The organism is Nocardioides bruguierae, from assembly GCF_023656415.1.
GTDB classification, from domain to species: Bacteria; Actinomycetota; Actinomycetes; order Propionibacteriales; family Nocardioidaceae; genus Nocardioides; species Nocardioides bruguierae.
Window position 1 is genome coordinate 115,044 of sequence record NZ_JAMOIL010000009.1, and the last position, 56,308, is coordinate 171,351.

53 protein-coding genes, 1 tRNA gene and 1 pseudogene (1 of these 55 running past the window's edge) are annotated in these 56,308 nt (G+C 74.1%); 20 read left to right on the forward strand and 35 right to left on the reverse strand.

The window, feature by feature from the left end; all coding sequences use genetic code 11:
- The 4 genes from M8330_RS08410 to M8330_RS08425 form a co-directional block, all read left to right on the forward strand.
- On the forward strand, window positions 1-694 hold the 3' portion of the coding sequence (locus M8330_RS08410) for an alkene reductase (protein WP_250826978.1). The gene continues 374 nt to the left of window position 1, outside the view; 694 of the gene's 1,068 nt are visible here — the last part of the coding sequence; its start codon lies beyond the left edge, outside the window; its stop codon occupies window positions 692-694.
- Window positions 695-795: 101 nt separating this feature from the next.
- Entirely contained in the window at window positions 796-1,272 is a 477-nt protein-coding gene (locus M8330_RS08415) for a hypothetical protein (protein ID WP_250826979.1), read from the forward strand.
- Between the two features lies 1 nt (window position 1,273).
- Window positions 1,274-1,984: an MOSC domain-containing protein gene (locus tag M8330_RS08420; RefSeq protein ID WP_250826980.1), complete on the forward strand. Its 711-nt coding sequence runs from the start codon at window positions 1,274-1,276 to the stop codon at window positions 1,982-1,984.
- A 41-nt stretch (window positions 1,985-2,025) separates the two neighbouring features.
- Entirely contained in the window at window positions 2,026-2,484 is a 459-nt protein-coding gene (locus tag M8330_RS08425) for a nitroreductase family deazaflavin-dependent oxidoreductase (RefSeq protein ID WP_250826981.1), read from the forward strand.
- Between the two features lie 7 nt (window positions 2,485-2,491).
- On the opposite strand, the gene pgm is transcribed toward M8330_RS08425, so the two are convergent.
- The 3 genes from pgm to M8330_RS08440 all read right to left on the reverse strand — a co-directional run bounded on the left by pgm (window position 2,492) and on the right by M8330_RS08440 (window position 6,899).
- The gene (gene pgm, locus M8330_RS08430; RefSeq protein ID WP_250826982.1) at window positions 2,492-4,132 is read right to left on the reverse strand and encodes a phosphoglucomutase (alpha-D-glucose-1,6-bisphosphate-dependent); all 1,641 of its coding nucleotides are present in this window, start codon (window positions 4,130-4,132) and stop codon (window positions 2,492-2,494) included.
- Window positions 4,133-4,247: 115 nt separating this feature from the next.
- The gene (locus M8330_RS08435; protein WP_250826983.1) at window positions 4,248-5,072 is read right to left on the reverse strand and encodes a maleylpyruvate isomerase family mycothiol-dependent enzyme; all 825 of its coding nucleotides are present in this window, start codon (window positions 5,070-5,072) and stop codon (window positions 4,248-4,250) included.
- Between the two features lie 36 nt (window positions 5,073-5,108).
- The gene (locus M8330_RS08440; RefSeq protein WP_250826984.1) at window positions 5,109-6,899 is read right to left on the reverse strand and encodes a GAF domain-containing SpoIIE family protein phosphatase; all 1,791 of its coding nucleotides are present in this window, start codon (window positions 6,897-6,899) and stop codon (window positions 5,109-5,111) included.
- A gap of 213 nt (window positions 6,900-7,112) precedes the next feature.
- Here M8330_RS08440 and M8330_RS08445 point away from each other — a divergent pair, with 213 nt between their 5' ends.
- From M8330_RS08445 to hutI, 5 genes are all read left to right on the forward strand, one after another.
- Window positions 7,113-8,915, forward strand: a complete 1,803-nt coding sequence (locus M8330_RS08445) for an NHL domain-containing thioredoxin family protein (RefSeq protein WP_250826985.1) — start codon at window positions 7,113-7,115, stop codon at window positions 8,913-8,915.
- Window positions 8,916-9,027: 112 nt separating this feature from the next.
- Window positions 9,028-10,704 carry a urocanate hydratase gene (gene hutU, locus M8330_RS08450; RefSeq protein WP_250826986.1) on the forward strand — a complete coding sequence of 559 codons (1,677 nt, stop codon included), beginning with the start codon at window positions 9,028-9,030 and terminating at the stop codon, window positions 10,702-10,704.
- A 4-nt stretch (window positions 10,705-10,708) separates the two neighbouring features.
- Complete coding sequence (locus tag M8330_RS08455) at window positions 10,709-11,941, forward strand: allantoate amidohydrolase (protein ID WP_250826987.1); 1,233 nt, start codon at window positions 10,709-10,711, stop codon at window positions 11,939-11,941.
- Window positions 11,938-13,269: a formimidoylglutamate deiminase gene (locus M8330_RS08460; protein WP_250826988.1), complete on the forward strand. Its 1,332-nt coding sequence runs from the start codon at window positions 11,938-11,940 to the stop codon at window positions 13,267-13,269. Before M8330_RS08455 ends, M8330_RS08460 begins: the two co-directional genes overlap by 4 nt.
- Window positions 13,266-14,450: an imidazolonepropionase gene (hutI, locus tag M8330_RS08465; protein ID WP_250826989.1), complete on the forward strand. Its 1,185-nt coding sequence runs from the start codon at window positions 13,266-13,268 to the stop codon at window positions 14,448-14,450. Before M8330_RS08460 ends, hutI begins: the two co-directional genes overlap by 4 nt.
- A gap of 29 nt (window positions 14,451-14,479) precedes the next feature.
- On the opposite strand, the gene M8330_RS08470 is transcribed toward hutI, so the two are convergent.
- On the reverse strand, window positions 14,480-15,091 hold the full coding sequence (locus M8330_RS08470) for a LysE/ArgO family amino acid transporter (RefSeq protein ID WP_250826990.1): 612 nt from the start codon (window positions 15,089-15,091) through the stop codon (window positions 14,480-14,482).
- A 69-nt stretch (window positions 15,092-15,160) separates the two neighbouring features.
- Here M8330_RS08470 and M8330_RS08475 point away from each other — a divergent pair, with 69 nt between their 5' ends.
- Window positions 15,161-16,048, forward strand: coding sequence for an ArgP/LysG family DNA-binding transcriptional regulator (locus M8330_RS08475; protein ID WP_250826991.1), 888 nt, complete (start codon window positions 15,161-15,163; stop codon window positions 16,046-16,048).
- 146 nt (window positions 16,049-16,194) lie between these two features.
- Here M8330_RS08475 and M8330_RS08480 read toward each other — a convergent pair whose 3' ends face one another.
- From M8330_RS08480 to M8330_RS08510, 7 genes are all read right to left on the reverse strand, one after another.
- Complete coding sequence (locus tag M8330_RS08480) at window positions 16,195-18,039, reverse strand: acyl-CoA dehydrogenase (protein WP_250051252.1); 1,845 nt, start codon at window positions 18,037-18,039, stop codon at window positions 16,195-16,197.
- A gap of 242 nt (window positions 18,040-18,281) precedes the next feature.
- The gene (locus tag M8330_RS08485) at window positions 18,282-18,740 is read right to left on the reverse strand and encodes an RrF2 family transcriptional regulator (protein WP_250051251.1); all 459 of its coding nucleotides are present in this window, start codon (window positions 18,738-18,740) and stop codon (window positions 18,282-18,284) included.
- Between the two features lie 113 nt (window positions 18,741-18,853).
- Entirely contained in the window at window positions 18,854-19,999 is a 1,146-nt protein-coding gene (locus tag M8330_RS08490) for a hypothetical protein (RefSeq protein ID WP_250826992.1), read from the reverse strand.
- 111 nt (window positions 20,000-20,110) lie between these two features.
- Window positions 20,111-20,743 (reverse strand): DUF2461 domain-containing protein, encoded by a 633-nt coding sequence (locus M8330_RS08495; RefSeq protein WP_250051249.1) that lies wholly within the window; start codon window positions 20,741-20,743, stop codon window positions 20,111-20,113.
- A gap of 52 nt (window positions 20,744-20,795) precedes the next feature.
- A complete protein-coding gene (locus M8330_RS08500; protein WP_250051246.1) occupies window positions 20,796-21,224 on the reverse strand; it encodes a hypothetical protein in 429 nt (142 codons plus the stop codon).
- Window positions 21,225-21,847: 623 nt separating this feature from the next.
- A tRNA-Gly gene (locus M8330_RS08505) sits at window positions 21,848-21,923 on the reverse strand.
- A 31-nt stretch (window positions 21,924-21,954) separates the two neighbouring features.
- Window positions 21,955-22,764, reverse strand: coding sequence for an SGNH/GDSL hydrolase family protein (locus M8330_RS08510; protein ID WP_250826993.1), 810 nt, complete (start codon window positions 22,762-22,764; stop codon window positions 21,955-21,957).
- Window positions 22,765-22,788: 24 nt separating this feature from the next.
- Here M8330_RS08510 and dcd point away from each other — a divergent pair, with 24 nt between their 5' ends.
- Window positions 22,789-23,364 (forward strand): dCTP deaminase, encoded by a 576-nt coding sequence (gene dcd / locus M8330_RS08515; RefSeq protein WP_250826994.1) that lies wholly within the window; start codon window positions 22,789-22,791, stop codon window positions 23,362-23,364.
- Between the two features lie 87 nt (window positions 23,365-23,451).
- Window positions 23,452-24,447, forward strand: a complete 996-nt coding sequence (locus M8330_RS08520; protein ID WP_250826995.1) for a siderophore-interacting protein — start codon at window positions 23,452-23,454, stop codon at window positions 24,445-24,447.
- Between the two features lie 56 nt (window positions 24,448-24,503).
- Here M8330_RS08520 and M8330_RS08525 read toward each other — a convergent pair whose 3' ends face one another.
- The 3 genes from M8330_RS08525 to M8330_RS08535 form a co-directional block, all read right to left on the reverse strand.
- Window positions 24,504-24,680, reverse strand: a complete 177-nt coding sequence (locus M8330_RS08525) for a hypothetical protein (protein WP_250051238.1) — start codon at window positions 24,678-24,680, stop codon at window positions 24,504-24,506.
- 70 nt (window positions 24,681-24,750) lie between these two features.
- Window positions 24,751-25,587 (reverse strand): DUF4097 family beta strand repeat-containing protein, encoded by an 837-nt coding sequence (locus tag M8330_RS08530; protein ID WP_250826996.1) that lies wholly within the window; start codon window positions 25,585-25,587, stop codon window positions 24,751-24,753.
- Between the two features lie 130 nt (window positions 25,588-25,717).
- Entirely contained in the window at window positions 25,718-26,251 is a 534-nt protein-coding gene (locus tag M8330_RS08535) for a toxin-antitoxin system HicB family antitoxin (protein ID WP_250826997.1), read from the reverse strand.
- Between the two features lie 274 nt (window positions 26,252-26,525).
- Here M8330_RS08535 and M8330_RS08540 point away from each other — a divergent pair, with 274 nt between their 5' ends.
- Window positions 26,526-28,250: a sodium:solute symporter family protein gene (locus M8330_RS08540; RefSeq protein WP_250051579.1), complete on the forward strand. Its 1,725-nt coding sequence runs from the start codon at window positions 26,526-26,528 to the stop codon at window positions 28,248-28,250.
- A 26-nt stretch (window positions 28,251-28,276) separates the two neighbouring features.
- Window positions 28,277-28,531, forward strand: a complete 255-nt coding sequence (locus M8330_RS08545) for a hypothetical protein (RefSeq protein WP_250051231.1) — start codon at window positions 28,277-28,279, stop codon at window positions 28,529-28,531.
- Window positions 28,532-28,595: 64 nt separating this feature from the next.
- Here the strand turns inward: M8330_RS08545 and argS are convergent, their stop codons facing one another.
- From argS to dtd, 6 genes are all read right to left on the reverse strand, one after another.
- Window positions 28,596-30,353 (reverse strand): arginine--tRNA ligase, encoded by a 1,758-nt coding sequence (argS, locus tag M8330_RS08550; RefSeq protein ID WP_250826998.1) that lies wholly within the window; start codon window positions 30,351-30,353, stop codon window positions 28,596-28,598.
- 429 nt (window positions 30,354-30,782) lie between these two features.
- The gene (locus M8330_RS08555; RefSeq protein WP_250826999.1) at window positions 30,783-34,601 is read right to left on the reverse strand and encodes a heterodisulfide reductase-related iron-sulfur binding cluster; all 3,819 of its coding nucleotides are present in this window, start codon (window positions 34,599-34,601) and stop codon (window positions 30,783-30,785) included.
- Window positions 34,602-34,719: 118 nt separating this feature from the next.
- Complete coding sequence (locus M8330_RS22410; RefSeq protein ID WP_250827000.1) at window positions 34,720-35,679, reverse strand: DMT family transporter; 960 nt, start codon at window positions 35,677-35,679, stop codon at window positions 34,720-34,722.
- Window positions 35,676-36,449, reverse strand: coding sequence for an IclR family transcriptional regulator (locus tag M8330_RS08565; protein ID WP_250051223.1), 774 nt, complete (start codon window positions 36,447-36,449; stop codon window positions 35,676-35,678). The genes M8330_RS22410 and M8330_RS08565 overlap by 4 nt, the downstream gene beginning before the upstream one ends.
- A 141-nt stretch (window positions 36,450-36,590) precedes the next feature.
- Window positions 36,591-37,898 carry a choice-of-anchor P family protein gene (locus M8330_RS08570; protein ID WP_250827001.1) on the reverse strand — a complete coding sequence of 436 codons (1,308 nt, stop codon included), beginning with the start codon at window positions 37,896-37,898 and terminating at the stop codon, window positions 36,591-36,593.
- A 145-nt stretch (window positions 37,899-38,043) separates the two neighbouring features.
- Window positions 38,044-38,475 (reverse strand): D-aminoacyl-tRNA deacylase, encoded by a 432-nt coding sequence (gene dtd / locus M8330_RS08575; RefSeq protein WP_250827002.1) that lies wholly within the window; start codon window positions 38,473-38,475, stop codon window positions 38,044-38,046.
- Window positions 38,476-38,532: 57 nt separating this feature from the next.
- On the opposite strand from dtd, the gene M8330_RS08580 reads away from it, so the two are divergent.
- Window positions 38,533-38,850, forward strand: a complete 318-nt coding sequence (locus M8330_RS08580; protein WP_250827003.1) for a peptide methionine sulfoxide reductase — start codon at window positions 38,533-38,535, stop codon at window positions 38,848-38,850.
- Window positions 38,851-38,947: 97 nt separating this feature from the next.
- Here M8330_RS08580 and M8330_RS08585 read toward each other — a convergent pair whose 3' ends face one another.
- The 10 genes from M8330_RS08585 to M8330_RS08630 all read right to left on the reverse strand — a co-directional run bounded on the left by M8330_RS08585 (window position 38,948) and on the right by M8330_RS08630 (window position 47,583).
- Window positions 38,948-40,228 (reverse strand): RDD family protein, encoded by a 1,281-nt coding sequence (locus M8330_RS08585; protein WP_250051216.1) that lies wholly within the window; start codon window positions 40,226-40,228, stop codon window positions 38,948-38,950.
- A 38-nt stretch (window positions 40,229-40,266) separates the two neighbouring features.
- Window positions 40,267-41,133 (reverse strand): HpcH/HpaI aldolase/citrate lyase family protein, encoded by an 867-nt coding sequence (locus M8330_RS08590; protein ID WP_250051214.1) that lies wholly within the window; start codon window positions 41,131-41,133, stop codon window positions 40,267-40,269.
- A gap of 2 nt (window positions 41,134-41,135) precedes the next feature.
- Window positions 41,136-42,242, reverse strand: coding sequence for an HpcH/HpaI aldolase/citrate lyase family protein (locus M8330_RS08595; RefSeq protein WP_250827004.1), 1,107 nt, complete (start codon window positions 42,240-42,242; stop codon window positions 41,136-41,138).
- Between the two features lie 87 nt (window positions 42,243-42,329).
- Complete coding sequence (locus M8330_RS08600; protein ID WP_250827005.1) at window positions 42,330-42,905, reverse strand: DnaJ family domain-containing protein; 576 nt, start codon at window positions 42,903-42,905, stop codon at window positions 42,330-42,332.
- A gap of 30 nt (window positions 42,906-42,935) precedes the next feature.
- Window positions 42,936-43,295 carry a hypothetical protein gene (locus M8330_RS08605; protein WP_250051209.1) on the reverse strand — a complete coding sequence of 120 codons (360 nt, stop codon included), beginning with the start codon at window positions 43,293-43,295 and terminating at the stop codon, window positions 42,936-42,938.
- The gene (locus tag M8330_RS08610) at window positions 43,295-43,693 is read right to left on the reverse strand and encodes a hypothetical protein (protein WP_250827006.1); all 399 of its coding nucleotides are present in this window, start codon (window positions 43,691-43,693) and stop codon (window positions 43,295-43,297) included. The genes M8330_RS08605 and M8330_RS08610 overlap by 1 nt, the downstream gene beginning before the upstream one ends.
- A gap of 89 nt (window positions 43,694-43,782) precedes the next feature.
- Window positions 43,783-44,064: a hypothetical protein gene (locus M8330_RS08615; protein WP_250051205.1), complete on the reverse strand. Its 282-nt coding sequence runs from the start codon at window positions 44,062-44,064 to the stop codon at window positions 43,783-43,785.
- Window positions 44,065-44,083: 19 nt separating this feature from the next.
- Window positions 44,084-45,541: an MFS transporter gene (locus tag M8330_RS08620; RefSeq protein ID WP_250827007.1), complete on the reverse strand. Its 1,458-nt coding sequence runs from the start codon at window positions 45,539-45,541 to the stop codon at window positions 44,084-44,086.
- Window positions 45,538-46,908: a M20/M25/M40 family metallo-hydrolase gene (locus tag M8330_RS08625; RefSeq protein ID WP_250827008.1), complete on the reverse strand. Its 1,371-nt coding sequence runs from the start codon at window positions 46,906-46,908 to the stop codon at window positions 45,538-45,540. The genes M8330_RS08620 and M8330_RS08625 overlap by 4 nt, the downstream gene beginning before the upstream one ends.
- A 9-nt stretch (window positions 46,909-46,917) precedes the next feature.
- Window positions 46,918-47,583 carry a nitroreductase family protein gene (locus tag M8330_RS08630; protein ID WP_250051199.1) on the reverse strand — a complete coding sequence of 222 codons (666 nt, stop codon included), beginning with the start codon at window positions 47,581-47,583 and terminating at the stop codon, window positions 46,918-46,920.
- A gap of 154 nt (window positions 47,584-47,737) precedes the next feature.
- Between M8330_RS08630 and M8330_RS08635 the strand changes: the two genes are divergently transcribed.
- On the forward strand, window positions 47,738-48,133 hold the full coding sequence (locus M8330_RS08635) for a DUF1801 domain-containing protein (RefSeq protein WP_250827009.1): 396 nt from the start codon (window positions 47,738-47,740) through the stop codon (window positions 48,131-48,133).
- A 44-nt stretch (window positions 48,134-48,177) separates the two neighbouring features.
- Here M8330_RS08635 and M8330_RS08640 read toward each other — a convergent pair whose 3' ends face one another.
- Both M8330_RS08640 and M8330_RS22415 read right to left on the reverse strand, forming a co-directional pair.
- Window positions 48,178-48,663 carry a GNAT family N-acetyltransferase gene (locus M8330_RS08640; RefSeq protein ID WP_250051195.1) on the reverse strand — a complete coding sequence of 162 codons (486 nt, stop codon included), beginning with the start codon at window positions 48,661-48,663 and terminating at the stop codon, window positions 48,178-48,180.
- Window positions 48,664-48,716: 53 nt separating this feature from the next.
- The gene (locus M8330_RS22415; protein WP_250827010.1) at window positions 48,717-50,222 is read right to left on the reverse strand and encodes a M1 family metallopeptidase; all 1,506 of its coding nucleotides are present in this window, start codon (window positions 50,220-50,222) and stop codon (window positions 48,717-48,719) included.
- 146 nt (window positions 50,223-50,368) lie between these two features.
- Here M8330_RS22415 and M8330_RS08650 point away from each other — a divergent pair, with 146 nt between their 5' ends.
- Both M8330_RS08650 and M8330_RS08655 read left to right on the forward strand, forming a co-directional pair.
- Window positions 50,369-50,953, forward strand: a complete 585-nt coding sequence (locus tag M8330_RS08650) for a hypothetical protein (RefSeq protein ID WP_250051191.1) — start codon at window positions 50,369-50,371, stop codon at window positions 50,951-50,953.
- A 56-nt stretch (window positions 50,954-51,009) separates the two neighbouring features.
- Window positions 51,010-52,326: pseudogene (locus M8330_RS08655) on the forward strand (MFS transporter).
- 104 nt (window positions 52,327-52,430) lie between these two features.
- Here the strand turns inward: M8330_RS08655 and M8330_RS08660 are convergent.
- Both M8330_RS08660 and M8330_RS08665 read right to left on the reverse strand, forming a co-directional pair.
- The gene (locus M8330_RS08660; protein WP_250051188.1) at window positions 52,431-53,267 is read right to left on the reverse strand and encodes an aldo/keto reductase; all 837 of its coding nucleotides are present in this window, start codon (window positions 53,265-53,267) and stop codon (window positions 52,431-52,433) included.
- Window positions 53,268-53,324: 57 nt separating this feature from the next.
- Window positions 53,325-54,089, reverse strand: coding sequence for an aspartate/glutamate racemase family protein (locus M8330_RS08665; protein ID WP_250827011.1), 765 nt, complete (start codon window positions 54,087-54,089; stop codon window positions 53,325-53,327).
- Window positions 54,090-54,176: 87 nt separating this feature from the next.
- On the opposite strand from M8330_RS08665, the gene M8330_RS08670 reads away from it, so the two are divergent.
- Both M8330_RS08670 and M8330_RS08675 read left to right on the forward strand, forming a co-directional pair.
- Window positions 54,177-55,097, forward strand: coding sequence for a LysR family transcriptional regulator (locus tag M8330_RS08670; RefSeq protein ID WP_250827012.1), 921 nt, complete (start codon window positions 54,177-54,179; stop codon window positions 55,095-55,097).
- Window positions 55,098-55,101: 4 nt separating this feature from the next.
- Window positions 55,102-55,551: an NUDIX hydrolase gene (locus M8330_RS08675; protein WP_250051185.1), complete on the forward strand. Its 450-nt coding sequence runs from the start codon at window positions 55,102-55,104 to the stop codon at window positions 55,549-55,551.
- A 46-nt stretch (window positions 55,552-55,597) separates the two neighbouring features.
- Here the strand turns inward: M8330_RS08675 and M8330_RS08680 are convergent, their stop codons facing one another.
- Complete coding sequence (locus M8330_RS08680; RefSeq protein WP_250051184.1) at window positions 55,598-56,119, reverse strand: GNAT family N-acetyltransferase; 522 nt, start codon at window positions 56,117-56,119, stop codon at window positions 55,598-55,600.
- Window positions 56,120-56,308: the final 189 nt, after the last annotated feature.

Consider the following 56,308-nt stretch of genomic DNA (forward strand, 5'->3'; position numbering starts at 1 on the left):
CACCACGTTCACCCCCACCGGCCCGGCAGCGCTCGAGGTGCCCCGCGCCCTGGAGACCGCCGAGGTCCCCGAGCAGGCCGCCGCCTACGGCGAGGCCGCCGCCCGCGCGATCGAGGCCGGCCTCGACGGCGTCGAGCTGCACGGCGCCAACGGCTACCTCATCGGCCAGTTCCTCTCCTCCAACGCCAACCTGCGCACCGACCTCTACGGCGGCAGCATCGAGAACCGCGTCCGCTTCGCCGTCGAGGCCACCGCCGGTGCCGTCGAGAGGATCGGCGGGCACCGCGTCGGGATCCGGCTCTCGCCGGACGCGGGCATCTGGGGCGTCGAGGAGACCGAGACCCGCGAGCTCTACCTCGCCCTCCTCGAGCAGCTCGGCGCGCTCGACCTCGCCTACGTCCACCTCGAGGCCACGGCGGACGACGGCCTCCTGCTCGACCTGCGCAAGGCCTGGGACGGCACGCTCCTGGTCAACCCGGTCCACCCCGGCCGCCCGCAGCAGGCGAACCTCGAGGACGCGCAGAAGTGGCTCGACAACGGCGCCGACCTGATCTCCTTCGGCCGCGCCTTCATCGCCAACCCCGACCTGGTCGAGCGGCTGCGCACCGGCGCCCCGATCGCCACGCCCGACGTGGAGACCTACTACATGGGCGACGAGCGGGGGTACACCGACTACCCGACGCACGGCGCCTGACCCCCTCGCGCTCGGGCCTGGGCCCGGGGTTGGCGCCGGGGGCGGCAGACGTGCCCCCGTGGCCCTCTGCCGACCCGGGCCCAGCCGGTAGGGTCCGCCCCGTGGAGGACCAGCTGACCCTGCACCCGTCCCGCTCGCGCGCCCTCATGCTGATCGGCCTGGGCGCGCTGTTCGTCCTCCTCGGCATCCTGCTGCTCGACAGCTCCCCGGTGGTCGGCACGGGCGGCGTCGTGGTGGGCACCCTCGTGCTGGTCGCCGGCATCTGGAACCTGCTCTCCACCCGCGACGGGCTCGTCCTCGACCGGCACGGCTTCACGCTGCGCTCGATGGGACGCGAGGAGACGGTGGCGTGGGACGAGGTGGTGCGCTTCGGGCCGTGGCCGCAGGGCCGCACCTCGCTGCTCGGCTACGAGCTGACGGCCGAGGCGCGGGCCCGGCGCGGTCGCCGCAACCGCGCGCTCAACGTCGCCGCCGTCCGGCTCGACGCCCCGCTGCCGGAGCTGTACGGCAAGCAGGTCACCGAGCTGGGCTCCCTCATGACCGCCTGGAAGCAGCGGCACGACCAGGACCACGCCTGAGGTGCGACAGCAGCTCGGCGAGGTCGTCGCGGTCGGCTTCGCCGCGGCCAAGGGCACAGCGTGGCGCCCTCGCGAGGCGGTGGCGCTGGACTCGGCCGGGGTCGTCGGCGACCGCCGGTGGTGCTTCGTCGACCCCCGGGCCCGGCAGGTGCTGCGCACGGTGGCCCACCCGCGGCTGCTGCGGCTCACGCTCGTGGACGAGGACCCGGCGCTGCCCCTCGTCCACGAGGACGGACGGCGGGCGGCCGGTCGCCCCGAGCCCACCGGAGAGCAGCTGACCTGCGACTACTGGGGCCGCCCGGTGTCGCTGGAGGTCCACGACGGGCCCCAGGCGGAGCTCGCCGCCGACGTGCTGGGCCGCGACGTCGCGCTGGCCGCGGCCCCGCCGAGCGGGGTCGTCTACGCGGGCGGGGTCAGCCTCGTCTCCACCGCGTCGTGCGCGGCGGTGGGCGTCGCGCCCGCCACGGTCCGGGCCTCCCTCGTGCTCGACCTGGGGCCGGAACCCTTCACCGAGGCACACCTCGTGGGCCGCGAGGTGCGGGTGGGCGGTGCCGTCGTCCGCCCCACCGCCGAGACGGCCCGCTGCGCGGTGCTCGGTGCCGAGACGCTGCGCCGCCTGGCCGGCGTCCGGGACGAGCTCCTGCTGGGCGCGGACGGCGACGTGCTGATGCCCGGCGAGGTGAGGCCGGGGGACCCGGTCGACCTGGTCTGAGGGGCCTTCCGCCCCCGGCCCGCGGCGCGCAGGATCGGGTCATGGCCAGCAACCCCGTCGCCCGTCTGCTCCGCACCCGGTGGGCGGTGCGGGCGCCGATCCCGCTGTTCCGCCACGGTCTCGGGTTCCTGCTCGGCCCGCGGATGCTGATGCTCGAGCACGTCGGCCGGACCTCGGGCGAGCCTCGGTACGCGGTGCTGGAGGTGGTCGAGCGCGAGGACGACGACCACCTGCTGGTCGCCTCCGGGCTGGGCCGCCGCTCGCAGTGGTTTCGCAACCTCACGGCCACCCCCGCCTGCCACGTCTCCACCGGTCGCCGGCGCCGCGTGCCGGCGACGGCCGCCGAGCTCTCCCCGACGGACCGCGACGCGGCCCTGGCCCGCTACGCCGCGCGCAACCCGCGCGCCTGGCACGCGTTGGAGAGCGGGATGCAGCGGCTGGCGGACGAGCGCGGCGAGGCGCTCGACATCCCGCTGGTGCGGCTCAGCCTGGCGCCGTAGTGCCGGCTCAGCCCAGGGCCGCGGACACGACCGCCCGCGCCTCCTCCTGCACCTGCGCGAGGTGCTCGGCGCCCTTGAAGGACTCCGCGTAGATCTTGTAGACGTCCTCGGTGCCCGAGGGGCGCGCGGCGAACCAGGCGTTCTCGGTGGTCACCTTCAGGCCGCCGATCGCCGCACCGTTGCCGGGCGCCTCGGTGAGCTTCGCGGTGATCTCCTCGCCGGCCAGGGAGGTGGCGGTGACGGCGGAGGGGGAGAGCGCCTTGAGGGCCGCCTTCTCCTCGCGGGTGGCCGGGGCGTCGACGCGGGCGTAGGCCGGGTCGCCGAAGCGGCCGACCAGCGAGGCGTAGCGCTGGGAGGGGGTGGAGCCGGTGCGCGCGAGGATCTCAGAGCCGAGCAGGCACAGCAGGATGCCGTCCTTGTCGGTGGTCCAGGCGGAGCCGTCGAAGCGCAGGAAGGACGCGCCGGCCGACTCCTCGCCACCGAAGCCGAAGGAGCCGTCGATGAGGCCGGGCACGAACCACTTGAAGCCCACCGGCACCTCCACCAGCGGCTTGCCGACGGACGCGGCCACCCGGTCGACCATCGAGGACGAGACGAGCGTCTTGCCGATGGCCGCGGTGGCGGGCCAGTCGGGGCGTGCCCCGCCGAAGAGGTGCTCGATCGCGACGGCCAGGAAGTGGTTGGGGTTCATCAGCCCGGCGTCGGGGGTGACGATGCCGTGCCGGTCGGCGTCGGCGTCGTTGCCCGTGGCGATGTCGAAGGAGTCGCGCTGCGCGACGAGCGAGGCCATCGCGGACGGGGAGGAGCAGTCCATCCGGATCTTGCCGTCCCAGTCCAGCGTCATGAACCGCCAGGTCGGGTCGACCAGCGGGTTCACCACCGTCAGGTCGAGGCCGTGCCGCTCGGCGATCGCGCCCCAGTAGTCGACGGAGGCGCCGCCCAGCGGGTCGGCCCCGATCCGCACGCCGGCCGCCTTGATCGCGGCCAGGTCGACGACGTTCGGCAGGTCGTCCACGTAGGTGCCGAGGAAGTCGTAGGGCTGGGCCGCGGCCCGGGCCCGGGAGAACGGGACCCGCTTCACGCCGGACATGCCGGCCCGGATCAGCTCGTTGGCGCGGTCGGCGATCCAGGAGGTGGCGTCGGTGTCGGCCGGGCCGCCGTGCGGCGGGTTGTACTTGAAGCCGCCGTCGCGCGGCGGGTTGTGGGAGGGCGTGACGACGATGCCGTCGGCCAGGCCGGTGCCCGAGGTGCGGCCGCCGTTGGCGCGGATGATCGCGTGGCTGACCGCCGGCGTCGGGGTGTAGCCGTCGGCCGCGTCCACCAGCACGGTGACGTCGTTGGCGGCGAGCACCTCCAGGGCGCTCGCCCACGCCGGCTCGGAGAGACCGTGGGTGTCGCGGCCCAGGAACAGCGGACCGTCGAAGCCCTGCGCCGTGCGGTAGTCCACGATCGCCTGCGTCGTGGCCAGGATGTGCGTCTCGGTGAACGCGGTCGTCAGCGACGACCCCCGGTGCCCCGAGGTGCCGAACGCGACCTGCTGGTCGACGTCCTCGACGTCCGGGACCAGCGTGTAGTACGCGGTGACGAGGTGGGCCACGTCGATCAGGTCGGCGGGCTCGGCGGGCTGTCCGGCGCGAGGGTGACTCATGAGCGCATCATGCCTCGCAGACGCGTCCACGTGACCCGCCCGCCCGATAGTGCGCGACGAAATGGCTGCCGTCGGGCCCCAGGAGCAGCCGTTTCGTCGCGCACTATCGGCGGGGTCAGGGGGTCGTGGCCAGCCCCGCGAGGAACCACTCGCCCAGCCCCTCGTCCCCGGTCAGGACGACGGCGTCGCCGACGTCGGTCGGCGCGCACCGCCCTCCGGCCAGTCGGACGTAGGTCTCGCGGTCCGTGCGCAGCACCAGGGTCGGGTCGGCGGGGGCGTCGGCCACCGGTCGGGCGCGGCCGTCCTCGCCCACGAGCACGGCCCGGGCCGGCTCGTCGTCCAGCAGCAGCACGACGCTGTCGCCGGGTCGCCCGCCGGCACGCTTGACCAGGACGAACCCGAGCGACTCGGTCAGGTAGGCCACCGTATGGTCGGCCGCCGGGCCGGAGAGCCCGCCGGGGCGCGCGGTGGCGCGGCGGACGTCCTGCTCGTGCATCCACAGGTCCAGCGGGCGGTTGCGCAGCAGCGTGCGCCACGTCCACCCGAGGTCGCCGAAGGGGGAGGGCGCCGGGGCGTCGGGGTCGGTGGGCGGGTCGACCTGCGCGGCCGCGCGGCGCAGGCCGGTGACGGAGCGGATCTCCGCCAGCAGCGCCTCGGGCGTCGCCTCGCGGCGGGCCACGACGCCCACCTCGGTGTAGGCCCCGAGGGGGTTGCGCACGTGGGGCGGGCTGCCGACCTCCGCGCTCTCCTGCTCGCCGGTGGCCAGCACCGACTCCAGGTGGGCGACGTGCGCGACGACCGCGTGCACGTCCCACCCGGGCAGGTCGGTGGGTCGGGCCCAGTCGTCGGGGTCGAGGGACGCGGCGACGTCGAGGAACGCCTCGGTCGCGGCGAACCCGACCTCGAGGAGGGCCTGCAGGTCCGGGTGCGCGCTCGTCATGCCCGGCACTGTGGCACATGCAGCGGGGCGGACGCCTCAGACGAAGCGGACGGCCAGCACCGCGACGTCGTCGGCCTGCTCCAGGCCGAGCAGGTCGGTCAGCACCCCGTCCACGAACTCCCCGATCGGCCGACGGCCGTGGGTGGCCGCCACCTCGGCGAGCCGGTCGAGGCCGTCGACGAGGCTCTCCCCGCGCCGCTCGACCAGGCCGTCGGTGTAGAGCAGCAGCGTGGCGCCGGGCGGCACGCTGAGCCGGTGGTCGCCGCGCTCGGCGTCGGGAGCGACACCGAGCATGACGTCGGGGGCGTCCTCGGCCAGGAACCGCACGGTGCCCTCGGGGCAGACCACCAGGGGCGGGGGATGGCCGGCGTTGGTCCAGCGCAGCACCCGGTCTCCGGTGCGGTCCCAGGTCTCGATCCGCAGGTAGACCAGGGTCGCCATCGCCTCGACCTGGAGGTCGGTGAGGGCCTGGTCGAGCTTGCCGACGAGCGCCGACGGCGCCTCGTCCTGCGACCAGGCGAGGGTGCGCAGGGTGGCGCGCACCTGCCCCATGGTGGCCGCGGCCTGGAGGTCGTGGCCGACGATGTCGCCGATCATCAGCGCGGTGTCGCCGCTGGGCATGAGCACGGCGTCGTACCAGTCGCCACCGATCTGGTCGCGGGCCGCGGCGGGGCGGTAGCGGGCCGCCATCAGCATCTCGTCGGTCTCGGGCAGCCGCGGCTGGAGCGCGCCCTGGAGCACCATGAGCGCGTCGGACTGCTCCTGGAGCAGCAGCGCCCGGCCGAGCGCCTGCGCTGCGTAGCGGCCGAGCGCCTGGAGGGTGTCGAGCACGTCGTGGCCGAGGTCGCGGCTCTCCGGCCAGATGACCGCCATGCCGCCGAAGGCGCGGCCGCGGTGGGTCAGCGGCACGAAGGCCCGCGCCTCACCGACCTGCCTCTCCAGGTTCAGGCCGCCGTAGACGGCGTTCTGCCGGTGCCGGTCGGGGAACCAGACGATGCGGCCCTCGGCGAGCGCCAGGCCGAGCGGGTTGCTGAGGTCGGCGGGCAGCACGTCGTTGAGGCGCGCGGAGTGCCACTGCTCGCCGAGGTGCCGCACGTAGCTGAGCAGGCCGGGGGCGTGCTGCACGTGCGTCGGCAGGTCCGCGGTGCGGCGGACCGTGTCGTCCTCGGCGATCCAGATGCCGGCGACGAGGGCGCCGAGGTGCTCGCGGGCCACGCCGTCGACGGCCGCGGCCACGTCCACCACGGTGCGGGTGGCGCTGAGCGACTCGGCGAGTGCCAGGAGGAGGGCGCTGCGCTCGTTGAGGTCGCGTGCGCGTGCCGCCGTCCGGGCCGCGTGGCGCTTCTGCTGGCGCTGCACGATCTCGGTGGTGCACGCGGCGGCGATGTCCTCCAGGGCCGAGAGCTCCTCGGGGGTCCACTCGCGGGCGGTGTCGTCGATGGCGCACAGCGACCCGATGACCCGGTCCTGCTGGTCCCGGATCGGGTAGCCCGCGTAGGCCACCACCCCGAGGTCGGGGATCGCGAGGTTGTCCCGCAGCCGCTGCTCGACGCGGGCGTCCGCGGTGACCAGCGGCGCCTCGTCCGCCACGACGTACTGGCAGAACGAGTGCGAGAGCGGGGTCTGGCGCAGCGCCATCAGCTCGTCCTCGAGGCCCTGGGCGCCGATGAACAGCTGGCGGTGGGCCTCCACGAGGCTGACCAGCGCGACGGGCACCCCGATGGCGCGGCGGACCATGCGCGCGTAGCGGTCGAACGACTCGTCGACACCGATCTCGTCGGCGTCCGGGTCCGCGTCCTCGGCCGGCACGGCGTGGGTGCTGGTCATCTAGGCCTGCCTCTCAGGTCGGGCGCAGCGTAACTGTGGTCCGAGCAGGCGCTGTGAGGTTTCTCCACCATTGGACCTCACGGGTGGTCACCACGACCAGACGGCGACGCGATCCTGCACGTGACCTGCACGAACGCCCACCCCCAGGGGTGAGCGAGGGCACACCCGTGCGCACGATTCGAACGGGTGGGGACGACGGCGGAGACTGGTGCCATGAGCAGCACGACCCCCGGCACCCGGCCCCGCGTCCGCGCCCCCGAGCTCGTCGGCCGCGGCTGGTTGAACACCGGTGGCGAGACGATCCGGGTCGGCGACCTGCGCGGCCGGTTCGTCCTCCTCGACTTCTGGACCTTCTGCTGCATCAACTGCCTGCACGTCCTCGACGAGCTGCGCGAGACCGAGGAGCGGTTCGCCTCCGAGCTGGTCGTCGTCGGCGTCCACTCGCCCAAGTTCGTGCACGAGGCCGACCCGGACGCGCTCGCGGCCGCCGTGGAGCGCTACGGCGTGGCCCACCCCGTGCTCGACGACCCCGACCTCGTCACCTGGCAGGCCTACACGGCGCGCGCCTGGCCGACCCTGGTGCTGATCGACCCCGAGGGCTACGTCGTCGCCCAGTACGCCGGCGAGGGCCACGCCCACGCCATCTCCGCGCTGCTCGACGACCTCGTGCCGCAGCACCGCGAGAAGGGGACGCTCCAGCCCGGCGACTCCCCGTACGTGCCGCCCGCCGTGGAGCCCTCCGACCTGCGCTTCCCGGCCAAGGCCGTGCCGGTCTCGCGTGGCGACGTGGAGGGCGTGCTGGTCGCCGACGCCGGCCACGACGAGGTCGTGCTGCTGGCCGCCGGCTCCGGCGGGGACGACGGCGCCGTGCTGCGTCGCTTCGCGGGCTTCCGCGAGCCCAACGGCCTGTGCGTCCTGCCCGAGGACGTCGCCGCCGAGGTGGGGTACGACGTGGTCGTGGCCGACACGGTCGCCCACCGGCTGGTCGGGCTGTCGCTGGGCACCGGGGAGACCCGCGTGCTCGCCGGCGACGGCGAGCAGTGGATGCAGGGCGACGGGGTCGAGCGGCTCTCCTCGCCGTGGGACGTGGCCTGGTGGGGCGACCGGGTCTGGGTCGCCATGGCCGGCGTCCACCAGCTGTGGACGCTCGACCCGCGCACCGGCGTCGTCGAGGTCGCGGCCGGCACCACCAACGAGGGGCTGCTCGACGGCCCGCTGGCCGAGGCGTGGTTCGCGCAGACCTCCGGCCTCGCGGCCGACGGTGAGCGCCTCTGGCTGGCCGACTCCGAGACGTCCTCGCTCCGGGTGGTCGAGCCGGGGCCGGCCGGCGACCTCGTGGTGCGCACCGTGGTCGGCTCGGGGCTCTTCGACTTCGGGTTCCGCGACGGCGACGTCGACCAGGCGCTGCTCCAGCACCCGCTGGGCGTGACCGTGCTGCCCGACGGCTCGGTGGCCGTCGCCGACACCTACAACGGTGCCGTCCGCCGCCACGACCCGGCGACCGGCACTCTCGGCACGCTGGCCTCCGGGCTGGCCGAGCCCTCGGGCGCGTTCGTGGACGGCACGGACCTGGTGGTCGTGGAGTCCACCGCCCACCGGCTGACCCGAGTGCGCCTGGACGCCGACGTGGTCGCCACCGACGGGTTCTCCCACACCACCCAGCGGCCCGTCACCGAGGTCGCCGCCGGGCTGGCGCTGACCGTCACGTTCACCCCGCCGCCGGGCCAGAAGGTCGACGACCGGTTCGGCCCGCCCTCCCAGCTGCTCGTGGAGTCGACCCCGCCGGGCCTGATCCGGTCGGGCGGCGGACGCGGCACGGACCTCGTCCGCACGATCGAGCTGGACCCGCACGTGGGCGACGGCGTGCTCCACGTCGCGGCCCGGGCCGCCTCCTGCGACGCCCACGGTGGCGAGGGGGCCGCCTGCCGGATGCACCAGCAGGACTGGGGCGTGCCGATCCGCGTGGTCGACGGCGCACCCGCCACTCTCACCCTACCGCTGGGCGGCACGGACTGAGGCAGGTGCGGCTGTCTCACATCCGAGACAGCATCGCGCGGGGCCCCTCTGGCGGGCGGCGCCGCGCGGGAGTGGACTGGGCTCGTCGTCCACTCGTGAACCGGAGCCAGCCATGTCGAGCAGCAACCCCCGCCTCCCGATCCACGCCGCGCACGGCACCGACCTCACCGCCCGCTCGTGGCAGACCGAGGCGCCGATGCGCATGCTGATGAACAACCTCGACCCCGAGAACGCCGAGCGTCCCGAGGACCTCGTGGTCTACGGCGGCACCGGCCGCGCCGCCCGGTCGTGGGAGGCCTACGACGCGATCCTCGCGTCGCTGACGGACCTCGCGGACGACGAGACGCTGCTGGTGCAGTCCGGCAAGCCCGTCGGCGTCATGCGCACCCACGAGTGGGCCCCGCGCGTGCTCATCGCCAACTCCAACCTCGTCGGGGACTGGGCCAACTGGGAGGAGTTCCGCCGCCTCGAGGACCTCGGCCTGACCATGTACGGCCAGATGACGGCCGGCTCGTGGATCTACATCGGTACGCAGGGCATCCTCCAGGGCACGTTCGAGACCTTCGCCGCCGTCGCGGACAAGAAGTTCGGCGGCAGCCTGGCCGGCACCATCACCGTCACCGCCGGCCTCGGCGGGATGGGCGGCGCCCAGCCCCTCGCCGTGACGATGAACGACGGCGTGGCGATCTGCATCGAGGTCGACCAGGCGCGCATCACCCGCCGCATCGAGCACCGCTACCTCGACGTCCAGGCCGACAGCCTCGAGCACGCCCTCGAGCTGGCCACCGCCGCCCGTGACGAGAAGCGCGCGCTGTCCATCGGCGTCCTCGGCAACGCCGCCGAGCTGCTGCCGCGCCTGGTCGAGCTCAAGGCGCCGGTCGACGTCGTCACCGACCAGACCTCGGCCCACGACCCGCTCTTCTACCTGCCGGCCGGGGTGCCGTTCGAGGAGTGGCAGGCCCGGCGCGAGACGGACCCCGAGGGCTTCACCAAGGAGGCCCAGGCGTCCATGGCCGCGCACGTGCGCGCCATGGTCGAGCTGCAGGACCTCGGCGCCGAGGTCTTCGACTACGGCAACTCCATCCGCGACGAGGCCCGCAAGGGCGGGTACGACCGCGCGTTCGCCTTCCCCGGCTTCGTCCCCGCCTACATCCGGCCCCTGTTCTGCGAGGGCAAGGGGCCCTTCCGCTGGGCCGCCCTCTCCGGCGACCCGGCCGACATCGCCGCCACCGACAAGGCGATCCTCGAGCTCTTCCCCGAGAACGAGCGCCTGCGGACGTGGATCACCATGGCCGGCGAGCGGGTCCACTTCCAGGGCCTGCCCGCCCGCATCTGCTGGCTCGGCTACGGCGAGCGGCACCGCGCCGGGCTGAAGTTCAACGAGATGGTCGCCTCGGGCGAGCTCAAGGCCCCCGTCGTCATCGGCCGCGACCACCTCGACTGCGGCTCCGTGGCCTCGCCCTACCGCGAGACCGAGGGCATGATCGACGGCTCCGACGCGATCGCCGACTGGGCGCTGCTCAACGCACTGGTCAACACCGCCTCCGGCGCCACCTGGGTGTCCTTCCACCACGGTGGTGGGGTCGGCATCGGCCGCTCGCTGCACGCCGGCCAGGTGATCGTGGCCGACGGCACCGACCTCGCCACGCAGAAGATCGAGCGGGTCCTCACCAACGACCCCGGCATGGGCGTGATCCGGCACGTGGACGCCGGCTACGACCGGGCCGCGGAGGTGGCCGCCGAGCGGGGCGTGCAGGTGCCCGTCCCGTTCGTCTCGCGGGAGTCCTGAACCGGTGGTCGACGACTTCGAGCGCATGTGGGCCGACCTGGCCCCGGTCGGACGCTCGGCCGCCACCGGCGGGTACTTCCGCCAGCCGTGGACGTCCGCGGAGAACGAGCTGCGGGCGTGGTTCGTCGGCCAGGCCGCCGCGCGTGGCCTGCGGCTGGAGACCGACCTGCTCGGCAACATGGTCGCGTGGTGGGAGGCCCCGGGGGCCGAGGGCCCCTCCGTCCTCACCGGCTCCCACCTCGACTCGGTGCTCGACGGCGGCGCGTTCGACGGTCCGCTGGGCGTCGTCTCGGCGTTCGCCGCGGTCGACGTGCTGCGCGCGCGGGGCGTGGCGCCCGTCCGCCCCCTCGGTGTCAGCGCCTTCGTCGAGGAGGAGGGCTCCCGCTTCGGGCTGGCCTGCCTGGGCTCCCGGCTCGTCACCGGCGAGGTCGCCCTCGAGGACGCGCTCGCACGTCGTGATCGCGCCGGCACCAGCCTCGAGGACGCGCTGGCCGCGGCCGACCTCGGCACCGGCTCGCTCCTGGACCTCGCGAACGTGGGCTGCTTCGTGGAGCTGCACGTCGAGCAGGGGCGCCACCTCGTCGACACCGACGCCGTCGTGGGCCTGGCCAGCGAGATCTGGCCGCACGGCCGCTACCGCTTCGACGTCACCGGTCGCGCCGACCACGCCGGGGCCACGCGGATGGAGGACCGCCACGACCCGATGCTCACCTTCGCGATGACGACGCTGGCCGCCAACAAGCAGGCACGGCTGGCCGGCCAGCGGGCCACCTTCGGCCGCCTCGACGTGGCCCCGAACTCCACCAACGCCGTGCCCTCGCGCGTCACCGGCTGGCTCGACGCGCGGGCCGACTCCGACGTGGCGCTCGCCGCCCTCGTCGACGCCATCGCCCGCCAGGCCGCCGACCGGGCCGAGCGCGACGGCACCGCCCTGACCGTGACCCCGGAGTCGGTCTCGGCCTCGGTCGCCTTCGACGTCGCGCTCACGTCCCGCATCGGCCGCATCGGGGCCCGCACCCGCACCGGTGCCGGCGCCGGGGACGAGGCCTGGCCGGTGATCCCGTCGGCGGCCGGGCACGACGCCGGCATCCTCGCCGCAGCGGGCGTGCCCACCGCCATGCTGTTCGTCCGCAACCCCACCGGCGTCTCCCACTCGCCGGAGGAGAGCGCCGAGACCGGCGACTGCCTGGTCGGGGTCGAGGCGCTGGCCGACGTCCTCGCGGAGCTGCTGACGTGAGCGCCCGCTGGCTGCTGACCCGCGCCTGGGTGGGCGAGGGTGCCGCTGCCCGGGTCGCCGACGACGTCCTGGTCGAGGTGAGCGACGGCCGGTTCACCCGGGTCGAGGCCGACTGGTCGGCGAGGGCCGGGGAGGCGGCCCCGGAGCGGGTCGGGGGACTCACCGTGCCGGGGCTGGCCAACGCGCACAGCCACGCCTTCCACCGCGCGCTGCGCGGGCGCACGCAGCGCGAGCGCGGCACCTTCTGGACGTGGCGCGAGCAGATGTACGCGCTCGCCGCCACGCTCGACCCCGACTCCTACCGGACGCTGGCCACCGCCGTCTTCCGCGAGATGGTCGCGACCGGCGTCACGGGCGTCGGCGAGTTCCACTACCTGCACCACCGCCCCGACGGCGGCCGGTACGACGACCCCAACGCGATGGGCCACGCCCTGGTCGACGCCGCCGCCGAGGCGGGCCTGCGGATCACCCTTCTCGACACGCTGTACCTGTCCTCGGGGTTCGGCCGCGCGCCCGAGGGCGCGCAGGTGCGCTACGACGACGGGGACGCCGACGCCTGGCTCGCCCGGTGGGACGAGGTCCGCCCGGCCGACCACCTGGTGCTCGGCCGCGCCTACCACTCCGTGCGCGCCGTGCCCCGCGAGCAGCTGCGCGCCCACGACCCCGCCGACGGCCCGCTGCACGTGCACCTCTCCGAGCAGGTCGCCGAGAACGAGGCTTGCCTGGCGGCCACCGGCCTGACCCCCACCGGCCTGCTGGCCGAGGCCGGCGCACTGACCGAGGCGACCTCCCTGGTCCACGCCACGCACCTGACCGACGCCGACGTCGCGCTGCTGGGCGGGGCGCGCACGTGGGCCTGCTTCTGCCCCACCACCGAGCGCGACCTGGGCGACGGGATCGGCCCGAGCCGGGCCCTGCACGACGCCGGCGCCCGGCTCAGCCTCGGGTCCGACAGCCACGCCGTCGTCGACCTGTTCGAGGAGATGCGCGCCGTCGAGCTGGACGAGCGGCTGGCCACGCAGGCACGCGGCCACTGGTCGGCCGCCGAGCTGCTCGCGGCCGGCACCGCGCACGCGAGCCTCGGCGTGCCCGACGCCGGGCGGATCGCCGTCGGGGCGCGGGCCGACCTCGTCACCCTCGACACCGCGAGCGTGCGCACGGCCGGCACCGGGGCCGACGAGGCCACGGCGGTGTTCGCGGCGACCGGCGCCGACGTCGTCCGCGTGGTCACCGACGGCCGCGTGGTGCACGAGCGCGGGCAGGAGGCCGAGGTCGGCCGGCTGCTCGCCGACGCGATCGCCGCCGTGTGGGAGAAGGTGGACGCATGACCTCCACGCTGCTGACCGGCATCGGCGAGCTCTTCACGGGTCGCACGGACGAGGCGGGGCGCCCCACGGACGCGCCCGGGGCCGAGACCGTGCTGCGCGACGCCGCCCTGGTGCTCGACGGCGACCGGGTCGCCTGGCTCGGCCCGGCGGCCGAGGCGCCCGCCGCCGACCTGGCCGTCGACCTGGCCGGCCGCGCCGTGCTCCCGGGGTTCGTCGACAGCCACAGCCACCTCGTGTTCGCCGGCGAGCGCAGCGCGGAGTTCGCGGCCCGGATGGCGGGGGAGTCCTACGCCGCCGGCGGCATCCGCACCACGGTGGCCGCCACCCGCGCGGCGAGCGACGAGCAGCTGACCGCGCACGTGGCCGCACTGGTCGCCGAGATGCGTGCCCAGGGCACCACCACGCTGGAGATCAAGTCCGGCTACGGCCTCTCCGTGCACGACGAGGCGCGCTCGTTGGCCGTGGCCCGCCAGTTCACGACCGAGACGACGTTCCTGGGCGCGCACGTGGTGCCGGCCGAGCACGCCGAGGACCCGGCCGGGTACGTCGACCTGGTCACCGGCCCGATGCTGGCCGCTGCGGCCCCGCACGCCCGCTGGATCGACGCGTTCTGCGAGCGCGGTGCCTTCGACGCCGACCAGGCCCGCGCCGTCCTCGCCGCCGGTGCCGAGGTCGGTCTGGCAGGCCGCCTGCACGCCAACCAGCTGGGGCCCGGCCCCGGCGTCCAGCTGGCCTGCGAGCTGGGCCTCGTCGCGGTCGACCACTGCACCTACCTCGACGACGCCGACGTCGACGCGTTGCGCGGGTCGGGCACCGTGGCGACGCTGCTGCCCGGCGTGGAGTTCTCCACCCGCCAGCCCTACCCCGACGCCCGACGCCTCCTGGACGCCGGCGTGCGGGTCGCCCTCGCCTCCGACTGCAACCCCGGCTCCTGCTTCACCAGCTCGGTGCCGTTCTGCGTCGCCCTGGCCGTGCGGGAGATGGGGATGACCCCCACCGAGGCCGTGCTGGCCGCCACCGCCGGCGGCGCCCGTGCCCTCGCCCGGGACGACGTCGGTGTGCTGGAGCCCGGCCGCCGTGCCGACCTCGTGGTGCTCGAGGCGCCCAGCCACGTGCACCTCGCCTACCGCCCCGGCGTCCCCCTCGTGCGCCGGACCTGGATCGGCGGCCGCCCCCTCTGACCGCCGACTCGGCTGGGGGGGGGGGGGGCTCATGCCCCCAGGGCCAGGGAGGCGGCGATGGCGAGCATGGTGAGCCCGATGACGGTGTCGAGCACGCGCCAGGCGACCGGGCGGGAGAACAACCGGTCGGCGAAGCGGGCGCCGTAGCCCAGGCCGGTGAACCAGATCGCGGAGCCGACCATCGCGCCGCCGGCGAACCACCAGCGACCGGGGTGGCCGTGGCTGCTGGCCAGCGAGCCGAGCAGCAGCACGGTGTCGAGGTAGACGTGCGGGTTCAGCCAGGTCAGCGCCAGTGCCTGGACGACGACGGCCGACAGCGTGGCCCCGACGCCCGAGCCCGCGGCCAGGGCCTCCCCGCCCGCCCACGCCCGTCGGAACGAGAGCAGGGCGTACCCGACCAGGAAGGCGACGCCGAGCCAGCGGATGAGCGTGATCAGCCACGGCACCGCTGACACCAGAGCGCCCACCCCGCCCACGCCCGCGAGGATCAGCACCACGTCGGAGAGCGTGCAGATGACCACCACCGCGCCCACATGCTCGCGACGCAGCCCCTGCCGGAGCACGAACGCGTTCTGCGAGCCGATGGCGACGATGAGCGAGAGGCCGGCGAGCAGGCCGGCGGCGAGGGCGAGGAGGTCCACGGCTCCACTCTCGGGGCGCAGGAACGTGAAGACCAGCGAAGGAATCTACGGATGCCTTAGCGTGACTTCATGCAGTACCCGGCCCACCACCTCGAAGCGCTCGTCGCGGTGGTCGACCACGGCACCTTCGAGGCGGCGGCTCGCGCCCTGCACGTGACCCCGTCGGCGCTGAGCCAGCGGGTCCGCGCCCTGGAGTCGAGCGTCGGCCAGGTGCTGGTGCGCCGCGCCAGCCCCTGCGAGGCCACGGACGCCGGCAGCGTGCTGGTCCGCCTCGGGCGCGCCCACGCCCTGCTCGACGCCGAGGCCGCCGCCGTCCTGGACCCGGGAGCGGCCGGCCGCACCCGCCTGAGCGTGGCGATCAACGCCGACTCGCTGGCCACCTGGTTCCACGGCGTGCTCGCCACCGCCGCGGCCTGGGACGACGTGGAGCTGCGGCTGCACGTGGAGGACCAGGCGTTCTCGGCCGACCTGCTGCGCTCCGGGCGCGCCCTGGCGGCGGTCACCGACGAGCCGGTCGCCGTGCAGGGCTGCTCGACCGAGCGGGTCGGGGCGATGCGGTACCTGCCCGTCGTCCACCCCGCGCTGCTGGCCCGCTGCACGGGCCCGGACGGCGCGGTCGACTGGGCCCGGCTGCCGCTGGTGCGGTTCAACGGCAAGGACGGCCTCCAGTCCGACCTGCTCGCGCGCCTGGGGGTCGCCCCCGCCGCGGCCGTGCACGAGGTGCCGACCTCCACCGACTACGTCGCCGCCCTGCGGGTGGGCCTGGGCTGGGGGATGCTGCCCGAGCCGCAGGCCGACGACCCCGCGTTCGGCACCGACGTGCTGGTGCCGCTGCCGCACCCCGCCGTCCGGCCTCTCGACGTGGACCTGCACTGGCAGCGGTGGCGGCTCGACTCCGCGCTGCTGGACCGGCTGAGCGCCGCCGTCCGGGACGCCGCCAGGGCGCTGCGGCCGTGAGGCGCCGCTGGTCGAGGAGGCCGCGCTGCGACCGTCGCGAGACCGAGGCCCGACGAACGACGACGGCCCGCCGGACGTGGTGTCCGGCGGGCCGTCGGGTGGAGCGTCCTCACCCGATCACGGGCGGGTGAGGAGTCGGGGGTGCGTCAGAACGCGGCCTCGTCGAGGTCCATGAGGTCGAGGTCGACGGTCTGGGCCTTCTTGAGCTCGGCGCGGATGCTCGGGAGCACCTCGTGGCAGAAGAACTTCGCGGAGGCGACCTTGCCCTCGTAGAAGGCCTGGTCCTTGCCGGCGTCGCCACCGAGCTTGGTCAGGGCCACCTCGGCGCCGCGCAGCAGCAGCCAGGCGGTGACGACGTCGCCCAGGGCCATGAGCAGGCGGGAGGTGTTGAGGCCGACCTTGTAGAGGTTGCGGACCTCCTCCTGCGCGCTCATCAGGTCGTTGATCATGAGGCCGACCATGGCGTTGGCGTCCTCGAGCGCACGGCCGAGCAGCTCGCGCTCCTCCTTGAGGCGGCCGTTGCCGGCCTCGGAGGCGAGGAAGCCCTTGATCTCCTCGGCGACGTGGCCGAGCGCGGTGCCCTGGTCCTTGACGATCTTGCGGAAGAAGAAGTCCTGGCCCTGGATCGCGGTAGTGCCCTCGTAGAGCGTGTCGATCTTGGCGTCGCGGACGTACTGCTCGATCGGGTACTCCTGCAGGAAGCCGGAGCCGCCGAAGGTCTGCAGCGACTCGGTGCCCAGCAGCACCCACGAGCGCTCGGAGCCGTAGCCCTTGACGATCGGGAGCAGCAGGTCGTTGACGGCCTCGGCCAGCTTGTCCTCCTCGCCGGCGTGCTGGGCCACCATCACGCGGTCCTGCCAGGAGGCGGCGTACATCACCAGCGAGCGCATGCCCTCGGCGAACGACTTCTGGGTCATCAGCGAGCGGCGCACGTCGGGGTGGTGGGTGATGGTGACGCGCGGCGCGGTCTTGTCGCCGGACTGGGTCAGGTCGGCACCCTGGACGCGGGACTTCGCGTACTCCAGCGCGTTCAGGTAGCCGGTCGACAGCGTGGCGATGGCCTTGGTGCCGACCATCATCCGGGCGTTCTCGATGACCTGGAACATCTGCGCGATGCCGTTGTGCACCTCGCCGAGCAGCCAGCCCTGGGCCGGGTGCTTCTCGCCGAAGGTGAGCTCGCAGGTGTTGGACACCTTGATGCCCATCTTGTGCTCGACGTTGGTGACGTAGACGCCGTTGCGCTCACCGGTGAGCTCACCGGTGGAGTGGTCGAAGTGGTACTTCGGCACGAGGAACAGGGAGAGGCCCTTGGTGCCGGGGCCGCCGTGGCCCTCGACGCCCACGGGGCGGGCGAGCACCAGGTGCATGATGTTGTCCTGCAGGTCGGACTCGGCCGAGGTGATGAAGCGCTTGACGCCCTCGATGTGCCAGGAGCCGTCGGCCTGCTGGGTGGCCTTGGTGCGGCCGGCGCCCACGTCGGAGCCGGCGTCGGGCTCGGTGAGCACCATCGTGGCGCCCCAGCCCTTCTCGACCATCAGCTCGGCGATGCGCTTGTCGCGCTCGTTGCCGTTGCGCTCCACCACGGAGGCGAAGGACGGGCCGGCGGCGTACATCCACACCGGGGCGTTCGAGCCGAGCACCATCTCGGCGATCGCCCAGTTCAGGGTGGACGGGGCGGGGGTGCCGCCGAGTGCCTCGGGGATCTGCAGGCGCCAGAACTCCGACTCCATCCAGGCGTCGTAGCTGGCCTTGAAGGAGGCCGGCACCGGCGCGGTGGAGGCGGTCGGGTCGAAGACCGGCGGGTTGCGGTCGGAGTCGACGTAGGAGGCCGCGAGGTCCTCGCGGGCGATGCGGTCGACCTCGGCGAGCACCTCGCGGGCGGTGTCGGCGTCGACCTCGGCGAACGGGCCGGTGCCCAGGACCTCGTCGCGCTTGAACAGCTCGAAGAGGTTGAACTCGATGTCGCGCAGGTTGCTCTGGTAGTGGCTCATGGCCCACCTTCCGGGTTCGTGCGGTCGTGCGTTGCGGGGGACGTGTGCCCACGAGGCTGCGGCCTCGGACGGCGTGGGGTGCCACGCGCTCTCGTCCGGCACGCAGCCCGGTGTTCTACTCACCGGTAACTTGGAGGATACCCGTGGGTAACGTGGACCACAAGCACCCCTCCACGACCGTGCGCTGAACGGTGGTGAGGGGTGGGGCGACGCCCGGGAGGGGCAGGAGCGGACGGCGGCCGTCAGTGCGGCTGCCAGGCGTCCTCGTCCTCGGTGGCGGCCACGACCTCGGGCGGCAGGTCGCGATCGGCCAGGGCCTGGATGCTGACCTGCTCGAACACCGCACGCAGGCTGCGGCGGGCGGCGATCCACACGTGCTGGAGCACCTCGGCGGAGTCGTTGTACTCCACCGCCTCCGGGCGCAGCCCGTAGACGCTGACCAGGGGGCCGTCGACGGCCCTGATCACGTCGGCGACCGAGACGTCGGTGGCCGGGCGGGCCAGCCGCCAGCCGCCGGACTGGCCCCGCTGGGAGAGCACGATGCCGGCCCGGCGCAGGTCGGCGAGGATGGCCTGGAGGAACTGCCGGGGGATCTCCTGGAGCCTCCCCAGCTCGTCGGCGCTGACGGCCTTGCCCTCGCTGCGCGCGGCCATCTCGACGAGCGCCCGGAGGGCGTAGTCGGACTTGGCAGAGACGCGCACGGGACCATCATTCCAGACCAGTCGACCGAGTCGGTCGACTTACTCGCCTCGCCCCGGCCCGGACGTGAGCCCGGTGATGTCCGCCGGGTGTCGGGTGCGCGCCGGCCGACGCCTCAGCCGGCCTCGGCCAGCCGGTCGCGCAGCTTGCGCTTCTTCTTCTCCAGCTTGCTCTCCAGGCGGGCGTTGCGGTGCTCGAGGTCGCCGACCTGCTCGCGCAGCCGGGCGACGTCGACCAGCAGGTCGGCCAGCGCGTCGGTGGCCACCTGGAGGCGGTGCTCCACGTCCGGCTCCGCCGGGGTGGCGGTGGCCGGCAGGGCGGGGACCAGTCGCTCGGGGTCGCCGGTGACGCTGTGCCCGCCGTCCTGCACGGCCTTGGCCCACAGGCGGCCGCGCTGCTCCAGGTCGGCGAGCATGGTCTCGGGCAGCAGCGCCAGCAGGTCGTCGACGTCGGCGGGGGCGTCGCCGCCCGCGGGCGTGAGGATGCTGGTCAGTGCGGTGGCGCGACGGGTGGCGGCGTCGGTGCGCCCGTCCACGGCCTCGTTGACCTCGCGCAGCACGGCCAGGCCGGCGAGGTCGGGCTCGGGATCGCCCTCGAGGTCGAGCGGCACCGCGACCGGGTCGACGCCCACCAGCCGCGCGACCACGGCCCACGAGGCGGACGCGGCGTCCTGGCCGGCGTCCGGGACGACGACGTGCACGCGGTCCGCGCGCCCGACCTCGCTCGCCCAGCGGCCGAGGACCTCGGGCAGGTCCTGCTCGGCCTGGAACGCGAGCGCCTCGTCGTGCTCGGAGTCGGTGGCGAGGACGCGGCGGGCGTAGCGCGGCAGCGTCAGCGAGGAGCCGTCGCGCACCGCCTGCACCCACGAGCGCACCAGCTGGTGGGAGGGGTCGGCCGCGGTCACCACGACGTGCACCTCGAAGCCGGCCAGGGAGTCGAGCAGCAGGTCGATCTGGTCGCTGCCGGCCCCGGCGAGCAGGTCCTCGGCGACGACCACCGCGCCCGGCACCGCCGAGGACGGCTTGCGGGCGCGCCGGCACAGGCGGGCCCAGCTGCCCTCCAGGTCCTTGCGGCGGCGACCGTGCGCCCGGTGCAGGCGACGCAGCTCCAGCGCCGCGTCCCGGGCGTCCTCGCGCGAGCGCGCGGGCACGTGCACGCCGTGCTCGGCCAGGGTCTCGGCGCTCGCGGCGAGCGCCTCACCGAGGCTGCCGGCCCCGGCGTGGTGGAGGCCGACCTGGATCACGAACCTGCGCTTGGCCATGGCGGCAGGCTCGCAGCGCGCGCCGACGTCACGACGGCGCGCTCGCGACGCCTCGGTGGAGGCGTGGTGAACGGTGGACGACGTCGGCCGGAGCTTCTTCCGCGGCAGCGGTCAGTCCTGGACGTGGCGGCGGACCCAGTCGATGAACGGGCTGAGCCGGCGCCAGTCGTCCCGCACGATCTCCAGGGCGTCCGCGGTGTGGATGACGGGCTCGAAGCCCACCAGGTGCCCCAGCGTCAGCGACTTGTGCCGGAGCAGCTCGATCCGCGGGTGGTCGGCGTCGAAGCCGCGCGGGGAGGTCTTGAGGCGGTCCCCGCCGGTCTCGAAGCCCTCGGCCTCGAGCCCGGTGACGAGCGACTCGAGCTCGGGGCCGTAGAGCTCGTGGGCCACGGCCTCGCGGAACGCGGCCAGTCGGGGCCCGGAGGCCTCGTAGAAGCCGGCGCCGGTGCGCAGGCCGCGGGGGGAGATCTCCACGTACCACCCGGTCGCCGGGGCGACGGCCACGTAGGCGCCCTGGTGGGTCTTGTAGGGCGTCTTGTCCTTGCTGAACCGCACGTCGCGGTACGGCCGGAAGATCTTCGCCTTGCCGAACTCGGGCTCCAGGGCGGCGCACAGCGCCGTCATCGGAGCCTTCACCGACTCCGCGTAGACGTGCTTGTGCGCCTCCCAGAACGACTTGGTGTTGTCGACCTCGAGGTCGTCGTAGAAGTCGAGCGCCGCGACGGGGAAGCCGGTGAAGTCCACGAGTGCCGACCCTAGACGGGCCGGCCCCACCCGGTCAGGCCCGTGGGCCCGGTCAGGCCGCGGCGGCGTGCTTCAGCGAGGCGACGTCGTCGAGGATGCGCGCGACCGCGGCGACGAGGGCCGGGGCGTCGAGCGGGTCCGCGGCCAGGTGCGTGGTCATGGCGACGTTGGAGCGACCGTCGGGGGTCTTCTCCACGAGCAGCCCGCCGTTGCCGATCGTGCGGCCGGTGGAGCGCAGGGCCTCCTCGATCAGCGAGGTGGCGCAGCGCAGGCCGGCGAAGGCCGGGGCCTCCAGCTCGATGAGGGTGGTGTCGCCCAGACGCTCCACCCACACGAGGACGCCGTTGTCGCCGTCCTCGACGGTCCAGCCGCCGTTGAAGAGGCCGACGCCGTCGAAGTGGGTGCACAGCAGGTCGTGCACCTGGTCCTCCAAGACGGGCCCGAGGTCGCCGAGGAAGTGGTTCCCGAGAACACTGGTCATGGAGCCAAGGTTAAGAGATCCCGCCGGTCGGCTGAGCGGCAGGTGGCCCATCGGACAATCCCGGACACGTGTCAATCACTGGCACCTGACCTGCAGAGATGTCAGATGAGTAGGGGTCTGGGTCGGTCGTGTGCAGGGCTGCCCTGTCGCAATTGCGCCGGTTCAGGCGTGCGGCGGCTCGGACGGCTGTCCGAGCGACGTCCGAGCATTCCGTCGGTATGTGAGGTCGGGAATCACCCGTGCACTGGTCTGGAGCGGTGGCGTGTCGTCCCCGACGCGACGTCACGAACCGCCGTCCTGGTGCCGCGCGATACCGGGAGGGGGGTCGGGGTTGGTGGACGACGGGATCGAGGCTCAGCCGGAATCCCTGAAGTCCCGGCCCTCGCAGCCGCACGAAGCGTCGTCGGGCGACGCCCGTTCTGCAGTGACGGAGGCGAGGTGCGGGCCGTGAGCGCAGCGAACGCGCGTGCCGAGCCGACGAGCGAAGAACGGGGGTATAAGCCCGGCGACATGTCGCCGGAGGCGACCGAACGATATGGAGCGGATGACGAGACTCGAACTCGCGACATCGACCTTGCCCGGAAATGTCTCAGGGTCGCGCTCTGGAGCGCGACCCTGGGAGCTGGAGCGGATGACGAGACTCGAACTCGCGACATCGACCTTGGGAAGGTCGCGCTCTACCAACTGAGCTACATCCGCGTGGCCGTGAGGCCGCTTGCAGCGTAGTCGATCAGTCCTCGGCCTGCGGCATCCGGGTGAGGGTGGGCCAGCGGGCGTCGAGGCCGTCGCCGGAGGAGCGGCCGGTGAGGCGGCGGTGCACCCAGGGGGCGGCCTGGTGGCGCAGCCAGTCGGCGTCGTGGCGCAGCTGCTCGCGGCGGGGGAGGGCGGGGCGCTCGACGGGGCTGGGGACGGGTCGCTCGTGGGGGACGCCGAGGGTGTCGAGGACGCGGGTGGCCATGAGGTCGTGGCCGGGGGTGCCCATGTGCATGCGGTCCTCGTCCCAGTAGCCCCAGTCGCGGTACTCGCGCATCCGCCAGTAGTCGACGACGTGGGCGTCGTGCTCGGCGGCGAGGTCGTCGACGACCTCCCGGACGAGCTCGTTGTAGAGGGCGAAGCGTCCGCGGAGCATGCGGTAGGTGGCGGAGCCGCCGGGGTCGAAGGCGGTCCACACGAGCAGGCGCGCGCCGGAGGCGGCGATCCGGGTGAGGGCGGTGCGGTAGTCGCCGACGAGCGCGTCGAGGTCGACGTTGGGGCGGAGGATGTCGTTGGCGCCGGCGTAGACGGTGACGAGGTCGGGCTCGAGCGCGAGGGCGGGGTCGACCTGCTCGGCGAGGATGGGCCGCAGCTTGCGGCCGCGGATGGCCAGGTTGGCGTACCCGAAGGGCTGCCCCGCCTCGTCCGCGTGGGCCTGGAGGTGCTCGGCGACGCGGTCCGCCCAGCCGCGCACGCCGTTGGGCCGGGTAAGGTCGGGGTCGCCGACGCCCTCGGTGAAGGAGTCGCCGATGGCCACGTATCGCTGGAACGCCGCGGTGTGTGTCACGGGGTCCACGCTAGGCTCCCGCCCGTGCTGCTCTCCGACCGGGACATCTCCGCCGAGCTCGACGCCGGCCGGATCGCGCTGGACCCCTTCGACCCGCAGATGATGCAGCCGTCGTCGGTGGACGTCCGTCTCGACCGGTACTTCCGGGTGTTCGAGAACCACAAGTACCCCGACATCGACCCCGCGCTGGACCAGTCGGACCTCACGCGGGTGGTGGAGCCGGACGGCGACGAGCCGTTCATCCTGCACCCCGGCGAGTTCGTGCTGGGCTCCACCTACGAGGTGGTGACGCTGCCGGACGACGTGGCCGCGCGCGTGGAGGGGAAGTCGTCGCTGGGACGGCTGGGCCTGCTGACCCACGCCACGGCGGGTTTCGTGGACCCGGGCTTCTCCGGTCACGTCACGTTGGAGCTGGCGAACGTCGCGACCCTGCCGATCAAGCTGTACCCGGGCATGAAGATCGGTCAGTTCTGCTTCTTCCGGCTCTCCTCGCCCTCGGAGCACCCGTACGGGTCGACGAAGTACGGCTCGCGCTACCAGGGGCAGCGCGGCCCGACGCCGTCGCGGTCCTTCCAGAACTTCCACCGCACACAGATCTGACCCGTCTGGGGCAGCCCCGGGCCATCGGCTAAGGTAAGCCTTACCTCACTGCATGGTGGGGCACCTTCCCCGAGCCGAGAGGCCGACGTGACCGCTGCGCCCGAGACCGACCAGCTGCCCTTCCTCATCACCGAGTGCGTGGTGACCCGCGCCGACCGGCTGACGCCGTCGTTCGTGCGGGTCGAGCTGGCCTCGCCCGACCTGGCCGAGTTCGGCACCGGGGGGCCGCTCTACGACCAGCGGATCAAGCTCGTCTTCCCGCACCCCGACGGCCCGATGCCGCAGTTCTCCGCCACGGGCGAGGAGCCCGCGCACGGCTGGTACGCCGCCTGGTCGGCGCTGCCGGAGCGGGAGCGCGGGTACATGCGCACCTACACCGTGCGGGCACTGCGCGGCTCCGGCGCCGACACCCGGCTCGTGGTCGACCTCGTCGTCCACGGCACCGACGGCCACGGCGAGGCGGGCCCCGGCTCCCGGTGGGCGGCCGAGGCGCGCGAGGGGTCGCGGGTCGCGATCGTCGGGCCCCGTCGCGGCCACCACACCGGCGGCATCGAGTTCGACCCCGGCACCGCGGCGCGGCTCCTGCTCGCCGGTGACGAGACGGCTGTGCCCGCCGTCCTCGCGACCCTGGAGCTGCTGCCGGACGACGCCACCGGCGTGGCCGTGCTCGAGGTGCCCGACGGCCGCGACGCGCAGGACGTGGCGGCGCCGGCGGGCGTGGAGCTGGTCTGGCTCCCGCGCGACGGGCACCGCGTCGGCGAGCGCCTGCACGCGGAGGTGCTGGCCCGGCTCGGCCACGGGCTCGAGGCCCGGGACGCGGCGGCGGCCGGTGCGGTGCTGGACGCCGGCGACGTGGAGGACAACGTCTGGGAGACCCCGCAGTTCTCCTCCTCCGGCGAGGCCGTCGACCAGGTCGTCGCGCCGTCGGGCGAGACCGGCCTCGACGACCTCTACGCCTGGATCGCCGGCGAGTCCCGCATGGTCACCGGCCTGCGCCGGGCGCTGGTGAAGGACCTGGGTCTCGACCGTCGCCAGGTCGCCTTCATGGGGTACTGGCGCGAGGGCGTGGCGATGCGGGGCTGAGTGCGCCCGTCGGCTTGGTCTCTCGGCTCGGGCTCAGTCCCTCGGCTCGGGTCGGCTCAGCCGTCGAGCCGGTCGGCCAGGCCGCGCAGGCCCGTGGCGAGGCGGTGACGCCCCGGCGTGGTGCGCTCGCCGCGCACGCGGGCTCGGGACTGGGCACGGGACTGGGCACGGGCGAGGCGGGCCTCGCGCTGCTGGCGGGCGGCGGTCTCGACGAGGTAGGGGTTCTCGGGCATGGCTGGCTCCTGTGGCTGTGGCTGTGGCTGTGAGTGGTGACCTGGGTGGTCGGGTGCGGGGATCTCGGGCTCAGGCGGGGTGCAGGGCGATGTCTCCGCTGACCGTGGTGGCCCGCAGGGCGACGTGGTCCTGGCCGTCGGCGGGCGGACCGACGGGCGCGAGGGTGGAGCTGAAGTCGCCGGAGACGCTGTTGACGTCGGTCCACACCGGGACGCCGGCGGGCACGCCGAGCCGCACGTCGCAGGAGGCCCCGCGCACCGTCAGGACCCCCCGCTGGACGCGCGCGGCCACGAGGTCGCCCGAGCCGCTGGTGAAGGAGAGGTCGCAGGCGACGTCGCCGAGCCGCACGTCGCCGGAGCCGGTCTTGATCCGCAGCTCGGCCGCCGCCGTGGCCTCCCCGACGCGGACGTCGCCCGAGCCGGTGGAGATGGTTGCGGGGGCGGCGAGGTGCTCGAGGTCGACCTGGCCGGACCCGGTGCGGACGTCGGTGGCGCCGGTGACGAGCCGGGCGTGGGTGTCGCCGGAGCCGGTGGTCAGCGTCGTGTCCGCGGACGCCTCGTCGAGGTCGACGTCGCCGGACCCGGTGCGCACGACGGCGTCCCCGTAGCGCCCGGAGACGCGGACGTCGGCGGAGCCGGTGCGCAGGTCGAGGCGGCTGCCGGCCGGGACGACGAGGTCGACGTCGAGCCGGGGGTCGCTGCTGAACAGGCCGCCGCGGGGCGAGGCCACGCGCAGCCGGTCGCCGTCGACCTCGACGGTGACGCGCTCGGCGTCCTTGCCGCGGACGTCCAGCGTCGTGCCGCCGGCCTCGACGAGGGTGACGGTGAGGGAGCCGCGGCCGAGCTCGACGAGCAGGTCGAGCGGGCCGGGGGTGTCGAGCTCGCGGTGCAGCGGGGTGTCGGTCATCGGTGGTTCTCCTCCGTGCGGCGGGGCTGCCGGGCTGCCTGGCTACTGGGGTGGTCGAGGGTGTGCGTGTCCGCGGCCGCAGCGCGCGGCTGCGGTCGGACGGGTGGGTGCTGGGGGTGGGGCCGGCGGCTCAGACCCAGCCGGACTGCCGGCGTCCGCGACTGCGACCGCCGCCGAAGGGCAGGTTGACGTCGAAGGTCACGCGGGTGCCGTCGTCGCCGGAGCCGTGGCCGGTGAGCGTGGCCTGGCGGACCGCGGTGACGAGCCAGGTGTTGAGCGAGGTGCCGGCCTGGGCGGCGAGCTCCTCGGCGCGGGTCTTCACCGACTCCGGGAGCCGCAGGGTTATGCGGGTGACCGAGTCGTCCTCGGGCTCCGGGGGCTCGGGTGCCGTGGGGGCGGGCGGCGGTGCGGGTGCGGCCGGCAGGCCGGCGTCCACCACGAAGTCGAGGTCGCGGCCGTCGAGCCGCACCTCCACGCTGCCGCTCGCCATGGCCGAGGTGATCTCGGCGGTGGCGTGGGAGATGGCCTCCATGAGGGCCAGGCGGGCCGCGGGCTCGATCGCCGCGGCGAGGCGCTCGGCCGCGGCGGCGACCTCCGGGGCGGAGGCGTCGGTGGCGGCGCGCAGGTCCCGGCGGAGGCCCTCGAGGTACGGCGTCATGTCCATGACGCCACTATGACACCACTCTGACGTCACTGCAAGGGTTAATGGTGTCGCCGTGGCGTCTGCGTGGTGTCACGCGGACGTCGTCGGGGGTGGGTGAGGAGTTCCCGCCCGGGCGGGTGACGCCGCTCACCGGCGGCGGACTTACGGTGTCTCGGTTGCCCTGCGCAACGAACGCGTGCCGGGTGAGACGGCACGCGAGCGGCAACGACGCCCAAGAAAGGAAGGCCCGCTCATGACGTGGCCCCACAGCCTGACGATCGGGGCACCCCCGGTCCTGGCCAGCGACACGATCATCTCGGCGCACGTCGTCGACTACCTGATCATCGCTCTGTACTTCGTGTTCGTCCTCGGGATCGGCATCGTGGCGCGCCGCCAGGTCTCCGACTCGGTGGACTTCTTCCTCTCGGGCCGCTCGCTGCCCGCGTGGGTCACCGGCCTCGCGTTCGTCTCGGCGAACCTCGGCGCCGTCGAGATCATGGGCATGTCCGCCAACGGTGCCCAGTTCGGCCTGCCCGCCGTCCACTACTTCTGGGTCGGCGCGATCCCCGCGATGCTGTTCCTGGGCGTCGTGATGATGCCCTTCTACTACGGCTCCAAGGTCCGCTCGGTGCCCGAGTTCATGTACCGGCGCTTCGGCACCGGCGCGCACCTGGTGAACTCGCTGTCCTTCGCGGTCGCGCAGCTGCTGATCGCCGGCGTGAACCTGTACCTGCTCGGCACGATCATCCAGGCCCTGCTCGGCTGGAACCTCTACCTCGCGCTCGTGGTCGCCGCGGTCATCGTGCTCTCCTACATCACCCTCGGCGGGCTCTCGGCCGCGATCTACAACGAGGTGCTGCAGTTCTTCGTGATCGTCGCGGCGCTGCTGCCGCTGACGCTGCTCGGCCTGCACAAGATCGGTGGCTGGAGCGGCCTGAAGGAGCAGATCGCGTCCGCCGCCGCGAGCAACCCGGACGGGCCCAGCGCCGCCCAGCAGCTGAGCTCGTGGCCCGGCACCGCCCTGACCGGGTTCTCCTCCGACTTCCTCTCGGTCGTCGGCATCGTCTTCGGCCTCGGCTTCGTGCTCTCCTTCGGCTACTGGACGACCAACTTCGTCGAGGTCCAGCGCGCGATGGCGACCAGCTCGATCTCGGCCGCGCGCAAGACGCCGATCATCGGCGCCTTCCCGAAGATGTTCGTCCCGTTCATCACCATCGTGCCCGGCATGATCGCCGCCGTCATGGTCTCCGAGATCGCCCGGACCAAGGCGGGCGAGGACGTCACCGGTGGTGCCGGCGGCACCGTCGACTACAACGACGCGCTGATCTACCTGATGCGCGACCTTCTTCCCAACGGCCTGCTCGGCGTCGCCATCGCCGGTCTGCTCGCCGCGTTCATGGCGGGCATGGCAGCCAACATCTCCGCCTTCAACACGGTCTTCTCCTTCGACCTGTGGGAGCGGTACGTGAAGAAGGACCGCGAGGACGGGTACTACCTGCGGATCGGCCGCTGGGCGACCGTCGGCGCGACCGTCGTCGCCCTGTTCACCGCGCTGCTGGCGTCCGGGTTCTCCAACATCATGGACTACCTCCAGACGCTGTTCGGGTTCTTCAACGCCCCGCTGTTCGCCACCTTCATCCTCGGCATGTTCTGGAAGCGGATGACCCCGACCGCCGCGTGGATCGGCCTCATCGCCGGCACGCTCTCGGCGGTGCTCGTGGCGTTCCTCTCCGACGGGACGCTCGGGGCGATCTCGATCGGCGTGCTGCCGCTCTCGGGCCAGGGCGCGTCCTTCGTGGCCGCCGGCGCGGCCTTCGTGGTCGACATCGTGCTCTCGGTGATCATCTCGCTGGTCACGACGCCGAAGCCCGCCTCCGAGCTGCGGGGCCTCGTCTACAGCGAGACGCCCAAGGAGGACCTGGTGGACGAGGCGGAGAAGACCCTGCCCTGGTACCAGCGCACCCTGCCGCTCGCCGGCGTCGCCCTGGTCATCGTCATCGTCCTCAACGTCGCGTTCTGACGCGCACTCACGGAAGGGAGTGAGCCATGCCTGCCAACGAGGTGCAGAACAAGCAGACCCACAACGCCGGTGTCTTCGACATCCGCAACATCATCGGCGCGCTGCTGGGCATCTACGGCGTGATCCTGGTGCTCATGGGGATCTTCGGTGACCCGGAGACCGACAAGACCGGCGGCCCCAACGCCAACCTGTGGGCCGGTCTCGTCATGCTGGTCGTCGGGATCGTCTTCATCGCCTGGTCGCGGCTGCGGCCCGTGAAGGTGCCCGAGACCACCGACTGACGCGTCCGCGTCTGCGTCAGGGCCCGCCCGGAACTCCGGGCGGGCCCTGCTGCGTGCCTGGTGGCTACATGCGCTCGGGTGCCTCGATGCCCAGCAGGCCCAGGCCGGTGGCCAGGACGCTGCGCGTCGCCGCGGCCAGCGCGAGCCGACCCTCCCGCTCCTCGCCCTCGGCCCGCAGCACCGGGCACGCCTCGTAGAACCGGGAGAGCGCCACCGCCACGTCGTGCAGCGCGGCGCAGAGGTGGTGCGGCTCCAGGGTCTCGGCCACCGTCGTCACGGCTCCCGGGAAGGCCGCCAGCGCCAGGGCCAGCCGTTCCTCCGCCGGGTGCACGGGCGGCCGTGCAGCCGGAGCCGCAGGGTCGCCCGCGCGGGCCAGCAGCGAGCAGAGCCGGGCGTGCGCGTACTGCAGGTAGGGCCCCGTGTCGCCGTCCATCGCGACCATCCGGGCCAGCGAGAACCGGTAGTCCCGCGTCCGCCCGTGCGAGAGGTCGGCGTACTTCACCGCGCCCACCCCGACGGCCCGTGCGACGGCGTCGCGCTCCTCGGCCGGCATCGACCCGCCCCACTCGGCGGCGCGGGCGGCGGCCTCGGCGTCGTCGAGCAGGGAGTCCAGAGACACGGTCTCGCCGCTGCGTGTCTTGAACGGGCGACCGTCCTCGCCGAGCACCGTGCCGAACGCGACGTGCTGCGTCTGCACGCCGTCCGGCAGCCAGCCCGCGGACCGCGCGAGCGCGAGGACCTGCTCGAAGTGCAGCGACTGCCTGGCGTCCACGACGTAGACGACCTGGTCGGCGCCCAGGCCACCCTCGGCCACGGGAGCGACCCGGTGCCGCAGCGCGGCCAGGTCGGTCGCGTCGTAGCCGAACCCGCCGTCGGCCTTGCGGACGAGCATCGGCAGCAGACTGCCGTCCCGCGCGGTGAACCCGTCGAGGTAGGCGCACAGCGCACCGTCGGACTCGGTGACCAGGCCGGCGTCCTGCAGGTCGGACACGACGCCCGGCAGCGCTGCGTTGTAGCTGCTCTCGCCGGCGACGTGCTCGTGCGTCAGCCCGACGCCCAACCGTGAGTAGAGCGCGTCGAACGCCTCGACCGACACCGCCACCAGCGACTGCCACGCCGTGAGCGTCGCCTCGTCGCCGGACTGCAGCGCGACCACCCTGCGCCGGGCCGCCTCGGCGAAGGCAGGGTCGGTCTCGAAGTGTGCCCGGGCACGCCGGTAGAGAGCGTCGAGGGCGGCGAGGTCGAGGGCCCCGACGTCGAGGTGCTCCGCCTCGACCTGCTCGATGAGCATCCCGAACTGCGTGCCCCAGTCGCCGAGGTGGTTCTGCCGGACGACGTCGTGGCCGGCGAAAGCCAGCACGCGGGCGAGCGCGTCCCCGATGACCGTCGAGCGCAGGTGGCCGACGTGCATCTGCTTGGCGACGTTCGGCGAGGAGTGGTCGACGACCACCCGCCTCGGGTGCTGCGGGCGCGGGACACCCAGGTGCTCGTCGGTCAGCAGCGTGGTGACGAGGCGGGCCAGCACCTCGGGGCGCCAGCGGAGGTTGAGGAACCCCGGCCCCGCGACCTCGACGTCGGCCAGGTCGGCGACGTCGAGGTGGGCGAGCAGGGCGGTGGCGACGTCCCGAGGCTTGCCGCCGGTGGTCGCGGCCAGCCTCAGGGCGAGGTTGGTCTGGAGGTGGCCGTGCTCCGGCCGGGTGGCGCGGCGCAGCTGGGGGTCGTCGTCCACGTCTTGTGACGTCGTGCCGGCCAGGGCGAGGTGGACGGCGGCACGCAACCGTGCGTCGAGGGTGCTGGTGAGGTCGGCCAGGGTGGTGCTCACGCGGGTCTCCGATGCTGGGGGCGCGGCGACCTGGTTCGGAGGGGCCGGCGCGCCGGGGAGGGCACCGGCGCGGGGCGCAGCGGTGCCGAGGGCGCGGGGCGCGCCTGCGGGAGCGTCAGCCGAGCACGGGCGAGTGACCGGACGGCGCCCACAGGCGCATCCGACGTCGCTCGCAGCGGATCAGCATGGGCGTGAGTATGCCTGCGCCAGGTTCGCTCGCGCCACTGCCTCGGGACGTCATACGGAGCGGACGCAGTGCCCCTCAGATGGATGACGTCCGCTTGATGGGCGGTGAGCTGGCAACCGGATGGTGGCCAGGTTCGGTTGCCTCCGCACCGCTGATCGCGCCGGAACGCGACCGGCGGTGGCCTGGCAACCCATCTGCGGGAGAGATCGGTTGCTGGGCCACCGCCGGTGCGGGGGTGGGACTCAGATGTCGAAGAGCGAGTCCAGGGCGTCGATGTCGACGTCCGTGCGGGGCTGGTGAGCCTCCGAGGCGTCCACCGGGGCCGCGGGGGTGGGCTCGGACGCAGCCGGCTGCTGCTCCTGCTGCGCCGACTCGGTCTCGGGCTCGCTCTCGGGCTCGTCGGTCGGCTCGTCCGTCGGGGTGGGCTCCGGGTCTCGCGACGGTTGCTGCGCAATCTCCTCGACCGCCGGAGCGGAGTCCTCGACGGGCGCGGCGGCGGGAGCGGCCGCGGCGGCGGTGACCGTGGTCGGCTCGGGGGCTTCGACGTCGAAGAGGGACTCCAGTGCGTCGATGTCGACGCCGGTGTGGGGCGTGTGGGCCTCGACCGAGGTGGACGCCGGGGCCGTGGCGGCCACCGGAGCGGGGGTGGGCTCCGGGTCTCGCGACGGTTGCTGCGCAACCTCCTCGACCATCGGAGCGGAGTCCTCGACCGCCGGGGTCGGCTCCTCGACCGACGATCCCGTGTCCTCGACCGCCGGGGTCGGCTCCTCCGCCGGTGGGGCGAGGGGAGCGGCCGCGGCGGCGGTGACCGAGGTGGGCTCGGGGGCTTCGACGTCGAAGAGCGAGTCCAGTGCGTCGATGTCGACGTCGGTGTGGGGCGTGTGGGCCTCGGTGGACGTGGGAGCCGTGGCTGCTGCCGGGGTGGGGCTGGGTGCCTCGGGTGCGGGGGTCTCGTGGCTCGTCGCCGGGGCTCCTCGCTCCTCGACCACCGGAGTCGGGTCCTCGACCATCGGAGCGGAGTCCTCGACCACCGGAGTCGGGTCCTCGACTGCCGGGTCGGCCGACGGTGCCGAGTTCTCGACCGGCGGGGCGGTTGGGGTGGCCGCGGTGCCGGTGACCGAGGTGGGCTCGGGGGCCTCGACGTCGAAGAGGGAGTCCAGGGCGTCGATGTCGACGTCGGTGCGGGGAGTGTGGGCCTCGGTGGAGGTGGGTGCCTCGGGTGCGGGGGTCTCGTGACTCGTCGCCGGGGCTCCTCGCACCTCGACCACCGGAGTCGGGTCCTCGGCCACGGGTGCCGCGTCCTCGACCGACCGAGCGGAGTCCTCGACCAGCGGGGCGGCGGCGGGGGCGGCCGCGGCTGCGGTGACCGTGGTGGGCTCGGGGGCCTCGACGTCGAACAGCGAGTCCAGGGCGTCGATGTCGACGTCGGTGCGGGGCTGGTGTGCTTCGGTGGAGGTGGGTGCCTCGGGTGCGGGGGTCTCGTGGCTCGTCGCCGGGGCTCCTCGCTCCTCGACCACCGGTGCGGCCGGCGGAGCGGAGTCCTCGACCACCGGAGCGGAGTCCTCGGTCGGCGGGGCCGGGGGAGCGGAGTCCGCCGGGGTGTCGAAGAGCGAGCTGGCGTCGTCGGGCACGTCGAAGAGCGAGTCCCCGCCCGAGGCCTTGGCGGCCGGGCCGACGTCCTGCGTCTCGGTGACGGTCGACGCGGTCGCGGTGACGTCGCCGGGAGCGGGCTCGGCCCGCTCCTCCACCGGCGCCGCAGGGGCGGCCGCGGTGGCAGCAGCGGCGACCGGGGCCGGGGTGTCCCCCTTCACCGAGGCGAGCAGCATCTGCGCGACGTCGAGGACCTCGACCTCCTCGCGTGCCTCGCCCGCGGCCTGCTTGGCGGTCAGGCCGTCCGAGAGCATCACACGGCAGAAGGGGCAGCCGACGGCGATCTGGTCGGCGCCGGTCTCGACGGCCTCGGTGGTGCGGTTGAGGTTGATCCGGGAGCCGGTCTTCTCCTCCATCCACATGCGGGCACCGCCGGCGCCGCAGCAGAAGGACTTCTCGGAGTTGCGGGGCATCTCCTTGAACTCGGTGCCGGGCAGCACCTGGAGCAGCTCGCGCGGGGGCTCGTAGACGCCGTTGTGGCGACCGATGTAGCAGGGGTCGTGGTAGGTGATCGAGCGCTTCTGCGTGGCCGCGCCGCCACCCACGGGGGTCAGCTTGCCCTCGCGCACGAGGCGGTTCAGCAGCTGCGTGTGGTGGACGACCTCGAGCTCGATGCCGAAGTCCTTGTACTCGTTCTTCAGCGTGTTGAAGCAGTGGGCGCAGGTCGAGACGACCTTCTTCACCCGGTACTCCTTGAACGTCTCCACGTTCTGGGCGGCCAGGCCCTGGAAGACGAACTCGTTGCCGGCGCGGCGGGCCGGGTCGCCGGTGCAGGTCTCGCCGTTGCCGAGGACGCCGAAGGAGACGCCGGCCATGTCGAGCAGCTCGGCCACGGCGCGGGTGGTCTTCTTGGCGCGGTCCTCGTAGGCGCCGGCGCAGCCGACCCAGAACAGCCAGTCGACCTCGTCCAGGCTCTCGATCGTGTCGCCGACGACCTGGACGTCGAAGGGGAGGTCCTTGGCCCAGTCCAGGCGGCCCTGGGCCGACATGTTCCACGGGTTGCCCTTGCCCTCCAGCCCCTTGAACAGGCCGTTGAGCTCGGGCGGGAAGTTCGACTCGACCAGCACCTGGTAGCGGCGCATGTCGACGATGTGGTCGACGTGCTCGATGTCGACCGGGCACTGCTGCACGCAGGCGCCGCAGGAGGTGCAGTTCCACAGGACCTCGGGGTCGATGACCGCGTCCATGCCGGGCGGGTTGTAGAACCAGTCGCCTCCCTCGGTGGAGGTCTCGTGGCCCTCGAAGGTGCCGCCGGTCTCGCCGACGAGCGCCTTCTCGACCTCGCGGGCCAGCTCCGGGTCGGCGGCCAGCATGGCCTCGCGCTCGGACTCGTCCGCCAGCAGGTAGGGCGCCTTCGCGTACGCGTGGTCGCGCATCGCGGTGATGAACAGCTTCGGCGAGAGCGGCTTCTCGGTGTTCCAGGCCGGGCACTGGCTCTGGCAGCGTCCGCACTCTGTGCAGGTGGTGAAGTCGAGGATGCCCTTCCAGGAGAAGTCCTCGACCTTGCCGACGCCCAGCGCCGTCTCCTCGTCCATCTCCTCGAGGTCCTCGAGGGTCAGGGCCTTGCCGTTCGCGGTCATCGGCTTGAGGCCGCCCAGCGCGGTGGTGGCGCCGTCGGTGTCGCGGCCGACCGCCTCGCGCTTGAACCAGATGTTGAACCAGGCGGTGAAGCGGTGCCAAGCCACGCCCATCGTCAGGTTCGAGGCGATCACCAGCAGCCAGACCAGGGCCAGGACGACCTTGATCAGCGCGATGACGATGACGGTGTTCTCCAGCGTCCCGACGGCGTCGGGGCCCTGGGCGAAGAGGGCGTCGCCGACGTAGGAGGAGACGGGGAAGTGGAAGCGGCTGAAGTCCTCCAGGTGCTCGCCCTCGGCCTGGCCGAGGTTGTACTCGGCGCCGCGGATGAAGAGGATCGCGGCGCCCTCGAGCAGCGCCATGACCTCGACGAAGTAGGCCTGCCACGCGGTCGAGCCGAAGAACCGGGAACGCCGGCCGAGGCTGCGCGGGTGGTGCTTCTGCCGGTAGACGATCAGGAAGACGATGCCGATCGTCGACAGCACGCCGAGGGCCTCGTTGAGCCACTCGTAGAGGAAGAAGTGCCCGATCAGGGGCAGCACGAAGTGCGGGTCGAAGAGCTGCACGAAGCCGGTCGCCACGGCACCGGAGAGCACGATGAACCCGGCGTAGACGAACCAGTGCATGATGCCGACCCAGTGCCACTGGAGCATCCGGGTGTGCAGCACGGACTCCTTCAGCAGGGTCACGGTGCGCTTGCCGGGCTCGTCGGTGCGGCCGGTGGTGGCCTGGCCGATGCGGATGGTGGCGACCATCCGGGACACGGCGCGCGCGACCACGACCACGGTCACGACGGTCAGGGCCAGCGCGACCACGATGGCGAAGGTCTGCATGTAGCGGTGCTCCTCGTCTCCTCGGTGCGCGCCCGACGTCCGTCGGGGGACACGGGCGCTCGTCGGAGCCTAGGCGTGGCGCGGGCCACAGGGCAGGCCCTGACGTGTGGGGAAGATCCTACTTGGCGGTAACTTCCCTGTCGCCTCCCGGCGGGGGAGCGACGGGCTGCGCGCGCGGCTCCACCCGGGCCAGCCCGGCCACGGCCAGCAGCACCAGCACGGTGCCCGCCCAGCCGGCCGGGCCCAGCCGCTCGCCGAGCAGCAGGGCGGCCGCCACCGCGGCGGTCACGGGCTCGAGCAGGGTCGCGACCACGGCCGCCGACCCCGTCGTCGTCCGCAGGCCCGCGTAGAGCAGGGCGTAGGACAGCGCCATGGTGAACACGCCCAGGTAGACCAGCAGCGCGAGGGCGCCCGGGTCGCCGGTCAGGTGCGGGCCCGGCGTCAGCAGCGCCACGGGCACGAGGACGACGGCACCGATCCCGGTCGTCGCGGTGGTCAGCGGCAGCGGCGCGGCGGCCCCGGCCAGCAGGCCAGCGCGGTCGGTGGCGAACGCGTAGGCCGCGCCCGCGGCCAGCGCCAGCAGCACCCCCAGGACCCGCGCGCCGCCCTCGGTAGCCGCGGCGCCGTGCCCGGTCGCGGAGACGAGCAGCAGGCCCACCAGCGCCACCGTCACCGTGCCCACCGCCCAGCGGTCGGGCGGACGCCGGTGCCGGACCGCCTCGACCACCGTGAGCAGCACGGGAGCCAGCCCGAGGCTGATCACCGTGGCCACCGAGACCCCGGCGAGCACGACGGCCGCGAAGTAGAGCGTCTGGTAGAGCGTCGTGGAGAGTCCCACGAGTGCCACCGCGCCCGGCCGCTCCCGCAGCAGGCGCAACAGCTGACCACCCTGGCGCACCGCCACCACCGCGACCAGCAGGACGAGGGCCGCCAGCGCGAGCCGCCAGGCGCTGGCGGTCACCACGTTCATCGGCGCCCGCTCACGCACGAGCGTCACGGTGAGGCCGCCGGTGCCCCACAGCACGCCGGCGAGGCAGACCTGCACGAGGCCGGCCGAGGACCGGGGCGGGGAGCTCACCCGGGCAGTATCGGGGTCGGCGGACGGCCCCCGAGCCGACGGGTCAGCAGGTGGGCGGTCCGCAGCACGCCGGCGGCCAGGTCGGCCGCCGACTCCTCGCCGGCCGGGTAGGTCAGCGCGATGGCGGCCACCGGGAGGCCGTTGTGGTCCAGCACGGACGCGGCGACGCCGGCGAGCCCGGCGGTCACCTCGCCCTCCTCCTCGGCCCAGCCGCGGGCGCGGGTGTCGGTCAGCAGCGCCCGCAGCGCGCCGGGGGAGGCGGGACCCGAGCCGGTGCGGTCCACGAAGGCGTCGCGGTCGGGGTAGAGCGCCCGCACCTGCGCGGCCGGCAGCGCCGCGAGCAGCGCGCGGCCGGAGGCCGGCAGGTGTGCCGGCAGCCGGACGCCCACGTCGGTGACCAGCGGCGGGCGCCCCGGCGCGCGCTCCTCCAGCAGGTACAGCACGTCCCGCCCGTGCAGCACCGCGAGGTGCGCGCTCTGCCCGGTCTCGTCCACGAGGGCGGCCAGCGGTCGCCGGGCGATCCGCTGGAGCGGCTCCTGCCGGGTGTAGCCGCTGCCGACCTCGAAGGCGGCCACGCCGAGGCCCCAGCGGTGCTCGTCGGCCAGGTGGGTCACGAAGCCCTCGTCGGCCATGGCGGTGAGCAGGTGGTACGCGGACGACCGCGGCAGGTCGCACGCCCGGGCGATGTCGGCCAGCGGCACCGGCGCGGGGCGGGTGGCCAGGTAGCGCAGGACCCGCAGCGTCCGGGTGGCAGCGGGGACCTGGGGCACGCGGTCAGTCTGCCCGAGAGGGCGGGGAGGTCCGGACAGGCGCAGGCCCGGTCCCCGGGGGGTGGGGGACCGGGCCTGCTGGGAGACCGCGAACCGGCGGAAAGGGGGGGATGGAGCCGGTTCGACGGTGGAGGTGGTGCGTCAGTCGACGATGGCCAGGCGGGAGAAGCCCAGGTCGACCACGGAGTCGATGTCCGTGCCGTCGAGCAGCGTGAGCCGCAGCGGCACCAGGCGGATGCCTCCGGGGTAGCGCTTGACGACGTTGGTCTGGATCTTCAGCAGACCACCGGGGATCTCGACGACCTGGTTGTTCAGGTCCTCGGGGGCCATCTGCTCACCGTCCATCGAGAAGCCGATGACCTGGGTGCTGGCGTTGCGCTTGAGCGTGCCGTCGGCGAGACGGGCGACCCGGACGGCGCCCTTGATGGCGTCGACGGTGATCGGGCCGAGGGTGAGGTCGGCGATCTGGCTGCGCTCGATGCCGGCGGTCTTGCGGCGGCTCTGGTCACCGCGCTGCCAGACCTTCGCGGCGCCGACGTCGAGGCCCTGGGCCTGGAGCATCCCGGTGGTGTCGGCGGCGGCGTTGCTCTGGGCCTCGCCCTCGGTGCCGGCGCACGGCATCACCTGGTTGACGGCTCGGCCGACCTGGAGCAGGTCGCCCAGGACGTTGGCCTTGACCGCGGCCGCGGAGCCCTCGAAGACGCCGTTGATGACGCCGCGGTCCATCTGGGCGGTGGTGCGCCCGACGAAGACCTTGGTGCCCGTGGGGATCACGGTGATCTTCGCGGCCACGGAGTAGGCGTAGGCACCGCGCTTGCTCTGCTTGGTGACGTTGCGGCCGAGCTCGATGGTCGCCAGGCCCGGGATGGTGATGGGGGTGTCGGCGTCGGGGATCTCGATCTCGACCGGGTCGCCCAGGGCGGGGGTCAGGACGATCCGGCCGATCTGGTTGTCGGTGATGGCCCGGAAGCCGTCGGGGCCGTGCTGGGCGGTCGCGGTGGAGCGCAGGCCCTGGATGGAGAGCGTGCCCAGCTCGGTCTGGGCGAGCACCACCTCGGCGACGCGCTCGCGGGAGACCGTGGCGACGATGCCCTTCTTGGGCTTGCGCAGGGTGCGGCTGTGGGAGGCGACGCCGCGCACGGTGGCGACGTCCTCGGGCAGCTCGGCCTCGGCGACGAAGTTGCGGTTGCCGACACCGGCCATCGAGGTGCAGGACACGACGCTGCGTCCGGTCTTCTGGGAGTCGGCGGGGATCTGGTCGCCGATGACCGTGGTGCCGAAGCCCTTGGCCTTCATGGCGAACGGGGTGGGGGTGCCTTCGTCGTCCACGCGAGCCTGAGCGGACGTCGGAGCCAGGGCCAGCGTGGCGCCCAGGGCGGCAGAGGCGACCCCTGCGACGACGGTGCTGAGACGGACGGGCCGACGGGCGGTCATGTGATGGGGGGACATGAGCTCTCCTCGGTTGGGGTTCCCCGGGCCCCCCTCCCAGGAGGGAGAAGCCACGGTCGCGGCTCCCCCACTGGAAGGCCCAACGGCAGATTTAACTGAGAGTTACGCCATGTCGGTAAAGAACTTTTGCCCGGTCCGTACCGGTTCAGCGTGGGCTGTCGAGGATCAGCGTGATCGGGCCGTCGTTCACGGACGCCACCTGCATGTCCGCGCCGAAGCGTCCGCGCTCCACGTGGGCGCCCAGGTCGGCCAGTGCCGTGCAGAAGGCCTCGTAGAGGGGCTCGCTGACCGGGCCGGGGGCGGCGGCGCCCCACGACGGACGGCGACCCTTGCGGGCGTCGCCGTAGAGGGTGAACTGGCTGACCACCAGCACCGGGGCGCCCAGGTCGGCCGCGGAGCGCTCCTCGCGCATCAGCCGCAGCTCCCAGACCTTGCGCGCCAGCCACGCCACGTCCGCCTCGCCGTCGTCGTGGGTGACGCCCAGGTAGACCAGCAGGCCCGGCTCGTCGGTGCGCCCGACCACCTCGTCGGCCACGGTCACGGAGGCGGAGAGGGTGCGCTGGACGACGGCTCGCATGCCGTCATCCTGCCGGGCCGGGCGTCCGCGGCCGGTGGCGGGCCTACCGTGGTCGGCGTGCCCGCGCCGACGCCCGTCTCCGACCTGCTCGCCCGGCTGCCGCTGGGCTGGAGCGAGGTGCGTTACCGGGGCCGGCGCTGGTCGGTCACCCGCAGCGTGCAGGTCGGTGGCCGCTCGCAGAAGGTGCTGGCCCACGAGCTGGGTGGCACGGGCCTGGTGAGCGCCAACGTGTACGTGCCGGACGACGGCGTCGAGCGGTTCCGCCCGTGCGAGATGCCCGCCGAGGAGGTCGTGGCGTTCCTCGAGGGCTGGGTGCCGGTGGCGGCTCCGTCGGCAGGGGGGATGACCGGCGGAGCCGCCGCCGATGTGACGTAGTTCACCACGCTCGGGTCGTGGTGGCCACACCGTCCCGCGGCGGCCTGCGGGCCGGTTCGGTCCGGCCGGGGGGTTGTCAGAGGCCCGCGGACGACGCTCAGGCGTCCCAGCCCGGGCCGCGGCGCTCCAGGAAGGCGGAGAGCGGGCCGGGCAGCTCCGCGGCGCGCTCGCCCCAGTCGTAGACCTCGGCGGTGCGGGCCGCGAGGTCGTGCAGGGTGCGGTGCTGGCGCTGCACCAGGCCGAGCAGCAGGCCGATCCCCAGCCCCAGGGTGCTGACCGGCAGCACCAGGGTGCGCACCAGGGCGCCGCGGACGGTGAGCACGCCGCCGTCCGCCGCCACCACGCGCAGGCCCACGAGCGCCTTGCCCGGGGTGCGCCCCGCGACCGCGAGGCTGGTGAACAGGTAGACCGCGCCCCACAGCAGCAGGGCCGTCACCGCCACCGGGGAGCGGGTCTGGGCGTCGCCGAGGGTGTCCCCGAGCGAGATCCCGAGGAAGACCTGGGTGAGGAACCCGATGCCCGCCACGCCGAGGGTGTAGGACGTGGTCACGGCGGCCACGTCGAGCCCGGCGGCCAGCAGCCGGCTCAGCGGCCCGGCGTAGTGGCCGGTCACCGAGCGCCGGCGACCGGGTCGCTGCGCCTCGTCCACCCCGTCCTCCCCGTCGAGCAGGAGGGGCGGGCCCGCAGGGGCCGACCCGGGCTCGCGCCGCAGCGCACCGTCGACGACCCGGTCCACGATCACGTCGAGGGCCACCACCTGGCGCCGCGCGAGGTCGATCGCGGAGCCGGCGAGGTGCTGGGTGCTGTCGGCGATGAGGTCGGGGACGCCGGAGCGGCGCACCGCGGCCTCGAGGTCGACGCGCTCGAGCACCGCGTTGAGGTCCACCCGCTCCAGCAGCAGGTTCGGGTCCACGCGGGCGAGGATCGCCGCGACGTCCACGCGGGCCACCAGGGCGTCGACGTCGACCCGGGCCAGCACGTCGTCGAGGTCGACGTCGGCCAGCACCGCGTCCAGGTCGACGCTGCGCACCAGGGCCGTGGCATCCACGCGCTTGAGCAGCCGGTCGGGGTCGACGCGGTCGAGCAGGGCGTCGGGCTCGACCCGGTCCAGCAGCCGGTTCGGGTCCACCCGGTCGAGCAGCCGGTTCGGGTCGACGCGGTCCAGGAGGAGGTCCGGGTCGACGCGGTCCAGCAGCGCGTTCACGTCCACCCGGTCGAGCAGGGCGTCGACGTCGACCCGGTCGAGCAGCAGGTCGGGGTCGATCTGCTCCAGCACGAGGTTGGGGTCGACCACGCTGACCACGCGCTCGGTGACGCCGCCGGTCAGCCGGTGCAGGAAGCCGGCCCTACCGGCGTCCTCCGAGCCCGGGGCTGCCATAACCCCGCACGGTAGCGCCTCGGCGGGGGCCGCGGGGGTCACTCGGCGAGCAGCCGCACCGCCTCGGCCACCGCCAGCGTGCGGCGGGCCGACTCGACGTGCAGGTTCTCCACCATCTTGCCCCGGTAGGTCACGACCCCGGAGCCGGCGCCGGCCTCGAACGCGGCGATCAGCCCCTCGGCGTCCTCGACGGCCTCGGGGGAGGGCGCGAACGTCTCGTTGGCGGGCGCCACCTGGCTGGGGTGGATGAGCGTCTTGCCGTCGAAGCCCATCTGCCGACCCTGCGCGCACTCGGCGAGGAACCCGGCCTCGTCCTTCGTGTCGTTGAAGACCCCGTCGAGGACCTGCACCCCGGCCTCGCGGGCGGCGAGCACGCTGAGGGAGAGGGCGGTCGTGAGCGGCGCCCGACCCGGCACGTGCTCGGCGTAGAGCTCCTTGACCAGGTCGTTGGTGCCGAGCACGAGGGCGGAGAGGCGGGGGGACGCGGAGGCGATCGCCCGCACGTCGAAGACCGCCGTGGGGGTCTCGATCATCGCCCACAGGCGCGTGCGCTCGGGGGCCCCGGCGCGCTCCAGGGCGTCCACCAGGGCGAGCACCTCGGCGGCGCTGCTGACCTTGGGCACCACCACGGCATCCGGGCCCGCGGCGGCGGCCGCCGCGAGGTCGGCCTCGTGCCAGGCCGTGCCGAGGCCGTTGACCCGGATGGTCACGGTGCGTCGCCCGTACTCGCCCGAGGCGGCCGCGGCGCAGACGGCCGCGCGGGCGTCCTCCTTGGCGTCGGGGGCGACGGCGTCCTCGAGGTCGAGGATGAGCCCGTCGCAGGCGAGGGTCTTCGCCTTCTCCAGCGCCCGGGCGTTGGAGCCGGGCATGTAGAGGACGCTGCGCAGCACGCTGATCTCGGTCATGCTCAGGCCTCCTGGCCGGTCTCGGAGCCGTCGGCGGGGATGGCGTCGTAGAGCGCCTTCAGGTCGGGATCGATCGCGGCCAGCTGCTCGGCCAGCTCGACCATCACCAGGCACTGCTTGAGGGAGGCGTCGTCCTCCATCTTGCCGTCGAGCATCACCGCTCCGGTGCCGTCGCCCATGGCGGCGACGACGCGGCGGGCGTGCGCGACGTCCTCGACGCTGGGGGAGAAGACCCGGTTCGCGATCGCGATCTGCTGGGGGTGCAGGCTCCAGGTGCCGACGCAGCCCAGCAGGAAGGCGTTGCGGAACTGGTCCTCGCAGGCCACGACGTCGGCGATGTCGCCGAACGGGCCGTAGTAGGGGTAGATCCCGTGGGTCGCGCAGGCGTCGACCATGCGGGCGATCGTGTAGTGCCAGAGATCCTGCTGGAAGATCGAGCGCTCGCCGGTGACGTTCCCGCCGACCGGGTCCTGCCGCACCAGGTAGCCGGGGTGGCCGCCGCCGACGCGGGTGGTCTTCATCCGGCGGTCCGCGGCCAGGTCGGCCGGGCCGAGGGAGAGGCCCTGCATGCGCGGGGATGCCCCGCAGATCTCCTCCACGTTGGCGACGCCGCGGGCGGTCTCGAGGATGGCGTGCACCAGGATCGGCCGGGTCAGGCCCGCCTTCGCCTCGAGCTGGGCGAGCAGGCGGTCGACGTAGTGGATGTCCTCGGCGCCCTGCACCTTGGGCACCATCACGACGTCCAGCCGGTCGCCGATGGCGGGCACCAGCGTCAGCAGGTCGTCCAGCGCCCACGGGCTGTCGAGCGCGTTGATCCGCGTCCACAGCTGGGTCGGGGAGTCCGGCCCGCCGAGCGTCGGGGTGTCCTGCGCGATCCGCACGAGGCCCTCGCGGGCGGCCAGCTTGTTGTCGGCCTTCACCGCGTCCTCGAGGTTGCCGAGCAGCACGTCGACGGTGCCGACCATCGCGGGCACCTTGGCCGCCATCTTGGCGTTGCTCGGGTCGAAGAAGTGGATGGCCCGGCTCGGGCGGGCGGGCACCTCGGGGGCCGGCGCGGGCGCGCCCACGGCGAGGGGGCGGAAGAAGTCCTTGGCGCTACGGTGCGACATGGTTGCGGAACGTAGCAGCGGTCACACCCGGCCCCTATGACCTACCCGACACGCGCGTGCCTTGCCTCAGGCGCCGCCGGCTGACGCCTACGCCTGCCCACCGCGTCGGCGCCGCCACCAGCGGGGCCGGGACGACGGCGGGGTCGCCGCGCCCTCGCGGACGCGGGCCCGGGCCTCCTCCAGCCGCAGCGCCCGGCGCTGCGCCCACGCCTGCACGGTGGCCTCCACGTCCCGCAGCTGCGTCACCAGCGGCGGCTGGTTGTCCTGCACCGTGTAGCGGGCTCGCAGCACCCGCTCGTTGAACTCCCCGACGACCCGGCGGACCTCGGCCTCGACCGTCAGCCGGTCCAGCTCGCGGTCCAGCAGGGCGTCGTCCTTGCGCAGCTGCAGGCTGGGCGGCAGCACGCCGGTGATCTGCTCGCGCTCGACCAGCTTCTTCACCCACCAGTCGGGGTCGTGCTGCTCGCCGAGGTCCTCGATCGGCTTGCCGGCCCCGGGGAGGTCGTCGAAGTCGCCGCGCGCCATGGCGACGCGCAGCTGCTCGTCGACCCAGGAGGCCTGGTTGGCGATGCGGGCCGCGGCGGGGGACTCCTGGCTGCGCTTGCGCCGCTCCGCCTCGTCCCGGGCGCGCTGGATCTCGCTGTGCGGCTGCTGCTGGCTCATGCGATCACCTCGCCCTCAGCCTACGAGCCGTCACCAGCCCCCGGACAGGAGAGCGCCGAGGTTCACGGTCCACAGCAGCCCGGCCAGCGCCAGCTGGGCGAGCGCCGTGGCCACCACGAGGCCGGTGCCCGTGCGGGGCGCCCGCCTCCGCAGCCACCACCCGAGGCCGGTCAGCGACCCGACGAGCAGCACGTCGGCCACGGCGATCACGACGGCGAGGTACAGCGCCAGCCCGTCGAGGCCCTCGGCGAGGGCGCCGATGACCGCCCACGGCACCAGGCCACCGGCGACCAGGAGGCTGGCGGCCAGGACGCAGCGGAACGGGCCGGTGCTGCGGCGGGGCGCGGGGCCGGTGGCGGCGTCGGCCGGCGGGGCGAGGGACGGGGTCATCACAGCCTCAGCAGGTCGAGGACCTCTCCGCCGCCGATGAGGAGCAGGGCGCCGGCGGGGAAGGCGTGCACGACGAGGGCGACGACGGCGATGACCAGCGCCGTGCGCGGGGCCCGGGTGCGCAGCGCCATCGCCGGCGCGCTGAGCAGGGCGAGGGCCAGCAGGGCCGGGACCCCGACGATCCACGCGGCGATGGACGCGAACGGGTCCAGCGACTCGGTGCCGAAGGTGCCGACGTAGGCCCAGGGCACGGTGCCGAGGTAGGTGAGGGTGCCGACGGCGACCCCGATCCAGGCCAGGCGGGTCGCCCACCCGCTGGCGTCCGGGGACGCGGTGGTGGTGCCGCTCTCCGCGGGCGGCCGGGGGCTGGTCAGGACGTCCGTCTCGTCAGTCTCCACCTGACCAGTGTGACCCGGATCCGCCGCGCGCGCACCGGGGTGCGGCGAAACAGCCGGTGAACCGGCGTGCTCGTGAGGTCGGTCCGCGCTCAGGCGGTCACCTGCGTGGCGAGCACCGACCAGGCCACCAGCACGAGGACGAAGGCCGCGGCGGCCAGCCCCAGGGAGGCCCAGGACGCGCGCGACGGCCCGGCGACGAAGGCGATGCCGGCCAGCGCCCCGCTGCCGAGGAGCGGCATGGCCAGGACGGCGGTGAGGAAGCCGAACTCGGAGGTGCGGTCGCCCCAGAAGATGGTCGTGCCGGCGACCGCGAGCAGCAGGCCCACGGCCCAGCCCGCGGCCAGCTGGGTCAGGGACACGAACCGGAACACACGAGAACGGTACTCCCGTTCACTGACCGGCGGCGGTGTTCTCGACGACCCGGGTCGGGAGCAGCAGCAGCGACGCGGCGGCGAGCAGGGCCGCGACGGCGCACACCGACCAGACCACCAGGTAGCCCGCCAGCGCCGCGTGGCCCAGGTCCGGCCCCTCGAGGGAGCCCGTGGAGGCCAGCGCGATGGCGAACACGGCCGAGGCGATGGCGCCACCGACAGTCTTGGTCGCGTTGGTCATCCCGGTCGCGAAACCGGTGCGCCCCGGCGGCGCAGCGGCGGCCGCCGCCGCGGGCAGGGCCGCGACGAGCGCCCCCGAGCCGAGGCCGGCGACGCCCATGTTCACCAGCACCTGCACGCTGCCGTCGTGCAGCGGCACGAACAGGCCGTAGCCGATCGCGACCAGCACCGCGGCGGCCACCAGGGAGCCGCGCGGGCCGAGCAGCGCGGTGGTCAGCGGCAGGGTCAGCGCCCCGGCGGCCATGCACAGCACGTAGACGCCGATCAGCACCGAGACGAACGCGGCGTCCGCCCCCAGGCCGTAGCCGGCCACGGCCGGGTCGGTGCGGGCGAAGGTCGAGAGCGGGATCTGGGCGCCCAGCACGGACATGCCGAACAGGAACGCCGTCAGCTGCACCGGCCACTGCCCCCGCGAGGCCAGCAGCCGCACGTCCACGATCGGCTCGCGGTGCCCGCGCTCGCGGCGGACGAACGGGACGAGGAGCCCCAGGCCGACCGCCACCAGGAGCCAGGGCCACGGCGAGGCGGGGCCGAGCAGGCGCAGGGCGATCAGGCCGCCCATCACGAGCAGCAGCAGCGTGGTCAGCAGGCCGAGGCCACCGAGGTCGTGCCCGCCGCGGGCCTCGCCCGGCACGTGCTCCACGCCGAACCAGATCGCCACCAGCACGAGGGTCACCACCACCGCGGGCAGCGCCAGCAGGCCGGTCATGCCGATGGCGGTGACCAGCACGCCGGAGGTCAGCGCGCCGATGATGACGGCCACCTCGAGGGCGCCCACCAGCACGGCCGCCGCGCGCCGGGTCAGCACGTCCTGGCGTCCCGTGCCCGCCGTCCGCCGGTGGATGATCGCCACCTCCAGCGGTAGCCAGACCACGTAGAACCCCTGGAGGGCCCAGGCCACCAGGAAGGTGCCGAAGGACGGGGCGAACGCGACCGCCCAGCTGGCGAGCGCCGTGACGGCCGTGGCCAGCACGAGCACCCGCTGGTGGCCCCACACGTCGGCCAGCCGCGCCAGCGGCGGCACGCAGAGCGCCGAGACCAGCAGCTGGGCGGCCTCGAACCAGTTCACGTCCGCGTCGCTGATGGCCAGCCGGTCGGCGATGTCGCTGTAGATCGGCGTGTAGTAGCCCTGGAGGACGCCGGAGGCCAGCTCGACCGCCACGAGGAACCCGACGACGGCCCCCAGCGACTGGGCGGCCCGGGCTCCGGGGCGGGCAGGGGCGGTGGGCGTGCTCACGCGGGCAGCTCCTCGAGGAGGCGGCGGTAGAAGCGCACGCCGTCCAGAAGGTCGGGGACGTGCAGGTGCTCGTCGGGGCCGTGGATGGTGGCGCGCTGCGCCTTCGACATGCGGAACGGGGCGAAGCGGTAGACCCGCGGGCAGATCTCGGCGAGGAACCGGCCGTCGGTGGCGGCCAGGACGACGTAGGGCGTGGTCACCGCGTCGGGGAAGACCTCGGCCACGCCCCGCTCGAGGAGGGCGAACGCCTCGTCCTCCCAGGGGCTGAGGGGGCTGGGCTCGCCGCTCTCGACGACCTCCACGTCGATGCCCTTGCCCACCACCGAGCGCACGTGCGCGACCACGTCGGCGACGCTCTCGCCGGGAGCGATCCGGGCGTTGACGCCGGCGGTGGCCTCGCTGGCGACGACGTTGAGGGCGGGGGAGCCGCTGAGGGTGGTGGTGACCATCGTGGTGCGCACCAGGGCGGCGGGCTCGCCGCCCAGGGCCGCGAGCGCCCGGGCCACGGCGGGACGCGCGCTGCCGGCGCGCGCCATCAGCGCACCGACCGGCTGGCGGGCGTGCGGGGCCAGCCGGCGGAAGGTCTCGACGGTGACGTCGCCCAGGCGCGCCGGCAGCGGGTGCCGCTCCAGGGCCAGCACCGCCTTGGCCAGGCGGGCCGTCGCGCCGCCCCGGCTCGGGGTGGAAGCGTGCCCGCCCCCGCCGCTGGCGACCAGCCGCAGCGAGGTGGTGCCCTTCTCGGCGACCCCGATGACCGCCACCGGCACGTCGACGCCGGGGAACGTGCCACCGGCCACGGCCCCGCCCTCGTCGAGCACCATCCACGGCTCGACCCCGCGTCGGCGCAGCTCCACGACCGCGGCCGCGGCGGCGGTGCCGGAGACCTCCTCGTTGCTGCCGAAGCTGAGCCACACGTCCTGCGCGGGCTCGTGGCCGGCGGCGAGCAGCTCCTCGACGGCCGAGCAGATCGCCGCGACGCTGCCCTTGTCGTCGAGCACGCCGCGGCCGTAGACGGTGCCGTCCTGCGGGCCGCCCAGCAGCTCGGCGCCGAACGGGTCGCGGGTCCAGTGCTCGCCGGGCGGCACCACGTCGAGGTGGGCCATGAGCACCACGGGCCGCGCGGCGGAGCGGCCCCGCCAGTGCAGCAGCAGCGCGCCGTCGTCCAGGCCGATGACCTCGGCGGCGGCGTGCAGGAGCGGGAAGTGCTCGGCGAGCACCGCGTGCAGCCGGGCGAGCACGCCGTCCTCGATCCGGTCGGGCGGCCGACGGCTCACCGTCGGCACGCGGACCAGCGCCCGCAGCGCCGCCAGCGCGGCCGGTTCGTCGGTCTCGTGCACGCCGGGGGTGGAGGGGGCCGCGGAGCTCACCTCGGCAGGCTAGCCCGCAGGAGGCCCCGGTGGGGGCGCTCCCCAGCGGCCGCGGTGCACCACCTCGTCCAGGGGGCGGCGCGGACGACGGCGGGGCGACCCGCTGCCCGTGCCCTCGCGCTCCTGCCGAGGTGCCGGGTGGCCCACGGTCACCGCCCCGACCGGCGTGACGTCGTCGGGGAGGCCGAGCGTGGCGCGCACGGCCGCGTCGGAGTCGACCGGCAGGCCGAAGAAGCAGGCGCCCAGCCCCTCGTCGACGGCGGTCTGGAGGATCAGCAGGGCGGCCATCGCGGCGTCGGTGTGCCAGTACGGCACCAGCCAGGGCGAGCCCTCCACGCCGGTGCCGCCGCGACGGGCGCCGGCCTTGTCGGGCTCGGCGTAGCGGGCGAGGTAGGCCTCGCGGCTGCTGCACGGCACCACCACGACGGGCGCGCGCGACATCCCCTGCAGCCAGGGGTCGGGGTCCGCCAGCCGTGCGGCCCCCGCGGTGGCCAGCCAGAACGCGTGGACGTCGGCGGGGCGGTCGAGCACGACGAAGCCCCAGCCCTGGGTGAACCCGGCGCTGGGGGCGCGCACCGCGTGCCGGAGCATCCGCTCCACGGCCCCGGGGTCGACCGGCTCCTCGGAGTAGTCGCGCACCATGCGGCGGCGACGCACGACCTCGCGGAACTCCACGGCCCCAGTCTGGCCCGTCGTCGGAGGAGTGTCGCCAAGGGGGCGACCAGGAGCGGGGAGGGGGTCTACCGTGGACGGCCTACCCCTCTCGGATCGCACCACCCGGCGCCGCCGCCGCCCCGTCCTCCCCCTGACGACGAACGCGAGGAACCCCGTGTCTCTCACCGATCCGCCCGCTCGGGCCGCCGACACCGACCTGCACGCCACCGTGGACGACTACGTGGGCTCCCACCCCGCCCGGCTCCAGATCGAGCTCCAGGAGCTGCGGCGCGCCGTGCACGCCGCCGTCCCGATCGCCGGGGAGCGGATGCGCCGCGGCCTGCCCACGTTCACCATGGACGGCACCGACTTCCTCTCCGTCGAGGTCCGCACCGACCACCTGCGCCTCGCGCCGCTGCCGCGCCGAGCCACCGCGGAGCTCGCCGAGGACATGGCGCCCTACGTCAAGGACGGCGGCCTCGAGGTGCCGCTGGTGCGCACGCCGTACGCGCTCGTCGGCCGCGTCGCGGCCACGCTCTCCTCCGAGGCTGGCGCGACGCCGCTGCACTGAGACCGGCAGGAGGCCGACCGGAGGGGCCGGCGAAGGCGGCCGCTTCAGAGGGGACGCTTGAAGCCGGCGTGGCTGCGCGTGTACCCGAGCCGCTCGTAGAAGCGGTGGGCGTCGGTGCGGGTGACGTCGCTGGTCAGCTGCACCAGCGTGGCGCCGTGCGCGCGGCCCCAGGCGTGCGCCCATTCCATCAGCGCCGTGCCCAGGCCGGTGCCGCGGGCCTGGGACCCGACCTGCACCGCCTCGACCTGGAGCCGCGTCGCGCCGCCCCGCGAGAGGTGCGGCAGCAGCATCAGCTGAGCCGTGGCGACGGGCCGGTCGTCGTCCCCGACCACCACCGCCAGCAGGTGCCGCGGGTCGGCGTCGACCTCCTCGAACGCCCGCAGGTAGGCCTCGTCCGGCGCCTGCTCGCGGGTCGCGCTGACGGGGTCGGCGCGCAGCAGGGCGACCACGGCGGGCACGTCGTCGCGGCGCGCGCGGCGCACGCGGAAGGTGCGGTCGCCGGCGACCAGGGTGTCGGGTGTCTCTGCCACGGCCCGACCCTGCCACGGGCACGACTCCTGCCACGACCAGCCCCAGCGGCGGGTCAGTAGCCGGCGGGCCTCTCCGGGGTGCGGAGCCAGGCGGTGAAGAACCGGTGCAGCCGGCGGCCGGAGACGCGCTCGGCGAGGCGCTCGAAGTCCGCCGTGGTCGCGGTGCCGTGCCGGTGCTCGCGGCCCCAGGCGCGCACCACCCGCCAGAAGTCGCGGTGCCCGATGCGCTCGCGCAGCGCCTGGAGGGTCATCGCGCCCCGCAGGTACACGGCCTCGCCGAACAGGTCGGTCGGGTCCGTGAACGTGGTCGGCGCCGGCGACCAGAACGAGGAGGCCGCCGACCGGGCGTAGAGCCGGTCGAGCTGCCGGGCCGGGCCGGCGCCGTGGTGGGCGCCCTCCCAGACCCACTCCGCGTAGGTGGCGAAACCCTCGGCCAGCCACAGGTCGTGCCAGTCCTCGATGCCCACGGAGTTGCCGAACCACTGGTGGGCCAGCTCGTGGACCACGGTCGTGGTGGGGGTCCACCCGGTGGGGTAGAAGGGCCGCGTCTGGGTCTCCAGCGCGTACCCGACGGAGGCGTCGTCCACGACGTGCCCGGTGCTGGCGAAGGGGTAGCGGCCGAAGCGGCGCTCGAGGAACCGCAGCGCCTCGGGCAGGACGCGGCGGGCGGCCCGCGCGTTCGGGCCGGCCGCGTCCTCGACGAACCAGGCGGGCACCGTGCGGCCGCCGGTGAGGTGCACCTCGCGGGCGCGGGTGTCGAACTTGCCCACGGCCAGCAGCACCAGGTGCGGGGCGACCGGCCGGGTGTCGCGCCAGCGCCACGTCTCGGTGGGCTCGCTCCAGGTCAGGCCGGTGCTGCCGGCGTCCCCGGCCTCGCCGGTGGTGTGAGAGACCAGCGCGCCGCCGGCCACGGCCGTCCAGCCGGTGGGCACGGTGACCTGCACGTCGACGCGGGCCTTGTCCGCCGGGGTGTTGTTCACCGGCAGCCAGGTGCGGGTGCCCAGCGGCTCGCCCAGGGCGGTGAACCCGTCGGAGGTGCGCACCCAGCCCTCGGTGCTGCCGTCGGGGTCCTGGAGGGAGGTGGGGCGCCCCACGTAGTCGACGCGCAGGCGGAAGCGGCCCTGCACGGGAGTGGCGGGCGTCAGCGTCAGCACGTGGCCGGCCTGCTCGGTCGCGACCGCCACCCCGTCGACCCGCGCCTCGGTGACCTCGGGTCCCGTGTAGTCGAGGTGCACCTCGGTGAGCGCGCGGGTGGCCACGGCCACCGCCCGCACGCTCGCGTGCGTGAGGTGGGTCGCCGGGTCGTGGTCGAGCAGCACCCGGTAGGCGCGCACGTCGAGGTCGGAGGTGCCGGACCCGGGGAAGAGGGTGTCGCTCGGGGGCGTCCGGTCGGGCTGGTCGCCGCGGCCGGCGCCTGCGCCGACTCCTGCACCGACTCCCGCACCGACTCCCGCACCGACTCCCGCACCGGCCCCCGTGAGGAGGAGGGAGGCCGCGGTCGCGGGGGCGAGCAGGCCGGCGAGCACGCGCCTGGCGCGGTGGGGGCGGGGGCGAGGCACGTGCTGACGATAGGGGCTCCGGGACGCGGCGCGGCAGCGGAGCACGGAGGTTGCGGACCGCGGCGTCGGCCCGGCGGGTTGGAGCGCTGGGGCCGGTCGGCAACAATGGGTCGGCCCGCTCGTCGTCGTCGCAGCCAGGAGTGCCCGTGGCCCGCTTCAAGCCCTCGGAGGACCACCCCGTCCTCGTCGGTCTCGTCGCCCTCGTGGGCGTCGCGGTCGCGATCGGCCTGGTGCTCGGGGTCGTGGCCCTGGCCGGGTCCCGCGTCGCCGGTCTCGGTGAGACCAGCACCGCCGACAGCACCGCGGACGTGAGCGCCGGGGAGACCCTGTACGCGCCGCGTCCGACCCGCACCTCCGCCACCAGCGAGCCCTCGGAGGAGACCAGTACGGCCTCCTCCGGCGGCGGCAGCCAGGGCGACGGCGGGTCCGCGAAGAAGAACAACAAGAAGAAGCAGAAGCAGAAGCGGATCTCGCTCAGCGCCTCGCCGCAGCAGGTCTCCTCCATGGAGCGGATCGACCTGACCGGCACCTACAAGGGCGGCGAGGGCTCCGTGCTCCAGGTCCAGCGTCTCCAGGACGGCTCGTGGACCGACTTCCCGGTCACCGCCGTGGTCTCGGGCGGCACCTTCAGCACCTACGTGCAGACCGGTTACGCCGGTGAGGTGAAGTTCCGGGTGCTCGACTCCGACTCCGACCGCACGTCCAACACGGTCACCGTCACCGTCGGCTGACTGCGCCCGCCTGATATCCGCTCGCCGCACCCGCTCCGCCCTGCCAGGATCGGCGGGTGACCTGGGTCGAGCGGCTGCGCAGCCTGCGCCTCGACACGACCCCGTGGCGCACGTCGCGGGACTTCCGGCTCCTCCTGGTCGCCGGCACCGTCTTCTACCTGGGCGGGATGGTCACCTACGTCGCCATCCCCTTCCAGGTCTACCGGCTCACCGGCTCCAACCTCGCCGTTGGCGCGATCGGGCTCGTCGAGCTGGTGCCGCTGGTCGTGTTCGGCCTGTACGGCGGCGCCCTCGCCGACCACGTCGACCGTCGTCGGCTGCTGGTCGTCACCGGCCTCGTCCAGGCCCTGGCGAGCACCGCCCTCGCCGTCCACGCGTTCGGCCTGCTGGGGCCGCCGCGGCTCTGGCCGCTCTTCGTGGTCGCCGCCGTCCTGGCCTCCGCCTCGTCGCTGCAGCGGCCCTCCCGCGAGGCGCTGATGCCGCGCACGGTCACCCACGACCAGCTGACCGCGGCCCAGGCGCTGGTCAGCCTCGGCATGCAGCTCGGCGTCCTGCTGGGGCCGGCGCTCGGCGGCCTGCTCATCGCCTACGTCGGCCTGGGCTGGTGATTCGTGGTGGACGTGGCGGGGCTGGTGGTCGCCACGGCGCTGTACGCGGGCATGCGCCGCTACCCGCACCGGGAGGAGACGACGCCGCCGAGCCTGGCCGGCATCCGGGACGGGCTCACGTACGCCCTGCGTCGCCGCGACCTGCTGGGCACCTACCTGGTGGACGTGGCCGCGATGCTGCTGGCGATGCCGGTGGTGCTGTTCCCGGCCCTGGTGGAGGAGGTCTTCTCCCGCCCGGAGCTGCTGGGCCTGCTGTACTCGGCCGAGACCGTGGGTGCGCTGGTGGCCACCGCGCTCTCGGGCTGGACGAGCCGCGTCCACCACCACGGCCGCGCGATCACGCTGGCCGCCATGGCCTACGGCGCGTGCATCGCCCTCGCCGGGCTGATGCCCTCGTTCTGGCTGGTGGCGGCGTTCCTCGCGCTCTCGGGCGCGGCCGACATGGTCTCCGGCGTCTTCCGGGGCACGGTGTGGAACCAGACGATCCCCGAGTCCATGCGGGGCCGCCTGGCCGGGATCGAGATGCTCAGCTACTCCGTCGGCCCGCTGGGTGGGCAGGTGCGCGCCGGGCTGGTGGCCGACCTGTGGTCGGTGCGCGGGTCCATCGCGTCGGGGGGCGTGGCCTGCGTGGCCGGCGTCGCGCTCACCGCCGCCTGGCTGCGCGACTTCTGGAGCTACGACGCCCGCACCGACCCGTTCGCGCTCGCCGAGCGCGAGACCAGGCGCGCGGCGGGCGAGGACCTGGGGGAGGACATGGCCGGGTAGTCCTCCGGACGCGGCGACGCCCGCCCCGCGGTGGCGGGGCGGGCGTCGGGCTGGAGCGTCGGGCCGGGGCGTCGGGCCGGAGTGGACCGGACGGCGACCGGGGCTCACTTCGGGATGTAGTTGAACCCGTCGGGGTTGGGGCCGGTGCGGCCGTCCTCGCCCTTGTCGAGGCCGGAGATGGCGGTCATCTCGTCCTCGGAGAGCTCGAAGTCGAAGATCTCGAAGTTCTCGACCATGCGCTCGCGGTGGGTCGACTTCGGGAAGACCACGTCGCCGCGCTGGACGTGCCAGCGCAGGGTCACCTGCGAGGCGGACTTGCCGTGGGCGGCGGCGACCTTGCCGATGGTGTCGTCGTCGAGCACGGCGCCCTGGGCGATCGGCGACCACGCCTCCACGATCGCGCCGGCCTGGTGCGTGGCGGCGCGGGCGGCCTCGTTGCCGAAGAACGGGTGGACCTCGATCTGGTTCACCGCGGGCACGGTGCCGGTCTCGGCGATGATCCGCTGGAGATGGTCGGGCTGGAAGTTGGAGACACCGACCCCGCGGGCGCCGTTGCCGACCAGCTCGGTCATGGCCTTCCAGGTCTCGACGTAGTCGACGTCGATGCCGGGCAGCGGCCAGTGGATGAGGAACAGGTCGACGTGGGTGCCGAGCTTGCCCACGGTGTCGTCGAAGGCGCGCTTGACGTCGTCGGGGGAGTGGAAGCCGTTGTTGAGCTTGGAGGTGATCCACAGCTCGTCGCGCGGGATGCCGGAGGAGGCGATCGCGACGCCGGTCTCCTGCTCGTTGCCGTACATCTGCGCGGTGTCGACGTGGCGGTAGCCGACCTCCAGCGCCGTGCTGACCGAGTCGGCCGTCTGGGCCGGCGGGATCTGGTAGACGCCGAAGCCGAGCTGCGGGATGGCGGTCTCGTTGTTCAGGAGGATGCTGGGAACGGACATGTCCTCCAGAGGACCACCAGGGTCCGGTCCGTTCATCACCCTCGCGGACGGGGTGCTCTACACCCGCCCGACGGGGTGAGGGAGCAGGGCGTCCAGGTCGCTGCCGAGGCAGACCTCCGCCAGCAGGTCGGCGTGGGCCAGGGCGGTGTCGACCAGCGGCAGGTCGGTGTCGTCGGGCCCGACGAGCAGCCCGATCTCGGTGCAGGCCAGGGCGACGGCCCCGGCGCCGCGCTCGGCCAGGTCCGCGATGATCCGCAGGTACCGCGCGCGGCTGTCCTCGCGCAGCACGCCCCGGGTCAGCTCCTCGAAGACCACCCGGTCGACCTCGACACGGTCCTCGGGGCCCGGGGTCACCACGTCGATCCCGTGCCGGGCGAGCCGCTGCGCGTAGAAGTCCTCCTCCATCACCGGCCGGGTGCCCAGCAGCCCGACGGTGGTGACGCCGAGGACGCGCGCCCGCACGGCCACGGCGTCGGCGATGTGCACGAGCGGCACCTCGACGGCCGCCTCCACGGCGGGGGCGTTCTTGTGCATGAGGTTGGTGCAGATCGCCACCGCCTCGGCGCCGCCGGCGACGCACCGCTGCGCGGCCCGGGCCAGCAGCCGACCGGAGGCCTCGTAGTCCTGCGCGACCTGGCACGCCCGGACCTCGTCGAAGTCCAGCGACTGGAGGGCGATCGGGGCGGAGGCGTGCCCGCCGCGCCGCTGCGCGACGACCTCGTTGATCCGCCGGTAGTAGGTCACGGTGGAGTGCCAGGACATGCCGCCGACCAGGCCGAGGGTCGTCATCGGGGCCCGGCTGCCGGGCTGCGCGGTGCTCATGGCTCCATGCTCGTCACGCCGCGCCACCCAAGGAAGACCTGTTCTTCTTGGCCGATCCATCACGTGTGCTTATGGGAGGCTGAGCGCGTGGCCCTCGACGTGCGACGACTCCTCATCCTCCGTGCGGTGCTGCGCGCCGGCTCCATCACCGCCGCCGCCCGCGACCTCGGGTGGACCCAGCCGGCCGTGAGCCAGCACCTGCGGGCGCTCGAGCGGGACGCCGGCGTCCCGCTGCTCCTGCGGACCTCGACCGGGGTCACGGCCACCGAGGCGGGCGCGGCGCTCCTGGGGCGGGCCGACGCCGTGGCCGCCGAGCTGCACGCCGCGGAGGAGGAGCTGGCCGCGCTGGCCGGGCTGCGGGCGGGCCGGGTGCGGCTCCAGGCCTTCCCGAGCGGGGCGGCGACCCTCGTGCCGGCGGCGATCGAGGCGCTGGCGCGCGCCCACCGGGGCGTGACCGTGGGGCTGGAGGAGGCCGAGCCCGAGACGTCCGTGCCGGCCGTGCTCGCCGGTGACGCCGACCTCGCGCTCGCCTTCGCGCACGACGGACCGCCCGCCGACCTCGGCCCCCTGGTGTGGCGGCCGCTCCTGGTGGAGCCGGTGCTGCTCGTGACCGGGCCCGGCCGCCCCGCCCCGTCCACCCTCGCGGCCCTGGCCGACGAGCCCTGGGTGGGTGGCTGCGTCCGGTGCCGCACGCACCTGCTGGCGGCGTGCCGGGCGGCCGGGTTCGAGCCTGCGCTGCGGCACACCACCGACGACTACGTCGTGGTGCAGAACCTCGTGGCGCGCGGGCTGGGCGTCACCGCGCTGCCCGCCTCGGCCCTGGCCGCCTACCGGCACCCGGACGTCACGGTGCGGCCGCTGGCCGGGCTGGGTGAGCGGCACGTGGGGGTCGTGCACCGGGTCGGCGCCGACGCCGTGCCGGCCACCGCGGCGCTGCTCTCGCGCCTGGAGACGGTCGCGGCCGCGGGCACCTCGGTTCGGCCCGTCGGGGTCGGCGCGGCAGACTAGGAGGATGCACTACACCGCCTACGACACCCGGTTGGCCTCGTACGCCGTCGTCGTCGACGGTGAGGGCGGGGACGTCCGCGTCCTGCTGGCCCTGTGGAACGAGGGCACCCGTCGGCAGTGGACGCTGCCCGGCGGCGGCGTCGAGCTGCACGAGAACGTGGAGCAGGGCGTCGTGCGCGAGGTCCGCGAGGAGACCGGCTACGAGGCCGAGCTGTGCGGCCTCCTGGGCGTGGACAGCTACGTGCTCGACCCGCACCGCCGCCACGTCGACACCGACCGTCCGTTCAAGGCCGTGCGCACCATCTTCAAGGCGCACGTCGTCGGGGGCGAGCTCGCGCCCGAGGTCGACGGCTCCACGGACGAGGCGCGCTGGTTCTCCCTCGACGAGATCGCCGTGCTCGACCGCGTCTCCGTGGTCGACATCGGCCTGCGCATGGCGGGCCTCATCGCCTGACGCGCCGGCGCTGCGTCCGACTCGGGGCCGGACTCGGGGGCCGGGGTCAGCGGGTCGTGGGCACCCAGTAGCGGCGCTTCGGGGTCGGGTCGTCCTCCGGGCCGGGGACGACGTCCTCGAGCACCCCGCCGCAGCCGAGGATGACGGCGGCCGAGCCGAGGTTGCCGTCGTCGCAGGTCACCAGGGCCTGCTCCACCCCGGCCTCCGCGAGCCGCTGGAGCGCGCTGGTCAGCATCAGCGAGGCGTAGCCGCGGCGCCGGAAGCCGGGTCGCACGCCGTAGCCGACGTGGCCGCCCCACCGGGTCAGCCAGTCGTTCAGCTCGTACCGGATCGAGACGCGGCCGGCGATCTCCCCGTCGACCACGAGGACCAGGAACTCGGCCGGCACGCGGCCTGCGGGCGGGTCGGTGCGCAGGGTGGGCAGCCGCTCCACGAAGTCGGCCCACGGCTCGTCCTCGCCGATCTCGAGGAGGAAGGTGAAGTCGTCCGCCGAGAGCTCGGAGTGGGCGGCGCGCACGGCCGCCTCGTCGTCGACGGTGAGGCTGCGCAGGACGGGCTCGGTGCTCATGGGGACACGGTCGCTGCTCCTGGGCGCCGCGGCCAACTCCTTTCGGGTCACCGGGAATGGATCGACGCGCGGCAGCATTGCACCCAGTGAGAAAAGTTGAGTCGATGCCACTCAAGAGACTTGTACGAGAGTCGGCAGCGACGCATAGTGGTTCTCGACGAGCCCGGCTGAGCGATCAGCGGGGCCCCC

What these genes read in the sequence shown, in the direction of transcription:
- M8330_RS08480 (WP_250051252.1), bottom strand. Translation starts at nt 18,039, where the DNA reads ATGAGCCACTACCAGAGCAACCTGCGCGACATCGAGTTCAACCTCTTC.
- M8330_RS08500 (WP_250051246.1), bottom strand. Translation starts at nt 21,224, where the DNA reads ATGACCAGTGTTCTCGGGAACCACTTCCTCGGCGACCTCGGGCCCGTC.
- M8330_RS08535 (WP_250826997.1), bottom strand. Translation starts at nt 26,251, where the DNA reads ATGGACATGACGCCGTACCTCGAGGGCCTCCGCCGGGACCTGCGCGCC.
- M8330_RS08425 (WP_250826981.1), top strand. Translation starts at nt 2,026, where the DNA reads ATGGCCAGCAACCCCGTCGCCCGTCTGCTCCGCACCCGGTGGGCGGTG.
- M8330_RS08445 (WP_250826985.1), top strand. Translation starts at nt 7,113, where the DNA reads ATGAGCAGCACGACCCCCGGCACCCGGCCCCGCGTCCGCGCCCCCGAG.
- dtd (WP_250827002.1), bottom strand. Translation starts at nt 38,475, where the DNA reads ATGCGAGCCGTCGTCCAGCGCACCCTCTCCGCCTCCGTGACCGTGGCC.
- M8330_RS08590 (WP_250051214.1), bottom strand. Translation starts at nt 41,133, where the DNA reads ATGACCGAGATCAGCGTGCTGCGCAGCGTCCTCTACATGCCCGGCTCC.
- M8330_RS08660 (WP_250051188.1), bottom strand. Translation starts at nt 53,267, where the DNA reads ATGTCCGTTCCCAGCATCCTCCTGAACAACGAGACCGCCATCCCGCAG.
- M8330_RS08435 (WP_250826983.1), bottom strand. Translation starts at nt 5,072, where the DNA reads ATGACGAGCGCGCACCCGGACCTGCAGGCCCTCCTCGAGGTCGGGTTC.
- M8330_RS08600 (WP_250827005.1), bottom strand. Translation starts at nt 42,905, where the DNA reads ATGAGCCAGCAGCAGCCGCACAGCGAGATCCAGCGCGCCCGGGACGAG.
- M8330_RS08675 (WP_250051185.1), top strand. Translation starts at nt 55,102, where the DNA reads ATGCACTACACCGCCTACGACACCCGGTTGGCCTCGTACGCCGTCGTC.
- hutU (WP_250826986.1), top strand. Translation starts at nt 9,028, where the DNA reads ATGTCGAGCAGCAACCCCCGCCTCCCGATCCACGCCGCGCACGGCACC.
- M8330_RS08530 (WP_250826996.1), bottom strand. Translation starts at nt 25,587, where the DNA reads ATGACCGACACCCCGCTGCACCGCGAGCTCGACACCCCCGGCCCGCTC.
- M8330_RS08440 (WP_250826984.1), bottom strand. Translation starts at nt 6,899, where the DNA reads ATGACCAGCACCCACGCCGTGCCGGCCGAGGACGCGGACCCGGACGCC.
- M8330_RS08525 (WP_250051238.1), bottom strand. Translation starts at nt 24,680, where the DNA reads ATGCCCGAGAACCCCTACCTCGTCGAGACCGCCGCCCGCCAGCAGCGC.
- M8330_RS08545 (WP_250051231.1), top strand. Translation starts at nt 28,277, where the DNA reads ATGCCTGCCAACGAGGTGCAGAACAAGCAGACCCACAACGCCGGTGTC.
- M8330_RS08475 (WP_250826991.1), top strand. Translation starts at nt 15,161, where the DNA reads ATGCAGTACCCGGCCCACCACCTCGAAGCGCTCGTCGCGGTGGTCGAC.
- M8330_RS08665 (WP_250827011.1), bottom strand. Translation starts at nt 54,089, where the DNA reads ATGAGCACCGCGCAGCCCGGCAGCCGGGCCCCGATGACGACCCTCGGC.
- M8330_RS08555 (WP_250826999.1), bottom strand. Translation starts at nt 34,601, where the DNA reads ATGCAGACCTTCGCCATCGTGGTCGCGCTGGCCCTGACCGTCGTGACC.
- pgm (WP_250826982.1), bottom strand. Translation starts at nt 4,132, where the DNA reads ATGAGTCACCCTCGCGCCGGACAGCCCGCCGAGCCCGCCGACCTGATC.
- hutI (WP_250826989.1), top strand. Translation starts at nt 13,266, where the DNA reads ATGACCTCCACGCTGCTGACCGGCATCGGCGAGCTCTTCACGGGTCGC.
- M8330_RS08585 (WP_250051216.1), bottom strand. Translation starts at nt 40,228, where the DNA reads ATGGCAGCCCCGGGCTCGGAGGACGCCGGTAGGGCCGGCTTCCTGCAC.
- M8330_RS08605 (WP_250051209.1), bottom strand. Translation starts at nt 43,295, where the DNA reads ATGACCCCGTCCCTCGCCCCGCCGGCCGACGCCGCCACCGGCCCCGCG.
- M8330_RS08490 (WP_250826992.1), bottom strand. Translation starts at nt 19,999, where the DNA reads ATGGCCAAGCGCAGGTTCGTGATCCAGGTCGGCCTCCACCACGCCGGG.
- M8330_RS08570 (WP_250827001.1), bottom strand. Translation starts at nt 37,898, where the DNA reads ATGTCCCCCCATCACATGACCGCCCGTCGGCCCGTCCGTCTCAGCACC.
- M8330_RS08680 (WP_250051184.1), bottom strand. Translation starts at nt 56,119, where the DNA reads ATGAGCACCGAGCCCGTCCTGCGCAGCCTCACCGTCGACGACGAGGCG.
- M8330_RS08595 (WP_250827004.1), bottom strand. Translation starts at nt 42,242, where the DNA reads ATGTCGCACCGTAGCGCCAAGGACTTCTTCCGCCCCCTCGCCGTGGGC.